This window comes from Rhizobium sp. RHZ01, assembly GCF_014851595.1.
Taxonomy (GTDB): domain Bacteria; phylum Pseudomonadota; class Alphaproteobacteria; order Rhizobiales; family Rhizobiaceae; genus Rhizobium; species Rhizobium altiplani.
Genome location: NZ_JACUZZ010000017.1, coordinates 1 through 56,056 on the forward strand (window position 1 = coordinate 1; position 56,056 = coordinate 56,056).

The following is a 56,056-nucleotide window of genomic DNA, read 5'->3' on the forward strand; positions in this document are numbered from 1 at the left end:
CTTCGGCACCAGACTGTCGAGCGTCACCATCTCAAGAGCCGTCTGGGTGGGGGCAGGTTTCTTCAACATGTCCCAATGAATCACAAACCCCCAGACGGTGCCAGGGGTTTGTCAGCAATCTGAGCCCCGGACCAAAATCCGGGGCTTTTTCTTTGTCCGAACTGGACTGTCGGTCAAATCTTGCCGGCGCGCTGCTGGATCATCATGAACGTGTCGAAGGTGTACTCCGACAGCTGCGCCCAGAGATACGCATCGCGCTTGAACGCGGTCTGATCCTCGTAGACCTTCTTGAAATACGGGTTCGAGGCCGAAATCTCGGCGTAGATCCCGAGGGCAGCCTGGAAGCAGGCTTCCATGATTTCCTGGCTGAAAGGACGAAGCGTGGCGCCCTCCGCCACCAACTGCTTGAGTGCCGTGGGGTTCTTCACATCGTACTTTGCCATCATGTTTGTGTTGGCAAAGGCGCAGGCATCGGTCAGTGCCGCCTGATAGTGCTTAGGCAGGCTGTTCCACTTTTCGAGGTTGAAGAAGGCGTGGACCGTCGGGCCGCCTTCCCACCAGCCGGGGTAATAGTAGTACTTCGCGACCTTGTGCAGGCCGAGCTTCAGGTCGTCATAGGGACCGACGAATTCTGAAGCGTCGATCGTGCCCTTTTCAAGGGCCGGATAAATATCGCCGCCGGCGATCTGCTGCGGAATGACGCCAACCTTGCTGATGACCTGGCCGGCAAGACCGGCAATACGCATCTTGACGCCCTTCAAGTCGTCAAGCGTATTGATCTCCTTCCGGAACCAGCCGCCCATCTGGGCGCCCGTGTTGCCGGCCGGCAGGCCATAGATGCCCTGCGTGGCGTAAAACTCATTCATCAGCGTGTTGCCGTTGCCTTCGTAGAACCAGGCATTGGTCAGGCGTCCGTTCAGACCGAATGGAATGGCAGTGCCGATCGCGTAAGTCGGATCCTTGCCAACAAAGTAATAGGAGCACGTGTGCGCGGCCTCGACCGTGCCGGCGCTGACGGCATCGGCGGCCTGAAGGCCCGGAATGATTTCGCCGGCCGCAAAAGGCTGAATGGTGAAGTTGCCGTCGGTTGCCGCGGCAAGGTGCTTGGCAATGTCATCCGCAGCGCCATAGATCGTATCGAGGCTCTTCGGGAACGACGACGTCATGCGCCACGAAATTTTAGGGTTCTCTTGTGCAATGGCGGGTGCTGCCAGTGCACCCGCAGCAGCAACGGCGCCGGCGCCGGCGGTTCCTGCCTTCTTCATGAATGAACGACGATCCATCAAAAACCTCCCGTATAGATGGCACTGCGAGGCGAACCCTCGTCTCTACCCGCAGCAATGGCGGGAAGCTAAGCACGGTGGCGACCGTGTTTCAAGCACTGTGCCATTAGTCTTTGGCATCACAACGGCAATATGGCGGCGAAGTGCATTTCCATGAGAATCAGCAGGTTAGCGGTAATTTGCCGGAGCCGGCGGCCACGACTGCCGTAATTCCGCCCGCGATTGCGCCGAGACGTTGACTTCCGGGCCGTTCTCGGCTCTCTCAATACACCAATTCCATCTTCCGACCGGGGTTAAAATGACGAAGCCGATCGTCGCTGTTCCTGCCGATATCCGCACCTTCGACGGTGCCACATGGCACGCCGTCCAGCATCAGTATGTGCGCGCGGCACTCAATGCCGCCGGTGTCATGGCCTTCATCATTCCGGCCTTCGAGGAAGGATACGGAACCGACGCGATTCTGGACCGCGTCGATGGCGTTCTCGTCTCCGGTTCGGCCAGCAACGTCCACCCGTCTTACTATGGGGCAACGGCGACCGATGCCGACGCCCCCTTCGATATCGCCCGTGACGCCACCGCTCTGCCGTTGATCCGCCGTGCCATCGACCGCGCCATTCCCTTGCTCGCAATCTGCCGCGGCATTCAGGAACTCAACGTCGCAATGGGCGGCACGCTTGCCAGCGAAATCCAGGACCAGCCAGGCATATGGGATCATCGCACCCCGGCCGAGGTAGACCGTGACGGCAAGTACGCGATCCGCCAAAGCGTCTTCGTCAAGGAAGGCTCCTGCATCGCAGGTATCGTCGGCCCCGGCGAGATCAGGGTGAACTCACTGCATCGCCAGGCGATCGCCAAGACCGCGCCGCGCCTGCAGGTCGAGGCCGTCGCCGAGGACGGCACGATCGAGGCCGTGTCCGTGATCGATGCCCCGGCCTTTGCGGTCGGCGTCCAGTGGCACCCGGAGTACTGGGCCGAGACCGACAAGCCGTCCAACCAGATCTTCTCTGCTTTCGGCGATGCGGTCAGGGATTACGCGGCAGGCAAGCTCGCCAAGGCGGCGGAAAAAACCCCCGCCTGATTGGCCTGCCAGTTGCGCGGCCCTTTATGGCTGCACGGTGAAAACCTACGATGACAGCGGCTTGCCCGCCTGTTCGCGAACCATGTATTCCGCATACCAGGTCGGCCAGTCTTCATCGCGCTTGCCGATGCGCTTCTCATGTTCTCCATGAGCGGCTTCCGCACGGCGCAAGGCCGCGGCGAGATCGCTGGCAGACGAATACATCGTTTCATCAGCATCTATGCGCCCAGGCAGTCGGGTCGTGATCTCCTGAAACAGCCAGCCGTTTCCATCCGGATCGCTGAATGAAGCAAACGAGCCGTAGCTCTTGCGCTGGGGATGCGGACCTCTCACGCGTGCATTTTCGCCGGCATGATGGAAGACGCCACCGGCATCGTGGAAGACATCACTCAGCGCGACGCCGCGTTCGGCGAGCTCGGCACGAGCGGCTTCGACATCGGAAACGATCAGATGGAGGCCCTGCGCCGTGCCGGGCACGGCCGCCGTCACGTTCTTGCCGAAGATGACGGAGCAGGGCGAGCCCGGAGGCGTGAACTGAATGACCCTGAAGTCGTCGCCCGTGACGAAATCGGCATCTGACGATGACCTCGAGCTTCATGGCGGCCGTCCGCATTGCCGGGGTCCTGGCCGCAGTCTCGCTGTGCCAGAGGTATTGCCCATGTTCAGCTCTCTGGTTTGGATACTTCGAGATTGGCAATAAAACTTGGCGAGTGGATCACAGCGACCGCAGGCAGTCGAATCAATTTGTCCCATCCGAGCACGGCGGATAGGAGCTCCTGCGTTTACCTTCGCATCGCCCACCGCAGGCCGACGGCGACCGCCAGGCCCAGCAGCGGCCACATCGCCCAGAACACCCCGTGCCATGTCAGCAAGTTGATGATAACGATACCAATGCCGATAACGGCCAAGCCGGCAAGACGCTGGTCGAAGCGGCTCTGATTCCGGTTCCAGGCCATCGCAGCGACGAAGGCAAGGCCGAGGAGCGGCCAGACGGCCCAGAACTCGCCCTGCCACGTCAAAAGATTGATCACGACCAACGTGATCGCGACAACCGCGAACACCCCGCCAATCTTCCGCACCCTCGGTGCAAGGGGGCGCCCCGGCGCAGGCGCCGCAGCCGCCGGCAACGGGCGAGCGGGTGGTGCGGGCGTCGTGGACACGTCGTCTCCGATCCGCACAGCATAGCTCGGCACGGCCTCGCTAACGTTCTTCACCGTCAGTGGCCCGAGAAAATCGAAGCCGACGGCGACCTTGTTGCGGACCTGGTCGTAGACTGTGTTGGAGATCACGATGCCGCCCGCTGCTGCGGAAGCCTGAAGCCTAGCGGCGATATTGACGCCGTCGCCGTAGAGGTCGTCACCCTCGGCGATGACATCGCCGAGATTGATGCCGATCCGATAGAGCATGCGTCCTTCCGCCGGCCGGGCGGCGTTTATTCCGACGAGTTCGTTCTGGACATCGATGGCAGCGCGCACCGCTTCGACGACGCTCGGAAATTCCGCGATTAGGCCGTCGCCCCAGGTATTGATCACCCGACCGCCATGCGCGCCGATCAGCCGCGACATCGCATCGCGCGACCACTTCAGCATGGCAAGGGTACCCTCCTCGTCGGCGCCCATCAGCCGCGTATAGTCCTGGACATCGGCCGAGAAGATGGTCGTCAGCTTGCGTCGCATTTCATTCATCGGATTGCGATCCACCCTGGGTTTGGCAAGACAGTTTGCAGCAGCAGCCATCTGATAGGGAGATTTCCCCATTCGAAAGTTCTGCAATAGCTGACCACATTTTTCAACGCATACGCGAACAATGCCCTGGGCGCTTCCAGCAGAAAGATGCGCGTTGCGTGCGATCGAGTAAAACAAATCCGAATGCGCACCGCTGTCAGCGAGACCATGGAACCGCCAAGTCGCAGGAACGTTTCTTGCTCACATCGGGCGCTACCAGCATCCCGCTGGCACTCCTGAACAGGAGGTAACCATGAAAACGCTGATCGTCTCTGCCGGCCTGTTGGCTGCAACCGCCTTTGCGGCGTTTGCGGCGGAACCGGCCAAAATGGTCGATACGAAGATGGGCAAGATCCTGGCAAACGCCAAAGGCATGACGCTCTACACGTTCGACAAGGACGCCATGGGCAAATCGAACTGCGACGAGGCTTGCCTGAAGAAGTGGCCAGCCTTCCACGCCGCCGCCAAGGCCAAGGCCGAAGGCGAATGGACACTCGTCAAGGCGGCCGACGGCAAGGAAATGTGGGCATACGAAGGTAAGCCACTTTACACGTTCGCCGGAGACAAGAAGCCCGGCGATATGACAGGCGATGGCGTCGGCGGCGTCTGGCACGTCGCCAAGTAGCCAGGCACAGTAGACTGGGGTGAGGCCGACGGTCTGTCCGCGTGCGCGCCTCATCCCGGCCCGAGATTGAGATAATCAGCCCTTCGCTGGTGTTTCCGGAACTGGCGTCAGCGGCCGGCCCTTCCCGAACCACTCAACGAGATTGTCAACCACCAGATCCGCCATCGCATTGCGCGTCGGCACCGAGCCTGAGGCGAGGTGCGGCAGGAGCACGGCGTTCGGAAGATCGAGCAGCGAAGCCGGCACGTTCGGTTCGTTGTAGAAAACGTCGAGGCCGGCCGCGCCGATCGTTCCCGCCTTCAGTGCCGCTGCAAGCGCTTCTTCGTCAACAGTCCACCCGCGCCCGACATTGATGAACACGCCGTCGGGGCCGAGCGCCGAAAGAATGTCGGCATTGATCGTCTTGTGCGTCTGCTGCGTCTTCGGGACGATGGAGATCAGCGTGTCGACGGCTTCCGCAAGGTCCTTCAGCGACGGGTGGTAGCCATAGGGCGCGGTGGCATGGCGCGTGCGAGTATGATAGCTGATCTTCACCTTGAACGGTTCAAGGCGCTTGGCGATCTCCTGGCCGATGCGGCCAAGGCCATAGATCCCGACATGCCGCCCCTTCAGGGAGAAGCGCGACAGCGGATAGTTCTGCCCGGGCTTCCAGTTGCCGGCCCGCAGCCAGTTCTCGGCACGAGGAAGCTCTCGCACGGCATTGAGGAGCAGTCCGATTGCCGTATCGGCGACCTCGTCGTTCAGCACATCGGGCGTGTTCGTGACGATGATACCCTTGGTTGCCGCATGCTTGGCATCGACGCCGTCATAGCCGACACCGAAGCTGGAGATCAGTTCGACCTTCGGAAGACTGTCGATTGCTGCCGAATCAAATGTGCCGGAAACGGCGACACCGCGAATCTTTCCAGCGGCCTCCGCGTCAAGCGTCGAGGGATTGGCTTCGACAACGTCGAAGCTCTCCTTCAGGCGCGTCAGGACGCGTTCGTGTATCTTCCCGGGAACGAGAACGGCGATGCGGGACATGGCACTTCCTCTTGGCTTGCTACGGGCGCGGTCGGTAGGGGCTGGTCGACTGGCGGATGCGCATCTCGGGCTTGATCAGATGGATGCCGTCGGGCTCGTGGCTGCCCGCCAGGCGATCGAGAAGCGCGCGGGCAGCAAGGCGTCCGACTTCCGCCTGGCCATTCCAGACGGTGGTCAGCGCCGGCATCGATATTGACGCTTCCTCGAGGTCGTCATAGCCGGTGACGGAAATGTCCTTGCCGGGAACGAGACCGGCGCGGGAAATGCCGTTCATCAGGCCGATCGCGACGAGATCGTTCCAGCAGACCGCCGCCGTCGGCTTTTGCGGCAGCGACAGGAAATGCACCGCCGCTTCGAAACCACCCTGCATCGAGCGCGGACCGGGAATGCGTAGACCCGGATCAACGTCGATGCCGGCCTTGCGCAGCGCATTGACGTAGCCCTGATAGCGATCGCGTCCCGTCGACGTCTGGTCGGTACCGCCGATCATGGCGATCGAGCGATGGCCAAGGCCGATCAAATGGTTGGTGGCGAGCGAAATGCCGTAGCTGTCGTCGCCGCGATAGGTCGGAAGGTCCAATCCGTCCAGCGAGCGGGCCACCAGGATCGCCGGCATGCCGTTGTCTTCCGCAAGCTGCATATCCTCCGGCGGCGTACCGATCGCCGGGGACATTATGACACCGTCCCCACCGAGCTGCAGCAGCGTTTCGATGAAGGTGCGCTGCTTTTCGACGGAGTCGTAGTGGTTCGACAGAATGAAGGTGTGCCGACTGCGATCGAGCTCGCTTTCGATCGCCTTCAGGATTTCGCCATAGAACGGGTTCATGATGTCGTGGACGACGACACCGATGATGCCAGAGCGGGACGTACGCAGGCTGGCGGCGCGGCGGTTATAGATATAGCCGAGTGCGCGGGCCTGTTCCTTGATTTTGTCCCGGGTGGCACCAGCCACGAGCGGGCTGTCACGTAAGGCAAGAGATACGGTTGCTGTGGAAATGCCGAGCGTTTCGGCGATCGTCGAAAGCTTTATCTTTTGAGCCACGTGTCCTCCCCAGGCAACGCGCGGTTGTCCTTGCGCCCAACCATTTCAAGAGTCGAGCACTATTAAAATGTTTAATTAAAAGATTAAACGCAACGAAGCAATTCGTAATTTCACAAATCTGTCAGATTTCCTCAGGCTCATCGAGAGGGATGGCGGCGGACTGCAAGTTGCCGTCGATTGCCTTCAACAGACGGACAAGATTGCGAATTTCCTTCTCGGAGAACTCCTGGGTGGCCATGCTGTCGCACGCCGAGGACGCCATTTCGATTGCCTTGACGCTGCCGCGACCGAGTTCAGTCAGATAGACCTTGGTCAGGCGGGCATCGTCGGCATCCGGCTTGCGTTCGAGGAAGCCTTGGGCTTCCATGCGCCCGATCGTGCGCGTCATGGTTGGCGCCTTAACGCCGAGCTTCTGTGCCAACCCGCCTGCCGTCATCCCGTCGGTTTCCGCGAGCAGCAAAATCACGCCGTCCTGGCCGGCATAGAGACCGCTTTCAAGCAGGTTGCGAGACAGCACGGTGCGCATCGAGCGGGCCGCCTGTGTCAAAGCCGGCGAAAGATCTACAACCGTATATTCGGTCTGGTCCTTCTTCTTGGATTTCTGCTTCTTACCGTCCTTGTGCTTCTTCCCCATCGCGATTCCTTTGACTTTGCCGTGTTGCGCATCCCTCGCCTTGCAAGGGAGCCGGAACATTCATAATCATCTCCCCTAAATCGATTTTGGTTTAAGGGCTTATGCGATAAGCATTGAGAACGCTGCGCTATCACATTGCGCATCATCTCGTCATAAACAAGAGGGCTTAGCCGGATGAATGTGCCTTCTCGCGACTTCGAACACAACGATCCGAATCTCTCCCCCTCGGACCGCAGTCGGTGGATCGCAATCCTGCCGCTTGGCGCCCACGAGCAACACGGACCTCACCTGCCCTTCGACACCGACGCATTGATTGCAGCCGGCATCGTTGCCCGGCTCAAGGCTGCAATTCCCGCCGCCTCGCCGGTCACGTTTCTGCCGACAGAAACAGTCGGCTATTCGATCGAGCACATGGACGTGAAGGGTACGCAAACGCTGACATATGGAGAGGCCATCCAACGCTGGCTCGGCATTGCCCGGAGGCTCTCGGACATGGGCATTCGCAAGTTGGTGATGTTGAATGCCCATGGCGGCAACTCACCGCTGATGACGATCGTTGCGACGGAGGCCCGCGTCCGGTTCAACATGCTCGCCGTCGCCACGAGTTGGACGCGCTTCGGCGTTCCCGCCGATGTCATCTCGCCCGAGGCAAAGGCGATCGACATCCACGGCGGCGACATCGAGACGTCGGTGATGCTGGCGCTTCACCCGGATAAGGTCGACATGACCAAGGCTGCAGACTTCCCGTCCCGACAGTCGGATTTCGCTGCCCGCTTCAAGCATCTGCGTGCCTATGGCCCGCACGCCTTCGGATGGAAAATGTCTGACCTTAGCCCATCGGGCGTGGCGGGCAACGCGTCGCTGGCGACGGCGGAGAAGGGCGAGGCGCTGATTGCGCAGTCCGTGAGGGGGCTGGCCGAACTGCTGCAGGACGTCGATGCATTCGACGCGGCGGAGCTCGATTGAAACCATCGCCGGTGCGATGTGATCTTATAACATACAAAACCCTTTGAACTGCCGCCCGCAACTCCTTATATGAGACCGACGAATTTTCAGCCCCGCCCCCGGGCGTGCCATCTCTCGAGGTTCTTATGACCGACGCGATCCCCACCCAGCAGAAGCCTATCCCCGTTACCGTTCTCACCGGCTACCTCGGCGCCGGCAAGACGACCTTGCTCAACCGCATCCTGTCGGAGAACCACGGCAAGAAATATGCGGTCATCGTCAACGAGTTCGGCGAGATCGGCATCGACAATGACCTCATTGTCGAATCCGACGAAGAGATCTACGAGATGAACAATGGCTGCGTCTGTTGCACCGTGCGCGGCGACCTGATCCGCGTTGTCGAAGGCCTGATGCGCCGCCCCGGCCGTTTCGACGGCATCATCGTTGAAACGACGGGCCTTGCAGATCCTGTGCCGGTCGCCCAGACCTTCTTCATGGATGACGACGTGCGCGCCAAGACGGAACTCGACGCCGTTGTCGCTCTCGTCGACGCCAAGCATCTGCCGCTGCGCCTGAAGGACAGCCGCGAGGCCGAAGACCAGATCGCCTTTGCCGACGTCGTCCTGATTAACAAGACCGACCTCGTCACGCCGGAAGAGCTGGCGCAGATCGAGGATATCGTTCACGCCATCAATCCCTCGGCCCGCGTCTACAAGACCAGCCGCTCGGGCGTCGATCTGGCCCGCGTTCTCGATCAGGGGGCTTTCAACCTGGAGCGCGCGCTGGAGAACGATCCGCACTTTCTTGATCATGACCATGACGATCACGTCTGCGGTCCGGATTGCGACCACGACCACCATCATCATCATGCGCATGATCACGACCACGATCATGACCATCACCACCATGATCATGATCATGACCACCATCATCATGGCGCCATGTCGCCGATCCATGACGTGACGGTGCAGTCGGTCTCGCTGCGTGGCGGCGAAATGAACCCGGAACGCTTCTTCCCCTGGATCCAGAAGATCACGCAGACTCAGGGGCCGAATATCCTGCGCCTCAAGGGCATCATCGCCTTTAAGGACGATCCCGAACGCTACGTCGTTCAGGGTGTCCACATGATCATCGAAGGTGACCACCAGCGCCCTTGGAAGGACGGCGAGAAGCATGAGACCCGTCTCGTCTTCATCGGCCGCGAACTTGATCACGAAAAGCTCCAAGCTTCCTTCAAGGCGTGCGAGGCGGCGGCCTGATGCCCACAGTTGCCCCGTTTGATCTCGACGGCCATATCCTGGCCGTCGAATTTTTAGGTGACACCCCCTTCTTCGCCAATGCCGCCGGCACCATCCACCGCCTCGACGGCGGCGAGAAGGTGACCGAGGCCCATCAGGGCATGCTGAGCTGCATCCGCGACCCGTATAGCGAAAGCCTGATTTCCGGCGGTGAGGACGGCAAGGTGCTGCGCATCGGAGCCGATGCCGGGGTGACCGAGCTTGCAAACGCGCCGCGCAAATGGATTTCCCAGCTTGCCGCCGGCCCGCAGGGCGCCGTCGCCTACTCCTACGGCAAGAGCGCTCTCGTGCGCCTCGCCGACGGCACGACCAAGGAATTTACCGAAGAGCGGACCGTCGAAGGCCTCGCCTTCGCGCCCAAGGGCATGCGCATTGCCGCCGCGCGCTACAACGGCGTGTCGCTGCATTGGGTCGGCACCGCTGCCAAGCCGGTCGACCTCGAATGGAAGGGCGCCCATACCGGCGTCACCTTCTCGCCTGACGGCAACTTCCTCGTCACGACGATGCAGGAGAACGCACTGCACGGATGGAAGCTCGACAGCAAGGCCGGCGCTGAAGCCCGGCACATGCGCATGACCGGCTACCCCGCCAAGGTGAAGTCTCTCTCGTGGTCCGCGAAGGGCAAGTGGCTTGCCTCGTCAGGTGCGCCGGCTGCGATCGTCTGGCCATTCCAGGGCAAAGACGGCCCGATGGGCAAAGCGCCGCTCGAGCTCGGCACCCGCGCCAACATCATGGCGACCTCAGTGAAGTTCCACCCTGTCGAAGACATCCTGGCGATCGGCTTCATCGACGGCATGATCCTCGCCGTCCGCATTGCCGACAGCAAGGAAGCGCTGCTGCGCCGACCCGGCAAAGGCGCGATCACGTCGATGAGCTGGAGCAAGAACGGCAAGCTGCTGGCCTTCGCTTCCGAAGCCGGCGATTGCGGTGTCGTCGATATCGCAGCCTAAGCTTTTGCGCGGCTGTGTTATCAGGACAGCCGCGCCGCCTCGATAATCTCCGCAAGAACACCATGCAGCGCATCGCGGTAGCCGGTGCGCGCCGATGGGCCGCTCTCGTCCGATGTCATGACAACAGTCAAGCCGAGCGAGGGGACGATGTAGAGCATCTGGCCGCCATATCCCCAGGCGAAATGGACCTCCTCGCCGCCAATCTGTCGCGAGAACCAGCCGTAGCCATAATCGTCGCCGGAGAAGCGCGAATTGGTGCGGTGCTGCCACGATTGCGCGATCCAGTCCGCAGGCACGACCTGCGTACCATCCGCAGCCTTGCCGCCGTTGCGATAGAGTTCGCCGAAAGCCAGCAGCGAGCGGGCCGTCATCGCCATCTGGTTCCCGCCGAGATAGATGCCCTGCGGATCGCGCTCCCAGGCGCTGATCCTAAAGCCGCTAACGGGTGCCAGCCATTCGCGGGCGAGCGCCAGCGTCGACCTCCCGCTGACCTTCGTCAGGATCGCCGAGAGAAGGTGCGTGGAGGCGGTCGAATAGAGCATTTGACCGCCAGGCGCGTCGTCGAAAGGTTGGGCAAGGGCAAAACGCACCCAGTTGAGCGAGGCAACCCAGCGCCCGTAATTGGGACCAGACAGGCGACCAAGCCCCGCCTGCATCGAAAGTAGGTTGCCGATGGTGATCTCGTTAAGCCGCGGATCGGGATCGGCAGGCAGATCAGCTTTCAGGATCGGAGCGATCCGTTGGTCCGGGCTTTCCAGCAGTTTCTTTTCGATGGCGATGCCGACGAGGCATGAAATGATCGATTTGGAAGCGGACTTGATGTTGACTGACTCAGTCGCGGCGTGGTCGCCGTAGCCCTGTTCCGCCACCGTCCGCCCATCCCTGGCGACGATCACGGTTCTCAGCGGCTTCAACTCCACGCGTGAGGACAAGCTCTCGAGCAAAACTGCCGTCCGGCCGTTCTCCGGCTGTGCAACGGCAGCGAGCGGCGACAGCAGGAAAGCGACGAGCAAAGCGAGGCGCGTGATCATTTCGCTGAGCTAGCGTAGGCAGAACGCAAAATCATCGTCCGCCCGATGCGGCTCACGCGGACGTGAAACTTTATGATCGGCGGGGACGCGTCTGATGAACACGACCACAGGCGTAGGCCGCCATCCCGCAGGCAGCCCAAGGCGCCGCGCGAAGCCATGCTTCGTGACGGTTTTCCCGATGGGAGTGGGCAGGCGATTTGGGGTAGCGGAATGGGATGTCAGGCTGCATCGCCTGCCCGATTGCGGCGAGCTTTCCGGCTTCTCAAATTCGACAGGAGCGTCTCCCGATCCCGATTCCCCGATGGATCTTCAACCCTGACGGTATCCGACCCAGCCTCGGCAACCATCATCGAGCGCCGAAATATGAACGCAAGGCGGACCGGTTCATGAACCCGGCTCCCTGCCAGATGACGAGGAGATTATAGGGCGACCACGCGCCAGCGAGGAAAACCAATGCCCAAACTTTCATCTATATGCTTGAAATAATTGCAAATTCGTGAGAACAAATCAGGAATTTCGCCCACTTTGGGGCGAAACTCAGGTGTTGCTAAAATATCATTAATTTTTGCTCTCACAGTTTTTTGTTCATCTGGCGTTCAGAAAACTCTTTGGAAAGCCACTTTTTGAGCCCACATTGGACTCCTGAGAATAGGAGTGCATGAATGATTCTAAGGGCCACTGCCGCAGCGACTATATTCGCGGTTTATGCTTTCACGATGTTCTTCATCGCCGCTATACCTGAAAATGTCGTTCAGACTGCCGGAACTCAATTGGTCGACACAAGCGTCGTCAAATAATTGAAGCCTGAGGGGGCACGCAGTCATAAAAGTTTAGGCTAAGCGTTCGTCCGGTTTTCCGGCGCCGCCTAAACTTGATTTCCGAAAAACGAGAAAACAAAAGGCCCCTCCCCATCAGGGGAGAGGCCTTGCCGATCACGCCGCCCTGCGGACCGGGGCGCTTGCCAGCATCCGCCCCGAGGGGACGATCATGCCGGCCGCACCGTCAAGCCAGCCCTCGATGAGCTCCAGCGCCAGGAAGCGCGAGCGTTCGAAGGGACCCGGCATGACGAGATGTTGAGCCTTCCCGGAAAAAAAACCGAAACGTTCGTAGTAAGGGGCATCGCCGACGAGCAGGATCGCGCCATGCTCACGGTTCTTCGCTTCCAGCATGGCGGCGCGCATCAGCGCCGAACCGACGCCCTTGCCCTCGAAGCTCGCATCAACCGCAAGCGGCCCGAGCAGCAGCGCGTTGATCGGCGTGCCTTCGGCGTTGACGCCGGCCTCGACGTTCCACAGGCGCACGGTGCCGATGACATGGCCGTCGCGATCGCGTGCAACCAGCGCCAGGCCTTCAGCCGGCACACGGCCGCGGCGGATCTTTTCCGACGACTTCTTGCGGCGGTTCGCGCCCATGGCACGATCCAGCAGGTTTTCGCGAGCCACGACGTCGCCAGCGTTCTCGGCGTCGATGGTAAAGACAGAAGGCGCAAAAAATGCGCGGACAGAATCAAGAACAGCGGCCATCGTGGCCTCCCGTACCCAAAACCGATATGAGCGGCGATTGATATGAATTGTGAGAATGCCGCCCCGGCTGGCTACGGGGCTGGCAATATTAGATGACGTAGGCCTTCAACGGCTCGAAGCCGTTGAACGCGACCGCCGAGTAGGTGGTTGTGTAGGCCCCGGTGCCTTCGATCAGGATCTCGTCGCCAATCGAAAGGGAGATCGGCAGCGGATAAAGATTCTTCTCGTAGAGCACGTCTGCCGAATCGCAGGTCGGGCCGGCAATCACGCAAGGCTCCATCTCGTCGCCGTCGCGCTCGGTCCGGATCGGGTAACGAATGGCTTCGTCCATCGTCTCGGCGAGACCGCCGAACTTGCCGATGTCGAGGAACACCCAGCGGGCTGCGTCGTTGTCCGACTTCTTCGAGATCAGCACGACCTCAGTCTTGATGACACCGGCGTTGCCGACCATGCCACGGCCCGGCTCGATGATCGTCTTCGGCAGGTTGTTGCCGAAGTGGTCACGTAGGCTCTGGTAGATCGCACGACCGTAAGCTTCCGCCGACGGAACATCACGCAGATACTTGGTCGGGAAGCCGCCGCCCATGTTGACCATCTGCAGGTGGATGCCCTGCTTGGCCAGCTGAACGAAGACGCGCTTGGCGTCGGCGAGAGCCGAATCCCAGGCATCGACCTTGGTCATCTGCGAACCGACGTGGAACGACACACCGTAGGACTCGAGGCCGAGCTGATGCGCGTAGACGAGAACGTCCACAGCCATCTGCGGGACGCAGCCGAACTTGCGCGACAGCGGCCATTCAGCACCTTCACCATCCGTCAGGACGCGGCAGAACACGCGGGCGCCGGGAGCGGCACGCGAGATCTTCTCGACTTCCTCGTGGCTGTCGACCGCAAAGAGGCTGACGCCGAGCGCATGCGCGCGGGCAACGTCGCGTTCCTTCTTGATCGTGTTGCCGAAGGAAATACGGGCAGCGGTTGCACCGGCATTGAGCGCCATTTCGATTTCAGCGACTGACGCGCAATCGAAGCTCGAGCCCATGTCGGCGAGCAGCTTCAGGACTTCCGGAGCCGGGTTTGCCTTGACGGCGTAGTAGATCGCGCTGTCCGGCATGGCGTGACGGAAAGCAGAGAAATTATCGCGCACGACGTCGAGGTCGACCACGAGGCAGGGACCGTCGGGACGTCGGGTTGCGAGAAAGTCGCGGATGCGCTGGGTGGTCATATCGATTCCCTCTTCCAATTCCAGAGCTCCGGAAAACCGGAGGACAAAGGGCAATCAATCGCTCGCATAGGAACCAGCCGGTGGAGACCCCGGAACCTTAGCAAGCGCTTGATAGCGCAAATGATGGATCAACGCCGCGAAAGCGACATGGATCCGGCTTTGTCTGCCATGGATTGGAGGGAGTTCCCTACCGCACTTCCGGCAATGAAGGTGTGCCTCTTCAGTAACCCCCGCTGATGGAAAGCAGGGAGAGAACAAAAAGGCCCGCACCGTCGTTGCTTCAGGCGTCCTCGCATTTTCCGGTTGGCCAGAATAGCGACTGGAGGGGTTAATTCCAGGTACCTTACCGATTTCCTCACCAATTCGAGGGTTCGGCGGACACCCATGGGCACGTGCGACTTTGGGCTGACCACGAGATAGGAATATTCGCCGTCATAATCAAGCGGTTTTTTCGCATCTCCCGGCAGAAAATATTTGAACAATACACCGCAATTTGTTCAACGTGGTAAAACGGCCCGCAACCGACTGATTTGAATGGTGGTTCGGCGCTTTTTCAGGAGATCGTCATGGACACCCTCACCCGCATCCGCGCCTTCATCGATGTCGTTGAAGCAGAAGGCTTTTCGGCTGCGGCGAGGCGCACCGGCCGCTCCAAGGCGCTTTTGTCGAAATATGTGCGTGAATTGGAGGACGAGCTCGGCGCCCTGCTGCTGAACCGGACGACCCGCCAATTCTCCATGACCGAGGCCGGTCATACCTACTACCGCACGGCATCCGACATCCTGAAGGAGATCGACAACCTCGCCGATCTCGTGCGCGAGAATAACGCCCAACTGAAGGGCCGACTGAAGGTCTCGGTGCCACGCACCTTCGTCGATGCCGAGGTCGGCCAGTCGCTGATCGACTTCGCCAAGGAAAACCCGGATCTCGCGCTGGAGATCGCCGCGGACGACCGATTCGTCGATCTCATCGAGGAAGGCTTCGATGTCGCCATTCGCGTGACCAAGCTCGAGGACTCCGGCATGATCGCCCGCAAGATCTCGGATTTCCGCGTCCATCTTTGCGCGACACCCGACTTCGTGGAGCGCCATCCGGATCTTGCCCACCCATCGGATCTGTCGAACGTCCCCTTCATCGTCGACACCAACTCGCGCAGCCAGGGCAGCATTCGCTTCTACAATCCGGACAGCACATCTTTTGCCGTTGCGGTGACAGGCCCCATGGAGGTCAACAGCCCACATGCGACGCTGCGCGCCGCACTGTCAGGCATCGGCGTCGCGCTGATTCCCGATTTCATCGCCCGCAAGCCGATCGAGAGCGGCGAGCTGGTGACGCTGTTCAACGATTACATTCCGACCGATCGCGGTATCTATGCCGTCTACCCCCATCGCCGCTACTTGCCGGCCAAGGTCCGCATCTTCGTCGACTACCTTCACAATTGGTTCAAGAAGCATTCCTGACCGCTTCCCGTCTGGGGCCGGTCCCAATTCCGTCCCATTTACTGGCGAGGAATCAGGTGAGTTTGGGATCCCGCAGTAAGAGCACGCATGAAGAAATCGACATTCCTGATGGCGTCGCTCCTGTCGCTTTTGCCAGCCGCAGCCTTTGCACACCCGCATGTGTTTGTCGAAGCGCGGCTGGAGGTCGTCGCCGATGACGACGGCAACGTTGCTGAACTGCGCAACGTCTGGCGCTTCGACGAGGTCTTCTCGTCGTCCGTCGTGATGGATTTCGACAAGAACACCGATCTGAAGCTGGACCCGAACGAGCTGGCCGAGGTCGGCAAGACCGTGCGGGATTCGCTGGTCGACTACGACTACTACATGAACCTTACGTTGAACGGTAAGAATATAAAGGTCGAGAAGCCCGACCTGATCCATGTGGACTACAAGCAGGGTCAGTTGCTGATGTTCTTCGCCGTCAAGCCGGCGGAAAAGATGCCGCTCAAGGGAGGCCTTACCTTCGGTGTCTACGACCCGACGCTCTACACCTCGATCGACTTCCCGACCGACAACGAACTGGTTCTGGTCGGCGACGGGTTCAAAAGTTGCAAGCACCAGGTCGTCCGCCCCGATGCCGACCAGGTGATCGCCGAGAACAAGCAGTCCTTGACCGACGCTTTCTTCAACGACCCGACGGGGACGAACATGTCGAAGCTCTTCGCGACGCGACTGGATCTCACATGCTGAGACACCGGCTTCGGCCGATTGCGCTCGGCGCCGCATTCGTGCTGGTCGCGGGCATGGCCGTTGCGCATGCGCAGTCGCCGCTCGGCATCGGCACATCGGAACCGAGCTTCCAGCCGACGGGCGGCCCGCTTGCTCCCCTCCTCCTCTATGTCAATGCACAGCAGCAGGCCTTCTATCGTGCCCTGACGGGTGCGCTGCGAGCCATGCGTGCGGATTCCTGGCATCTCTGGGCGCTGATCGGCCTCTCCTTCGCCTATGGCGTCTTTCACGCCGCCGGCCCCGGGCACGGTAAGGCTGTTATCTCCTCCTACATGATCGCCAATGAGATCGAGCTGAAACGCGGCGTATCCATCTCCTTCGTCTCCGCCTTCCTCCAGGGATTTGTCGCAATCGCACTTGTCGGCGGCGCATGGCTGGTGCTGCGCGGCACCGGCATAAGCCTGACGGCCGCGACGCAGGCGATGGAGATCGCCAGCTTCATCCTGGTCATCCTCTTCGGTTGCTGGCTGTTGTTCCGCAAGCTGCGGGGGATCATTGCAGGCATGCCACGCCGTGAGGTCATGGCAACGTCGTCTGGCCCCGTCAGCATGATGCTGGACTGGCAGGACAATGCAGCGCAGAAGCAAGGTTCGAGCTACGCCTTCGGTGAAGCGCAGGCGCTCAGAGCCGGGCACAAGTTCATTGCCGGCATGGCCTGCGAGACCTGCGGCCAATCGCACATGCCCGATCCGTCCCTGCTTAAGGCCGAGAAGTTCAATGTCCGCGAAGCCTGGTCGGCCATCATCGCCGTTGGCTTACGCCCCTGCTCGGGCGCGCTGCTGGTCATGACATTCTCGCTGCTGAACGGCCTCTATCTCGGCGGCGTGCTATCGGTGATCGCGATGTCGCTTGGCACCGCGATAACGGTCGCGATGCTGGCAACACTCGCGGTCACTGCCAAAGGCACTGCGATGCGCCTCGCCGGGCGCGGCTCAGCCGCGTCGGTGTGGATCGGGAATACGATCGAAATCCTAGGCGCCCTGCTGGTGATTGCCATGGGCGCACTGCTACTCGGCGCCTCGCTACAGGGCTAGAGCCTACGGCGCTATTTACCGCGCTGGCGCTGATATCTCGCCCTCAGCCAGAAGACGACGAAAAAAGCCAGAACCAGGCACGCGCCGACACCAGCCGCCAGATACGGCGAGTAGCTGCCAAGTGCGAGAATGATGGCCGGCATGAAATAGAGCACGAGGCCGGCGGCCATAAGGATGATGGCCGCCGCAATTGCCTGCGAACGGCCTTCCGATCTCGGATCCGTCACTCTGCCGATTCCTTGGTCAGCTCGGCGCGGATTTCCTCCAGCCGCCGCTTCTGCTTGCCGTCTGCATCAAAATTGCTGGGAGACAGCCAGGCCTCGAACGCTGCGTTCAGGACAGGCCATTCGGAATCGAGCATCGAAAACCAGGCCGTATCGCGATTGCGGCCCTTGGAAATCATGTGCTGGCGGAACACGCCTTCGTAGGTGAAACCGTAGCGGGCCGCCGTCGTCTTGCTCGCCTCGTTCAGATTGTCGCATTTCCACTCGTAGCGCCGGTAACCGAGATCCTCGAAGACATGCTTGGCCATCAGATAGTGAACTTCGGTGGAGAGCGGCGAGCGCTTCATGTCGGCACCGTGCGCGACGCCGCCGACCTCGACCACGCCATTGGCCGGATCGGCCCGCATGTAGTTCGCCATGCCGACGATCTTGCCGGAGCTGTTGTCGCGGAAGACATGCGTCAGCCAACCCGATTTGGCGACAGACTGAAGCCAGGCGGCGAAGTCCTCGGTACCTGTAAAATCGGGCTGCGAGAAGTAGCGCAGCAAGGGATTGATGGCCATGCCGCCAAGTCCGTCCCACAACGCCTGCAGATGCTGCTCGCGGACATAAGGTTCGACGGTGACAAAACGCCCCCTGAGGGTCACCGGCTGGGGTGCCGGACAGCCCTTGAAATTCGATAGATCGCGCATACGCTCCTCCGGGTAAGGAGACATGGCTTAGGCCAGCCGCCTGGGAAAGGCAACTGGCCGAATGATGCTTTTAGAGGCTGACCTTGGCGGAGGACACCGTCGCCTCGATGTGGTCGACCAAAGCATCGGGAAGGCCAAGGCGACCAGCCAGCAGGTCGAGATAGCCGCGCTCGGCGCGCGAATCCGGCTCAATGGTCAGGCGTGACGCGGTGTAGAGCTCCACCCGCTGCTCCTCAGTCTCGGCGGCGGCAACCAGTGCGTCGAGATCCGTCGGCAGCGACAACTCCCGTTCGATGAAGAAGGCGGCTTCGGCGGCGACATCCGCGGCCCTGATCTTCTCGAGGATGAGGGCGCGTTCGTCATCGTTGACATGGCCATCGGCCTTGGCCGCGGCGATCATGGCGCGGATGAGAACGAGGACGAATTCGTTGCTTTGGGCGGGGGAACCGGTGCTGAAGCCGGAGTCAGCGGGGGGCGGCAGCACGGCCGTCCTTGGTGGGGGCGCATCGGACGGAGTAGCCGGCGCCTGCCCTGCCTGATAATTCTTATAGGCCTGATAGCCGAGACCGGCGATCGCAGCGAGACCGCCGATAGTAAGCGCATTGCCGGAAATGCTGCGTCCAGCCTTGGTCCCGAGCAGAACGGTTGCCAGCGCACCGGCTTTCCACGGATTGTCCTTGGCCATCTGGATCGCGTCGCCCGCCCGGTCCTTGACGGTACCGCCGACACCCGGCACCTGCGAACCCAGAAACTGCTCAAGAAGCTTCTTCGCGTCGATCATTCCTCATCATCTCCCTGTCTAGAGGCCAAATGGGAGATAGGTGCTGACGCCCAAAATACAAATGCAGGCGGAAATTCCGCCTGCATCAAATGCCGTTTATCCTGGAATCAAGCCTTCAGTGCAGCGGCTTCCGACGCGAGCTTGGTGATGCCGGCCCAATCGCCCGCAGCAACCAATTCCTTCGGAGCCACCCAGGAGCCGCCGACGCAGATAACGTTCGGCAGCGACAGGTAATCCATCGCATTCTTCAGCGAGATGCCGCCGGTCGGGCAGAAGACTGTACCTGCGAGCGGCGAAGACAGCGCCTTGAGATAGGCAGCGCCGCCAGCCTGTTCTGCCGGGAAGAACTTCAGCACCTTGTAGCCTTCCTCGCGCAGCGCCATGACCTCGCTTGCGGTCGCAGCACCCGGCAGCAGCGGAACGGAGGAATTGCGGGCCGCATCCAGCAGCTCCTGCGTCGCGCCCGGGCTAACGACGAATTTCGAGCCGGCAGCGACCGCGGCATCCCAATGGGCGGCGTTGAGAATGGTGCCGGCACCCACCTCAGCGCCTTCGACCTCGTCGGCAACGGCGCGAACGGCATCGAGGGCGGCTGGCGTGCGCATGGTGATTTCGATCGCCTTCAGGCCGCCTGCGACAAGAGCACGCGCCAGCGAAACCGCGGACTTGACGTCATCGACGATCAGAACCGGTACAACAGGCTGAAGTTTCAGGATGGAAAGGAGCTTTTCTGTCTTTTCGCCCATGGCCGCGTGATCCTTTTGAAACGATTGAATTCGGGTCTCGAAATACCTCCAAGGGTGCGCTTTGTCGAGACAAAACCTATCCTCGTAACAGAATGGGTACCCATAGCGGGAAAATTAGGCTAGCGTAATAAAATCGTCACAAAAGGTCATCGGAAATGGCGAAAGAAATCGAGCGGAAGTTTCTAGTACGCAGCGATGCATGGCGTTCCGAAGCCGAGACGAAATCGAAGCTACGGCAGGGCTACATTGCCTCCATGGACGACCGATCGGTCCGCATTCGTGTGCTGGATGACAAGAAAGCACGGCTGACGGTCAAGATAGGCCGCAGCACGATGACGCGCGACGAATTCGAGTACGATATCCCTGTTGGCGACGCTGAAGAGCTCTTGAAGGAGGCAGTCGGCATTGTCATCGAGAAGACGCGCCACCGCGTCCCCCATGATGGTTTTGTCTGGGAGGTCGATGTCTTCGCCGGCGAGCACCACGGACTGGTAATCGCAGAAGTCGAAATGGATTCGGAAGACGACAATCCAACGCTGCCCGCCTGGATCGGCCGTGAAGTTACAGGTGATTTCCGCTACTCAAATCAGGCCCTTGCCACCGAATTCGAGCACGATAGGCATGCCTTTTCGCATACGGCCTGACCACCATCTCACAGACGAATTTCGTAGAGCGGCCGCTGGCCACCTGCGAGAGGCGATAGACATTATTGAAGAGAGGCCGAATGGCACGCACGAGGCCATCCATGACTTCCGCAAGAACCTGAAACGCGTTCGCTCGCTCTATCGCCTCGTCGCCAGGGACATCCCGGCCTTTCGCGAGCGGGAGAACGCCAGGCTCCGCGACGTCGCCAAATCCGTCTCCACAATCCGTGATGCCGCGGCGCTGATCGACACTGCCGTCTACCTGAAGGAGAACGCGCGCGATGCCGAGGAGGGTGAGACACTCGGCCGCATCGTCTCTGCACTCGAGATGCGCCGCGATCGTATGCTTGGGGCCGCCGAGAGCGGCCTGGAGCAGCGGCTATCGGAAATACCCGGCATGCTTGGGGAGGCCATCGCCGCGCTCGACACAATCGAGTTCAACGGCCGTCAGAGCAGGAATGCGCGACTGATCGCCAAAGGCTGGCGAAAAACCGTCCGCGGAGCGCAGAAAGCAATTGCCTCCTGTCACGACGAAGCCTCGGCGGAAACCTTCCATACATTGCGCAAACGGACGCAGGACTACCGCGCCTATCACACTCTTCTCCGCCCCCTGTGGCCGACGGCAATGAAGGCGAAGTACGAAGCGGCCAGCCAACTCGTTGATCTGCTCGGTCACGTCCACGATCTCGATGTGCTCTGCGAACTCGTCGAGGCAGAGCCGCACCTTTTTCCGGGTGCCGACGATCTCGCCCGTCTGCTCGACGCCATCATCTTCCGCCAGCAGGAAGATCGGAATGCAGCGCTGGACCGTGCCGAGGATGTGTTCCCGAAAGATTATGACAAGGAAGCGGACCGGATCGCGCTGCTCTGGAGGGCCGTTGCTAACCGCGACGATCCCGCCGATTGCGTTCGCGGGCCGAAACCTGTATTTCCAGCCGTATGACAGACACGCTGACCCAACCGACGGCAGCGGCGAGCCCTTTTCTCGTCGCGGCGCTTTACCATTTTGTTTCCGTGCCGCGCTTCGAAAGCCTGCGCGAGCCGCTGCAGGCACTTTGCGAAGACAATGGCGTGAAGGGTACGCTGCTTCTGGCGCACGAGGGGATCAACGGCACGATCGCCGGACCGGACGCGGGCATCAAGACAGTGCTCGCCTACCTGTGCGCGCAGCCGGAATTTGCCGCGCTCGAGCACAAGGAAAGCCACGCATCGAAGATGCCATTCCTGCGCATGAAGGTGAAGCTCAAGAAAGAGATCGTCACCATGGGCGTCGAGAACATCGATCCGAACAAGGTGGTCGGCACCTATGTCGCGCCGCAGGACTGGAATGCGCTGATCTCCGATCCCGACACGATCGTCATCGACACGCGCAACGACTATGAGACGGCAATCGGCATCTTCCGCGGTGCTGTTGACCCGAATACGAAGACCTTCCGCGAGTTTCCGGACTGGGTGCGCAACAATACCGGCCTGCACAACAAGCCGAAGATCGCCATGTATTGCACCGGCGGCATCCGCTGCGAGAAGGCAACCGCCTTCATGAAGGAGCAGGGCTTCGAGGAGGTCTATCACCTCAAGGGCGGCATCCTGAAGTATCTCGAGGAAGTCCCGCAGGAAGAAAGCCTCTGGGATGGCGCCTGCTTCGTCTTCGACGAGCGCGTCTCGGTCGAGCATGGCCTAAAGGAAGGCGAACACAAGCTTTGCCACGCCTGCCGCAATCCGATAACAGCTGAGGAGATCACCTCACCTCACTACGAGGAAGGCGTTTCCTGCAGCAACTGCTACAGCACGCGCAGCGAAGACGACCGCCTGCGCTACCGCCAGCGGCAGCATCAGATCGCGCTCGCCAAGAAGCGTGGCCAAAAGCACATCGGAACCTGATTAGGCGGCGTTGGTGCGGCGGGTGGTGACCTTTGCCGCGCGCGACCGCATCAGCCGTTCGGTGATCTGATCGGCCGGCATCGGCCGGCCAAAGAAGTAGCCCTGTAACGTATCACAGCCGAAGAGCCGCACCGCTATGCCCTGCTCTTCGGTCTCGATACCCTCGGCCGTGACCGGAATGTCGAGCGAGCGGGCAAGTGCCACCGTCGCCTGCAGCATTTCGCGTTGGCTGTCGCTTTCCAGGATGTCCATGACCAGCGAGCGGTCGATCTTGATGCGGTCGAAGCCGAACTGGCGCAGGTAGCCGATGGAAGAAAAGCCCGAGCCGAAGTCGTCGAGCGCAACCTTGACGCCGAGTGTCTTCAGTCGCTCGATCGCCTGCCGGGTACGCTGAGGGTTCTGGATCATGTAACCTTCGGTGACTTCAAGGGTCACCCGCTTGGCCTCGATCTCCGTCTGCTTCAGCACGTATCGGACATAGTCGACAAAGGCCGGGTTACGGAACTGCCCCGGAGAAACATTGACCGAGATGCGCAGTTCCGGCCATTGCTTGGCTGTCTCGCAAGCCTTGCGCAAAACAAAGAGCCCCAGCGCTTCGATAAGCCCGCTAGTTTCCGCAATGGGGATAAACACTTCAGGCGAGACCGGCCCGTGACCCGGGCGGTTCCATCGCACCAACGCCTCGACGCCCGTCATTTCATGGGTCGCAGCATCGATCAGCGGCTGATAGGCAATCTGCAAATCACCGCCTTCGATCGCCATGCGCAAATCGAGTTCCAGCGCATTGCGCTCGGCCCGGTCGGCGTCCATGGCTGGATCGTAAAGCGTCATGCGTGCACGGCCGGCTTCCTTGGCCTTGTACATGGCAAGGTCAGCCCGGCGCACCAGTTCCTCGCGGTCGATCGCACCACCCTCCGACATGGCGATGCCGATGCTTGCACCGATGACGACGACGCGCCGGCCGATCTCCAGCGGTTCTGCGAGGAAGTCCAGGATCTGCTCGGAAAGCTGCAGGGCAACGGCGTGCTCACTTTCGGAGACAAAAGCGATGGCGAACTCGTCGCCGCCGATGCGGGCGAGCACGGCGCCCACAGGAATGAGCACGTTGAGGCCAGCTGCGACCGCGCGGATCAGCTGATCGCCGGTGCCATGACCATAAGCGTCGTTGACTTCCTTGAAGCCGTCGAGATCGAGATAGAGGATGAGCACATTGCGATGCGTTTGCGCTGCCTCGGCAACGAAGGCGTCGATCGCGGTTCCAAGCCCATCTCGGTTCAACAGGCCGCTCAACCGGTCACGATTGGCTTCCTCTCGGGCAATGATTTCCTCGGCCTTGAGGCGGCGTAGCGCCAGCCAACCGATGATGAGCAGAACAATGAAGAACAAGCCGACAAGTCCGAGTGCCTTGACGACCATCGGACGAACTTCGCCATAGCCGATATCGCCGGGCCCCCGCGACAGCCAGATGAGCTTGCCGAGCATGGCCGCTTTGGCGTCGGCGATCGCCACCGAATACGGGGCTTCGAAATCAGGGGCGACCAGCTTCAAACCGTCGACCACATAGGTCGCGCCAAGTTCGGCCACCCTCTCGGAACCTAGGTGGCGGGCAAAGATGAGATAGCGATGTTTTCCCGCCGGCATATCGAGCGCGCCGGATTTCTCGCGCACCAGCGCGACGCCGACCGCCGCAATACCGGATTTGGTATCGACGAAACCTGTCGCCTCCGGTTTGTCCTGCAGGCCCGCCGCTTTCACCTTGTCGAAGAGTGACCAGAGCGCGGGCGAGAAGAAATCGTCCAGCGCGCCTTCCATCGGCTTGCCTTCCTGATAGGCCATGATCGACTTCTTCTCGTCATCGATCACGATTGCCATATCGAAGAGGGAGCTGTTGACCGACATTTCGCCGTAGTTGCTGATCGTCCAGGCCATGCCATCGGCGGCATAGACGTTCACCGCGGCATCGTCCCAGGCTGCATAATCGTTGAGCGTCGCGCCCAACTGCATCTCGAAGGTCTTCAGGGCGCCGGAGACAGTTTCACGGGAGCGCTCGTCATCCAGCACGTTGGATCGATCCGCAACGCGCTCGAGCGCGCTCAACACGAGCGTCGTGACAATTGCGACAACAATGGCAAAGGAGAAAAGCACGCCGGCGACCGTCGCATGACGACCGATGCCCGATACTTTCTTGTTGCCCCCGAAAATTGCCCGCATTCATTGCTCCCCGATCACGGAAGTCTGCCAGCCAGGGCTCAAAAAACGGTTAAGGGATCGATGTAACGATTAATCATCGGCGATTTTTTCGCCGTAACCGCTAGCCCCCAAAACGTCAGGAAAATACATTGATTACGCAATTTTTTCCGCAACTTGACGGAATGAGTCAGACGCCAACGCGATTGATTGCAGCGCAGAATTTTACAAGCACAGATACGAGAAGCCCGCTTTTCACGGCTTCGGCAAGGACGTCAGATTGTCCGCCATCCGTCTTGCCAAGCAACGAGATCTTTAGAAAAGCCTCGTCGACAAGCCGCAGCGACATCGTCTTCAGTACTTCGGTCAACTGCTCGAGGGCGAAATCGCCGCGATGCGAGGCATGCGCAATCATTGCGGGCTTGAACGGCACTTCGTCGCGGGAAACGAGCCAATCAAGCGCGTTCTTCAATCCCCCGGGCAGGCCATGGGCATATTCCGGACATGCGACGATAATGCCGTTGGCCGCACGGATCTTGGCTGCAAACTCTTCGACGATCGCTGGCGTGTTCTCGCCCTCGCGGTCCGGGTTGAAGATCGGCAGCTCGCCGATCAGCTCGCAGATCTCGACTACGACGCCTGCGGGCGCATTATCCCGCAGGGCTTCGAGCAACCGGCGATTGGTCGAAGCCTTTCGCTGGCTGCCGCAGAGCGCATAGAGGAAGAGCGGCTTTCCCATGCGCACGGTTTAAGCCACGGCGCCGATTCGCGCCATGCGCTCGTCAGCTGCTCTTGTGGTTGCCCTTCGGGAACTGTGCCGCAAGTTCGCTGTACCACTTGCCGCTCTTCTTTACCGTGCGGACCTGGGTCTCGTAATCAACATGCACGAGGCCGAACCGCATCCGGTAGCCCTCGGCCCATTCGAAATTGTCCATCAGGCTCCAGGCGAAGTAGCCGCGCATCGGATACCCGTCCTTGATCAGGTCGGCGACGGTATCGAGGTGCTCGCTGTAATAGTCGAGGCGCGGCTGGTCGTCGACCTCGCCGTTGACGACGTCCATGTTGTAGCAGGCGCCGTTCTCGGTGATGTAGCACTCCGGCAGCTCGTAGCGGCGATAGAGATCCTCGACGACGTTCTTCAGGCCAGGCGCATACACTTCCCAGCCGATATCGGTCTTCACGTCGCTGACGCGTGGCGCCTCGACAGTCCAGGGGAAGTCGCCGTTCTTTGCCGGATCATCAGCAACTCGCAACGGCGTGTAATAGTTGAGGCCCCACCAGTCGAGCTTCTGATTGATGATCTTGAGATCACCCTCTTCCACAACGGGCATGCGCTCGCCGAGTGCTTCCAGGAACTCCTTCGGGTACTCGCCCTTGAAGACCGGATCGAAGAAGGCGCCGTTGTGGAACTGGTGCGCGCGTTCGCCAGCCGCAATGTCGGCAGCGCTGTCGGAGCCCGGCATGACGGACATGGCGTTGAGCACGAGGCCTACAGGCACGTTGGGCGCTTCCGCGCGGATCGCTTCGACGCCGAGGCCATGCGCGAGATTCATGTGGTGCATGGCGTGAAGCGCTGCCTGCATATTGCGTTCGCCCGGCGCATGAATGCCATAGAGATGGCTGAGCCAGACGATGCACCATGGCTCGTTGAAGGTCGCGACGCTATCGAGGCGGTCGCCGAGGCGGGCCATCACTGTCTTGGCGTAGCGCTGGAATGCATAGGTCGTCGAGCGCGCCGTCCAGCCGCCGTCGCCGGCGAGAAGCAGCGGCAGATCCCAATGGTAAAGCGTTGCGAAGGTCTTGATGCCACGCGCCTTGCAGCCATCGACGAGACGATCGTAGAAATCGAGGCCCGCCTCGTTTACCGGGCCGGTACCATCAGGAATGATGCGCGGCCAGGCGATCGAGAAGCGGTAGGCGTCGACGCCCATGGACTTGATGAGATCGAGGTCCTGATCGAGCCTGTTATAGTGATCGCAGGCGACATCGCCATTGTCGCGGTTGAATACGCGACCCGGCATGTTGCAGAAGGCATCCCAGATGGAGGGCTTGCGGCCGTCTGCCTTGGAAGCGCCTTCAATCTGAAACGCCGCCGTCGCAACGCCGAACGTGAAATCGCCCGGGAAGCGGGCAGCAAGGGTCTTCGGATCGATCATGAAAATCCCGTTCTTCATGGTTTCAAGAGGCGGTTTAGCCAAGCGGACCGATGTTGTACAGCGTGGAAATGACAATGCTGTAACGTTTCAGGTTAGCCGTTCCGGGGGCGCCTTGCGCATCAGGCGCTCCCGCCTTGCATTGCGCGCCCTTTCGCGAAACAACCCTCCCATGAGCATTCCCACCACACACCCCTTCGCCTTTAACCCCACCTACGGCATGACCCTTGCCGACCTCCGAGCGATCGTTCCGCCCGAAGCGCCGCCGGGGTTCGATGCGTTCTGGCAGGCCCGATACGAAAGAGCGATCGCCACGGACCCGCAGCCGGTGCTTCGAAAGAGCACCCTGACGCATCCCGACTGGCAGGTCCTCGACATCACCTACACCTCGACCGGTGGATTCGAGATCGGCGGCTGGCTGCTCCTGCCACGGCGGCTGCCGGTGGGCCGCGGATTGGTGGTGGGCCACGGCTATGGCGGCCGCGATGCGCCCGATTTCGACCTGCCTGTCGAGGAAGCTGCCATTTTCTTCCCCTGCGCCCGTGGCCTGTCGCTCAGCGCCCGCCCGCCCATTCCGGCCGATGCGTCGGGGCATGTCCTGCAGGGTATCGACAACCCGAACACCTACATCATCGGCGGCTGCGTCGATGATCTCTGGCTTGCCGTCTCGTCGCTTCTCACACTTTATCCATGGCTCTCAGGCCACATCGGCTACAGCGGCGTCAGCTTCGGCGGCGGCATCGGCGCGCTGGCGATCCCGTTCGATCCGCGCATCGATCGCGGCCACCTCGTCGTCCCGACCTTCGGCGACCGGGAGCTATGGCTGACGCTACCGACCGTCGGCAGCGCAGATTCCGTGCAGACATACCAGACGACACATGGAAGCGTTCTCGAGACCCTGCGGATGTTCGACGCAGCCAGTGCCGCAAGCCGGATCGAGGTGCCGATGCTCGCAGCCGTCGCCCTCTTCGACCCCGCCGTCGCGCCGCCCTGCCAGTTCGCGGTGGCCAACGCCCTTCCGACATCAAAATATAATGAAACCTTCATATTGGATGCGGGGCACTTCGATTATCCCGGCAGCACTGAGCAGAACGCGGTACTGCGCGAGAAAGTCCGAGATTTCTTCAAGGTGTTATGAACCGGGAATATCTGCGCTGGCATAGTCCACGCCTGCATCGCGAGATGGAACTGCTGGTGTTCGGCCATGCCGGCGCCAAGGTCCTGATGTTTCCGACCCGCGAGGGACGTTTCTGGGAATACGAAAGGCTCGGCGTGGTCGAAAGCCTTTCCGACAAGCTGCAAGCCGGCCAGCTGCAGCTCTATTGCATCGAGGAGCTGGCCACAGAGACCTTCTACGGCTTCGACCGGCATCCGGCTGACCGAATCCGCCGCCACACGGCCTTCGAAGACTATATCCTGAACGAAGCCCTGCCGCTGATGGCATCGAATAACGGACATGAGTGCACCATCGTGCATGGCTGCAGCCTCGGCGCCTTCCAGGCCGCCAGCCTGGTCTTCCGGCATCCGCATCTGTTCCGCAAGCTGGTTGCCTTCTCCGGCCGCTACGACCTGACGATCAGGGTCGACTCCTTCGGCGATCTGTTCGACGGCTATTACGACGACACGGTCTATTTCCACACGCCGACGCACTTCCTGCCGGGGCTAAACGGCGGCTGGCAGCTGGATAAGCTGCGCGAGGTCGAGATCGTCCTGACCATCGGTGACGCCGACCCCTTCCTCGACAACAACTATCACCTCAGCCGGCTGCTGGCGGAGAAGCAGGTCGGCCACCAGCTGCATGTCTGGGAAGGCCGCGCTCACCGGGCAGGCGCCTGGCGCAAGATGGCCGGCCTTTACATCTGACCCCGCACCCGGCCCGCCTAGAGAAGAAGCTCTTCGCCAAGCGGAAGCTGAAGCAGACGCAATATGCCGATATTCTCCAGAAACACCTCGTCGTGGCTGACGACAAGCAGCGCTCCGTCATAGGCCTGCAGCCCCGCTTCTACGGCTGCAATGGAATCGATATCCAGATGGTTGGTCGGTTCGTCGAGGATGAGCAGCGGCGGCGGCTTTGCGCCACCGAGAACACAGGCAAGACCGGCGCGCAGCAACTGCCCGCCCGAGAGCGTCGACACCTGCTGCAGGGCGGCATCCGCCCGGAACATGAAACGCGCCAGAGCCGCACGGCAGGCATTCTCATTGGCCTGGGGATTGAGATTGCTAAAATTCTCGCGGATCGACAACGATCGATCGAGCAGACTGACACTCTGATCGAACAGTGAAAAGCCGGTCATGACGGAAACGGTCCCGGACCACGGCTGCAGCACGCCTGTGATCAGCGCCAGCACTGTCGTCTTGCCGGAGCCGTTCGGCCCGGCGATCGCGACGCGATCGGGGCCGGTCATGGCAAAAGAGAGGTTTCGGATGATCGGCGCCTCGGGCCGATAGCCCGCGGTGACGCGCTCCAACCGCAAGACATGCCTGCCGGGCGGCAACCCGGTTGACGCGAGTTGCGCTGAAAAGGGCTGCAGGATCTCGATCCGCTGCCGCCCCGCGGCCGCCTCCTCCATCGCCTCCTCGCGGCGTTTTTCGCCAAGGCGAACCTTGTTGCCGCTGGTGTTTTCCGCCGCCCGCTTGAGGCCACCGGCGACGATACGCGGCATATCGCTTCTTGCCGCCTTCTTGCGGCCGTTGCGATCGCTGCGGGCCTGTCGTTCCGCCGCGACCTGGGCGCTGCGGACCACATCGGCAACACGCCGCTCCGCGTCCGCGAGGTCGTGCTCGGCGGCGGCGAGCTCAAGCGCCTTGCGCACCTGAAAGGCGCTCCAGTTTCCACCATATCGCCGGGCACCGAGGCTGGTGATCTCGACGATCGCATCCATGGTATCGAGCAACTCCCGATCATGGCTGACGACGATGGCGCCGGCGCGCCAGCCGGAAAGCAACGTGATGATAGCCTCCCGCCCATCCCGGTCGAGATTGTTGGTCGGCTCGTCGAGGATCAGGAAATCGGGATCGGAGAAGACGAGGGCCGCAAGACCCACACGCGTCCGCTGGCCGCCGGAAAGCGAGATAAGCAACGTCTCCGGTTCTGCGTCCAGCCCGACGCGTTCGATCGCCGCGGCGATACGCGCCTCGATCGTCCAATCAGCAATGGCGAGTTCGTCGGCAGTGGCGTCGCCAGCTTCGGCGCGGCGAAGGATTGCGAGGCATCACTGGCATCGAAGAGATCGGCGACCGTTGCCCCCTCCTCCACCTGGACCGACTGGCGCAGGATGCCGAGCCGTCCGCCAAAGGCAATGCTGCCGGATTGCGGTTGCAGTTCGCCAGAGACGAGCTTGAGCAGCGTCGTCTTGCCGACACCATTGCGGCCGACAAGACCGGTTCGCTCGGCGCCGAAGCTCAGATCGAGATGGGAAAGAAGGGGTCGCCCGTCAGGCGTGGACCACAAAAGATTGGATAGGGTAATGGATGCAGGCATGGATAAAGGACTCCCGAATGGCAAGGCGAGCTGGCGTTGCGATCGGCGTGGAATCCATTGCTGCACACATCCTGTTGGTATTGGCGATGGCCGCAATCTAGGCGGGCAGAGGGCTGAAATCAAGGCGATATCGGGTGCAACCGCAAACCGGCGAGGGTCCGTGCCTGACCTGGCCACCGTTTGCCGGATAAATCGAAGCGGGCTTGCACTTCGGCGTCTCAATGACGCCGTGTTGGTTAGGGCCCCTTCGCTGCGTCCTTGACCTTCACGGCCATTGTCACTGCGGCATTCACGAGGATTTCGTTGCGCCCACCGCGATTGAGATCCACGCTGCTGGTGAGGTTGGTGATCTGGCAGCTTTCGGCCAGTGCCTGCAGGATGAGATCACATTGCTCGCTAGCCATCGTGTAGAGCCCTTTCTGGGCTGCCTTGATCTGTTCACCGATTTCCTGCCCGACCTCAACAGGCACCGAGAGGGACATCGTCGTCTGCACCTTGACCGTGCCGAGAGCACGCTCGCCGGCATAGAAGTTCGGTGCGCGGTTGGGGACTTCCTGCGACAATGCCGGAAACGCAGCGAGCGCAAACGCGCATGTCAGAACTTTGGCAGAAACTTTCATCGACCATCTCTCCATGTGGTTGCGCGCATTTTCTGCCATAGCATTGTTAAACGACAATGAGCGCGCATCCTAATATTCTAGGAAACGCGCTCATTAGTTGTATCCGTCAGAGTAGTCGAGTGAGGATCAGACCTTGACCCAGGCACCGTTCTTCTTCGAAGAAGCCACACAGGCTTCGACGAAGGCAACGCCCTTCACGCCGTCATCAACGGTCGGGTAAACGACGGCCTTGTCGACCGCCTTGCCCTTCTTGTGCGCGTTGATGGCGTGCGCAGCTTCCGTGTAGATCGTCGCGAAGGCTTCGAGATAGCCCTCCGGGTGACCGGACGGGATGCGCGAAACGCGGGCCGCCGCCGGGCCGGAACCGGCGCCGTTGCGGGTGATCAGGCGCTTCGGCTCGCCGAACGGCGTAAACCACAGATAGTTCGGATCGGCCTGAACCCATTCGAGACCGCCCTTGGTGCCATAGACGCGGACCTTCAGACCGTTCTCATGGCCGGGGGCCACCTGGCTGCACCAGAGCATGCCCTTGGCCGCCTTCTCCGACCCCTTCGCCTTGAAGCGAAGCATAACGTGAGCGTTGTCGTCCAGCCGCCGGCCGGGCACAAAGCTGTCGAGATCAGCAGCCAGGCTGTCGAGTTCGAGGCCTGATACGAAGGACGCGAGGTTATAGGCATGCGTGCCGATATCGCCGGTCGAGCCGCCCGCACCCGACTGCGCCGGGTCGGTGCGCCACACGGCCTGCTTGGCGCCTGTCTGCTCGACGGCCTCGGTCAGCCAATCCTGCGGATATTCGGCCTGGACGATCCGGATGTCGCCGAGTTCGCCATTGGCGATCATCTCGCGTGCCTGGCGAACCATCGGATAGCCGGTGTAGTTGTGCGTGAGGATGAAGAGAGCGCCGCTCTCGTCGGCGACCTTCTTCAGCTTCTTGGCGTCGGCAAGGTTCGAGGTCAGCGGCTTGTCGCAGATGACGTGAATGCCGCGACGCAGGAATTCCTTCGCGGCGTCATAGTGCACATGGTTCGGCGTGACGATCGAAACCGCCTCGATGCCGTTCTTCAGCTTGGCTTCGCGGATCGCCATCTCGCGATAGCTGGAATAGGTGCGCGACGGATCGAGGCCGAGGTCGCGGCCCGATGCAATCGCCTTTTCCGGCGTTGACGACAGCGCGCCTGATATCAGATCGTACTGGTCGTCGATGCGGGCCGCGATGCGGTGAACGGCGCCGATGAACGCGCCGGCACCGCCGCCGACCATGCCGAGACGGATGCGCGGTTCGCGCGCCTGTTCTGTAGATGCTTCAATTGCCATTGGTTCCTCCTGAATTTGCGTAGGGCAGAAACAGCCCTTCCCTCGGTCGGCTGGGGAAGGGAGAGCCCTTCCCGCTGCGTTCCAATCAGCCCTCCTGTCGAGAGGGCCGCGGCCTCAGAGACCGAGCATGCGGCGGTTGGCCGCCTGGTCCGTACCGCCCGCTGCGAAGTCGTCAAACGCCTTCTCGGTGACGCGAATGATGTGCGCCTTGACGAACTCGGCACCTTCGCGGGCGCCATCCTCCGGATGCTTCAGCGCGCATTCCCATTCGACCACGGCCCAGCCGTCGAAGTTGTTGGCCGTCATCTTCGAGAAGACCGCGCCGAAATCGACCTGGCCGTCGCCGAGCGAACGGAAGCGGCCGGCACGCTCGACCCAGCCCTGGTAACCGCCATAGACGCCCTGGCGACCGGTCGGGTTGAACTCGGCATCCTTGACGTGGAACATCTTGATCCGGTCCTTGTAGATGTCGATGTTGTCGAGGTAATCCAGGCACTGCAGCACATAGTGCGACGGATCATAGAGCATGTTGGCGCGCGGATGGTTCTTCACGCGCTCGAGGAACATCTCGAACGTGATACCGTCGTGCAGGTCTTCGCCCGGATGGATTTCGTAGCAGACGTCGACGCCGTTTTCGTCGGCATGGTCGAGGATCGGCGTCCAGCGCTTGGCAAGCTCGTCGAAGGCGGTTTCGACAAGACCGGCCGGGCGCTGCGGCCACGGATAGATGAAGGGCCAGGCGAGCGCGCCGGAGAAGGTCGCATGTGCCTTGATGCCGAGGTGCTTGGACGCCGTCAGCGCCATCTTGACCTGTTCGACAGCCCATTCCTGACGCGCCTTCGGATTGCCGCGCACCTCAGGTGCTGCAAAGCCGTCGAAGGCTTCGTCATAGGCCGGATGCACGGCGACGAGCTGGCCCTGAAGATGGGTGGAAAGCTCGGTGACTTCGACGCCGTTCTTGCGTGCGACGCCGGCGAATTCGTCACAATAATCCTTCGAGGACGCTGCTTTCTTGAGATCGATCAGCTGGCCCGCCCAGGTCGGAACCTGCACGCCCTTGTAGCCGATGTCGGCTGCCCATTTGGTGATCGAATCCCACGAATTGAAAGGCGCGGCATCGCCCGCGAACTGGCCAAGGAACAGGCCTGGACCCTTGATCGTTTTCATGTCAATTCCTCCCTAAAAGATGACCGTAAACGTTTCTGATAGTGTTCTAGCACGCGATTTGAAGTCTGCAAGCCGATTTCGGCGAAACTACAAATCTTCCCCACCGGGCGGAGATCGAAGGCGGCCGACTTAACCACGGTCGGTCTCGGGCTGCAAGATGTACGTACCGCATTTCTCGTCGCCACACCGTCACGATGGGGACGCCGGCCGGCGAACCCATCGCTTCTTACTGCGGTGGACATCGCGCAGTGCCGTGTTACTGTCTTGAAACCAGGAGGGTGGCGCATGACGCGGCGTCTGGCAGCAATCTTGGATGCTGATGTGGTCGGCTTTTCCCGGCTGATGGGCCTTGACGAAAGCGGCACTTTCGCAATGCTGAAAGCGCACAACAGCGAAGTCATTGTCCCCAGCATCGGCAGACATCATGGGCGCGTGGTCAAATTCGTCGGCGACGGCACGTTGGCTGAATTTGCGAGCGTCGTCGATGCCGTCGGCTGTGCCATGGACATCCAGAGAGCATTGCTTGCGCTGAATGAGGCCGTCGAGCCGGATCGGCGCATGTTGTGGCGCATCGGCATCCACGTTGATGATGTGCTGGTCGAAGACGAGGACATCTTCGGCGACGGCGTGAATGTCGCCGCAAGCCTGCAGGCGCTGGCGCCTCCAGGCGGCATCTGCGTCTCCCAGCAGGTCAATGACCAGATCCGGTCGAAGCTTGACTTCAGGGCGATTGATTTCGGCAACCGCAAGCTCAAGAACATCGAGCGACCGATCCGTGTCTGGCGGTGGACGGCGGAAAGCGAACCGCCTCCCTCGCCTGCCGCGCCGAAGGATCCGGTCACAGGCCCCGTCCGCAATCGGCCCTCCATCGCGGTGCTGCCCTTCAGCAACATGTCGAGCATCGAGGGCCAGGAACATTTCTCGGATGGCTTCACGGACGAGCTGATCGCCACGTTGGCGCGCTGTCGCTGGCTGCTGGTCGCAGCCCGTAACTCGTCGTTCAGCTACAAGGGCCGGCAGGCCAATGCGCAACAGGTAGCGGAGGACCTTGGCGTCAAGTACGTGCTGGAAGGCAGCGTGCGCCGCGCGGCAGATCGCGTTCGCGTCACCGCGCAATTGCTGAACGGCACGGATGGCACGCTGCTCTGGGCGGAACGCTACGACCGGACGCTGGCCGACATCTTCGAGGTTCAGGACCAGCTTGCCTCGGAAATCACCGGCACGATCGAGCCGGAACTGGGCTCCATCGAATTCGCCGCCCTTCGTGGCCGCACGGTGTTCGACATGGATGCCTGGGAAATCTACCTGAAGGGCCTCTGGCATCTCTATCGGTTCACGCTTGATGAATTGAAGACCGCCAAGGCGCTCTTCGAGCAGGCAATCAGTATTGACCCGACGTTCGCGCAGGCGCAGGCGCGACTGGCTTATGTTCACATTCAGCTCGGCTGGTATGGCCCCCTCAATGAACGCGCGGAGCGGATCTGCGATGCGATCGAGCTTGCTGAACGCGCGATCATATCCGACCAGAGAGAACCCGCGGCGCACCTCGCCCTGGGAAGGGCGCTGGCGCTTGATGGCGCGACGGAGGCCGGGCTTGTGCATCTGCGCAATGCCTTGCAGCTGGACCAGAGCTTTGCGCAGGCTCACTTCGCGCTCGGTCAGGTCCTCTGCTACGTCGAACGCCCCGCGGAAGGCATAGAGGAGATCAAGGAAGCGTTTCGGCTCAGTCCTCGCGACCCGCATCTGTGGACCTTCCATAACGTTCTCGCCATCGCAAACTATCAATTGGGCAACATGGCGGAAGCGGCCAAGGCAGCGCGCGCATCGCTCCGCTCGCCGAACGCCACCTTCTGGCCAGCGATCTTTCTGGCTGCCGCCCTCGGAAGGGTGGGTGGCGAAACCGACGAGGCGCGAGAAGCAGTTGCGAGGCTTCATCGCTTCCGGCCGGGGATGACCTGCACTGACGCCCGCCGAGAGTTCTATTTCGGCGATAATCCCGTCATGACCGAAGCCTTCATCGACCGCTGCATCACGGACCTCGCCAAGGCCGGCCTGCCGGACTAGCAAGCGACACTGTCAAAGAAAGGCGCCCGTACTGTCGAACGGGCGCCGCATTAGATTCTTCGGATCAGAACGGAGAATCCGGGAAGTAGAAGTCCTTCGCATTGTCCTTCGTGACAAGCGTCGCGTCGAGGACGAAGGTGCCGCGAACCGGAACCTGGCCGTAGAGACCAGCAGCCGTCAGCTCCATGGCCGTGCCAACCATTGCCGGCGGATAAAGAACGTCGACCGGGATCAGCTTGTCGCCGTCCATGACCTTCTTGACCATGTCCTTGGAGCCGGCGCCGGCGACAACATACTTGATGTCGGTACGCTTGGCCTGCTCGATCGCCTGCAGCACGCCGACAGCCATGTCGTCGTCCTGGCACCACACCACGTCGATCTTCGGGTACTTCGTCAGATAGTCCTGCATGACCTTGAAGGCATCGTCGCGGTTCCAGTTACCGTACTGGCGGTCGAGAACCTTGACCTTGGAGCCGGCAATGCCCTTGTCGAAGCCGTCCTGGCGCTGCTGATCGATCGGGATCGGCAGGCCGCGAATGACGACGACTTCGGCGTCCGGCGTCTGCGCAGCGATGTACTTGCCAGCAACTTCACCGAGCGCCGGGTTGTTGCCAGCGACATAAAGGTCACGGACGGTGTCATCGTTGGTCGAGGGCGCACGGTCGACGAGCGCGACGTACTTGCCCTTACCTTTGACTTCCTTGATGGCGTTGACGAGCGGATCCGGATCCGACGGCAGGATGACAAGGGCGTCGATGCCCTGTGTATCAAGGTCCTGCACAGCGTTCGCCTGGCTGGCGGCATCCGGCGAAGTCTTGACGATGACGTTCAGGCCCGGATGCTGTTCCATCAGTTTCTTGGCGATGCGTTCGGCGTGGAACACGACGCCCGAGGTCCAACCATGGTCGGCTGCCGGAATCGAGACGCCGATGGTGAACTTCTTGTCCTGTGCGTATGCGGTACCCGCCAGCGTGACGGCCGCAACCGCAAGACCCAACATGAGTTTGCGCATTCTATTTCCTCCCAATAAACGTCAGGGACTTTTCCTACCCGTCAACCGGACGCCCTGTGATCCCGGCCAATTCCTGGAACCAGTCCGCTTACGATTTGCGGACCAGCGAGCGCTGCACCAGCATGGCGATGATGATGATCGCACCCTGGATCGCACCGATGAGATATTCGCTGATGAAGTTCGACAGCAGCATGATGTTACCGACGAGTTCGAGAATGAAGGCACCGCAGATGGTCCCCCAGACGCGGCCAGCGCCGCCCTTGAGCGCCGTGCCGCCGACGACTACGGCGGTGATCGCCTGCAGTTCCCAGAGAATGCCGGTTGTTGCCGAGGTCGAGCCGAGGCGCGGCACATAAAGCAGCACCGCGATGGCAACGCAGAGCCCCTGGATGACAAAGGCGATCGTGCGCACGCGATTGACCGCAATGCCGGAGTAGCGCGCGACATCACTATTGGAACCGACAGCAACGACATGGCGACCATAGCGCGTGCGGTAGAGAATGAAGGCCGCAACGGCGGTAACTGCCAGGATCACGACGATCGGAACCGGCACGCCGAAAATGTTGCCGAAATAAGCCGGACGGTAAAGCGTCTGGATGTCGGCCGAGCGCAGCGTGATCGCGCCGCCTTGGCTAAGCCATGTCGTCAGGCCGCGATAGATGCCCATGGTGCCGAGCGTGGCGATGAACGGCTCGATCCTGCCGACCGTGGTGATCAGACCATTGGCCAGTCCGCAGAGCGCACCGGCGACGAGCGTAAACACGACCGCGGCCGCCAGCATCAGTGTCGGGTCGGCAATCACGCCGGAATTCATCAAAAGGATCATCAGGCTGGCGACAAAGGCCACCATCGAGCCGACGGACAGATCAAGATCGCCTGCGGAAATCACGAATGTGGCGCCGACAGCGATAATGGCGATAAAGGCGCAGCGCGTCGCGACGTTGGCGAGGTTGGTGATGCCGATAAAGTTCGGATTGACCAGCGCGCCGACGATCAAGAGCAGTATCAGGGCTGCAAAGGGCGCGACCGCCCTGAGATCGATATCCCGCCAGGGGCGACGGCTGATTTCCCTGGTCTCCTCGTTCACACTCATCTCCAAACCAACCTCCCGCCCTCAATTCGATGGGCATCATACCTTTACGGCGCGCCGAGCGCAGCGCCTCCCCGCCACCGTCAGGCGGCTTTCTTCTTCAATCCGGCGGCGTAGCGCATGATCTCCTGCTCGGAAATCTCGTCGCCCTCGAGCACGCCGACGATCCGTCCCTCGCGCATCACCGCGACGCGCGTGCAAAGGCCGATCACCTCCGGCATCTCCGAGGAGACGACAATGATGGATCGACCGTCGCGCGCCAGCGCGGAGATGAAATGATAGATCTGCTGCTTGGTGCCGACGTCGATGCCCCGCGTCGGCTCGTCGATGATGATGATCTCGGGCTCGGTCTCCATGACCTTAGCAAGCAGCAGCTTCTGCTGGTTGCCGCCCGACATACGCCCGGCAACGATGTTGGTGTCGCGAACCCGGATATCAAAGCGCCGCCTTGCCTTGGCGAGCGCCTGCGCCTCGCTGCTCGGGCTGAGATAGCCGTGTCGCGAATGCTGGCCGAGCGATTGCAGCGTCAGATTGGTCATCATACCGGAGCGCAGAAGCAGGCCCTTCGACTTCCGATCCTTCGTCATGTAGGCAAGGCCGGCGCGATTGGCGGCATGTACATCGCCTGACGGAATCGATTCACCGCCAATGTGGACCTCGCCCGCGGCACGGTTCCGAAGCCCGGCGACCGCCTCCATCAGCTCCGTGCGACCGGAGCCAATCATGCCTGAGAAGCCGATGATCTCACCCTTGCGGACCTCGAAGCTGGCATCCTGAACATAACCCGTCGAGACACCTTCGACCCGAAGGACGATTTCTTCGTCGACATTGGGCTCGACCTTGGTCGGATAGAGACTTGAAAGCTCGCGCCCGACCATCAGCTGCGCGATGGATTCGCCGTCGAGCATCGCCGTCGGCGCAGTCTTGACCCACTGGCCATCGCGCAGCACGGTCACCCGGTCGGTGATTTCCATCACCTCGTCGAGCTTATGCGATACGAAGATAAAGCTTGTACCCTTGTCACGCAGCTTGCGCACCTGCCGGAACAGGAAGTTCGTCTCTTCGCGCGAAAGCACGGCTGTCGGTTCATCCATGATGACGACGCGGGCATCGCGACTGATTGCCTTGGCGATTTCCACCATCTGCTTGTCGGCGATCGACAATGTGCCGATGATGGCATTCTCGTCGACATGCGAACCGAGCAGATCGAGTGCCTTGCGGGTCTCGGCGCGCATGTGTTTGCGGTCAAGCACGCCGAACCGCGTGACTTCGCGGCCAAGGAAAAGGCTCTCGGTCACCGTCAGATGTTCGGCAAGATTGAATTCCTGGTGGATGAGAACGATGCCGAGCGCTTCGGCCGCGCCGTTGGCCGGCAAGACGACCGGCTGGCCGTCGAGCAGGATCTCGCCCGAACTCGGCTGCTCGAAACCGGACATGACCTTGACCAAGGTCGATTTGCCCGCGCCGTTTTCACCCATGAGAGCATGGATCTCACCGGCACGCAGATCGAAATTGACACTGAAGAGGACTTGCACGCCGCTGAACGACTTGCAGATGCGCCGCGCGGACAACACCACGGGCGCGGTGTCGGCAGAATCCACACTCATTGACTGATTTCCTCCCTGCGGCTCCCATCCGCTTGAAGCCATATGTAAACCTTTACACGACGTATGTAAAGGTTTACATCATTGTTACACACAGATCTGCAGGTCGGCGCGTTTGACCTCCCGGCAAGTCTGTGTAGTGTCGCGGCGAAGGCATCCCAAGGCAGGACGCAGTGTCGAATTCCACGCCCGCAACCATAGAAGACGTCGCTCGGATCGCCGAGGTTTCGATCGCGACGGTATCGCGGGCGATCCACACGCCGGAGAAGGTCGCCAACTCCACGCGCCTGAAGGTCAACCAGGCAATCGCCATCACCGGTTACACGACCAATGCCATGGCGCGCAGCCTGCGGCTCGGTCGGTCGAATATGATTCTCGTGGTTGCTCCTGACATCGGCGACCCAAACTTCTCCAACATTCTGGTCGGCCTCGAGAACGAGGCGCGCGCCCACGGCTACGGCATCCTGATCGGTCACACGCAGAACGATGCGCAGCGCGGCCTCGAATATCTGAAGTTCCTGAATTCCAACCAGGCCGCCGGGCTGATCCTCTTCACCGGCATCCTGCCCTTCGGCCACCAGACGATGACCGCCCGCCTGCCGCCCAGCGTCGGGGTCTTCGAGCCGGTTTTCAACGGCGGCATTCCTTATGTCGGCGTGGATGATGTGGAAGGCGCCAGAAAGGCCGTCGATCTGCTGCTGGCAGAGGGCCATCGCAAGATCGCCTTCATCGGCGATTCGCGCACACGCCTTGCCTATAGCCGCCGGCGTCAGGGCTACGACGCGGGGCTCGATGCGGCGGGCGTTGCGCCAGATATGCGCATCGTGCTCGAAGGCGATGGAACGCTAGAGAGCGGCCGCCATGCCGTCGAGCAGCTCTTCATGCGCGACACGCTGCCGACCGCCTTCATGTGCGTCAACGACCAGACGGCGATCGGCGTGATGATCGGACTGAATGCCCGCGGTTACGACATTCCGAAGGACTTCTCCGTGACCGGCTTCGATGACGTGCCGCAGGCCGTGTTCATGTCGCCGCCGCTGACCACCATCCGCCAGCCGCGAACCTTGATCGGAAAGCAGGCCATGGCGCTTCTTCTGGAATTCCTGTCCGACGGCCAACCGGCGGAAACCGAAATCCTGCTGCGCCCGGACCTAGTGGTACGCAACTCCGTTGGCGCACCATCGCGTCGCTGGACGAAACGCTAAAGCGAACGGCGTAGCGTCCGCACCGTCGATACAATCAAACATTGATTATCGACTGCCCTTGAATGCCTCCCATCGCGCGTCCCGTTCGCGCTGATAGGCCGGATTGAGCTCAGTACTCAAATCTTCCCGTCTTATCGGCTGGCCGCACGATTCGCATGTCGGCCCAAGCCCCGCCGGCTTGCCGCAGCAAAGGTGCGTGTATTGCACGGCGCGGCCTTCGTCACCCGACTTCAGCCAGGTCTCGCCCCAGGCGCGCAGCGCCAGTATCACCGGGTAGAATGCTTCGCCCTTTTCCGTCAGGTGATACTCGTAGCGCGGCGGCCGCTCGCTGTAGCGACGGCGCTCCACAATGCCTTCGGCTTCCAATGACTTCAGGCGCGTTGCGATCATCTGCGGGGTCCCGCCAGTTTGCGCCTGAATTTCTTCGAACCGGTGACTGCGCATGAACAGCTCGCGCAGAACAAGCACGGTCCAACGATCCCCGACAACCGCCTCCGAGCGAGCAACCGGGCACAGCGTGTCTGGCGCAGAATCTTTCTCCATAGTGTAACTTTCTTTTTCATAGTTACTTGTAGATATGATTTTCATAGTTAATATAAGGCGTCATTGAAGCAAGCGCAACCGGCCATCTGGCCCGCGCTGAAAGGAGCGACATGGCCCAAAAAGGAGCATCGGCAATGCAGGCGCATGGCACTGCCCGCCTCAAAGGAGTTGCGTGGCGACGTCGCGCCGAAATCAAGCTCATCCAGCAGCGAAAGGAACCCGTCGTGAGTGATCATGAAATCGTCGATTCAAGCTTTACCGCCGTCATCAACGCACCGATCGAGAAGGTCGACATTCCGAAATGGTGCTTCACGCTCCCCGAAGACGAGTACCAACGCTGCTCTCCGGCACACATCGCCGCCGGCTTTACGACGGCCCCCGACGGTAGGCGCATGTCGATCAATGTCGAGACGATCGGCGGCAGCCTGATGGTTCAGCACTATGTCGAGACCCTGGGTGAAAAGGATCACCTGATCCTGGAATCCGTTTCGGATATAGTCACGCCGACAGGCCGCACGACGATCCATGTGCTTTGGGAACTCAGCGTCAAACGAATCGACGATCAGACCTGCGAATTCACGAACCACGTTCGGTCCAGAGCAACGGAAGAATTCAAGGCCTTTCTCGATAGGCAGGGCATTCCTTTCGACGTCTTTCGCGCACAGCGTCAGCCGATGTCGATTGCGCACAACAAGGGCGAAACGCCGCTCTTTGCGGCCAGCATCGAGCGTGCCGCACTTCGCAACTAAGTCCCGAAACACCTCAGCTTATTGGAGACAGTCATGTCAAAGCCGAATTACAGCAAGCAAACGACCGCCTTGCTCCTCGTCGATCCCTTCAACGACTTCCTGTCCGAGGGCGGGAAGGTTTATCCGCGCCTCAAGCCGATCGCCGATGAGGTCGCGCTTCTCGATAACCTCCGCCGGCTGGATGGCGCCATACGCGCGGCGGGCATTCAGGTGGCCATCGCCCCGCACCGGCGGTGGGAGCCGGGTGATTATGAGGATTGGGATCATCCCAACCCCACCCAACAACGGATCATGCACCAACACCAGTTCGCGCGCGGCGAATGGGGTGGCGAATGGCACCCGGATTTTGCGCCGAAACCTGGCGACATCGTCGCCAAGGAACATTGGGGGCAAAGCGGCTTCGCCAACACCGACCTGGATTTCCGACTGAAGCAGAAGGGCATCACCCACGTGATCGTGGTCGGACTGCTGGCCAATACCTGCATCGATACGACCGCCCGCTACGCCATGGAGCTTGGCTATCACGTGACTCTCGTGCGCGATGCGACGGCCGCCTTCTCGCATGAATTGATGCACGCCGCACACGAGCTCAGCGCGCCGACCTTCGCACATGCGATCCTGACGACCGACGAAGTGATTGCGGCCTTGCCCACGGCGTAACGACTGCATTGGAAGGCGCGCCGGTTCTCCCACCGTCCGCGCCAAGAGGCAACGTGACGCCGCCATCCGACACCGGCCGGGACGTCCCGCCGCGCTTGGCGGCGGGAGCAATTGGCATTCACCCGGCAACTGGCTATTGCGACTTCTGGGGATCATCCGCCGGGTTGACGTACTTGATGCCCCAAGGGCCGTTCGTGTTGATTTGGAGTACGGTCTCATCGTCGAAGTAGACGAAATGCGCCGTGCCCGGCGGCAGGGCAAAGAAACTACCCGCAGCCAGTGCCTTCGTGGCACTCCGATCAGCGGTTTTGCCCATGCCAAATTTGGCAGTCCCGGATAGGATCGTCACAACTTCATAGCCAGGATGTGTATGCGGCGGGATCGCATATCCCGACGGCACCTTTAGCCGAAGCGCAAACAAGCCTTTCTTGGTGGGATTGCCGAACAAGACCGCCGCTTGTGCTCCGGCCGGAAGCACCTTGGGGGCCTCGACCCACTTGATATCACCGGGAGCGAATATAGTGTGCGCATCCTCCGCCAGAGCGAGCGATGCAGCCCCGCAGAATCCAATCAAGCCGACTGCGAATATCGATGCGATCTTCATGATATCCTCCCTCTCGGGGGCCTTCAACCTCGGCTGAGCGCTGGGGCAGGCTCGCGAAAGCCAAGAATACGTCCGCAGACCATCTCTAGGCAAGCGTTCTTCGGTCGTCCGACCGACCGCCGGCAGGTCATTTCACCCGCTTGAACACCCATTTCACGACGTATTCGCCGCTTCGCTTCATCTTGGTTTTCGTCTTGACCTGCACCGGCCCGCCCAGAGCAGCCTCGGCGGCTTCAAACGCCTGGCGTGCCTCGGCCATGGCCGCGTGATAGGCGCTGTTGTCGCGCTTGGGACTATCGGCGACGGCCTGCACGAGGGCGGCGCTCCAATCACGTTCACTGTCGCTCATTTATCAACCCCCGTTCGCAGCAAGGCGGTCTACGCTCTCGAGCCTTGGCTGCGCAAGCGCGAATGATTGAAGCGGCGGCGTCATTGCTGCAGCTGTGATGCGATTGCCGCCTTGTCGATGACAGACCAGACCTCCTCGATCCGCCCGTCCCGGAACTCATAGAACACGTTTTCAGTGAACGAGACCCTCTTGCCGTTCACCGGCATGCCAAACAGGAGCCCTTTCGGCGTGCAATCAAACCGCAGGCGGCTTCCCACGCGGGGCGGCTCGGAAATCAGGAAATCGATGTCGAAATGTAGGTCCGGAATCGCAAGAAAGTCGCCCTCCAGCATCTGGCGATAGCCGGACAGCCCGATTCGCGCTCCATTGTAGTGAACATCGGGATGAACGAACTGGTCGAGCGCCGTCCAATTCTGGCGGTTCAGACAGGCGATGTAGTCTCGATAGACGGCAGCAAGGTCGGCTTTGGACACGGCATCGCCTCCGGGTGTTATGGTCCCGAGGCCAAGTAGGATGACGCCGAGATTTGGCAACCGCATATCGGGATGATCCGACCGCTTCGAACGCGACGCAGCCCCTGCGTCACTCCACCAGCCCGAACATAGGGCCGAACCCGCCATGCCAGGATTTGTCGTTGCGCCCAAGGGCCGGACTGTAGAGCCCGACACCGCGGCCACCGTCGAGAAACAGCGCATTCGGGCAGGACAAATGATCGCGGAACAAGCGCGCGAAGTCGTGGAAATTCACCCTGTCTTCACTGACTGCGAAGCGCACCGCGCCATCGGCGCAGATGCCGACCCCGCCACGACGGGTGCGGTCCGTCGATCCGACGATAAAGATCGGGTTCAGCTTGTTGCCGATGACCAGCATCGGACCGGACTGGGTGGCGAACCGGACCTCCGACCGGCGTTTCAAAAATTCTTGCGTCGGAAGTATTCCGGTGGCGGCGCCATCGATGAAGAACACGCCATTCGGCTTTTTATAGAAGTTCGGCACGGGACCCGAGGCGGCGCCGTCTCTCTCGGTGCGGTTGACGGGCCGCAATTCCTGGCCGTCTTCCACATAGAGGCCGATCGGCGAAAAATCAGGCAGATACATGCCGGCATTGACCGCGAACGCCAAGGTCTGTCCCTTGTTGCGAACGGCCTCGGCGACGCTGGAGAAATCCCGATAAGGCTCTCCATCCGCGTTCTTCCAGAACAAGCGCAGATCGCCTTCTTCTTTCTCGACGGTGCAGACGATATAGGCCTCCCCTCCGAAGGTATCCTGCACGCAGGGTTGGGGGGAAGCTGCCCCTGCAGATATCGCCGCTGCCAACATCGCTGCTATGGCAAGCATGCCCTGTCTGAGATAGGCCATCGTAGCCATGCCCTTCTTTTCAGATCGCCATCCGGCCGCCCGCAGTGTACCCTTGGCATCCTATCTCGCCTGAATCGTCAAGGCGACGACCGCGCGCCGTCCCCATCAACGAAAAAGGGCCGGCAAGCTCTCGCTCCCGGCCCTCTCCTCCACAATCAACCGCCGATTAAACGTAACGGTTGACGATGTTTTCGAGCAGTTCCTGCTTGCCGGACTTCGGCTGCGGGTTGATGTCCTTGGCTTCGACCCACTCGGCGATCTGCTCGAGCGAGTATTCGCCGCGGGCGAGCTTCTGGCCTTCGGCCGAATCCCAGCCGGCGTAGCGGGCATCGAGCGGGCCGGACAGAGCCTTGTCGTCGATCATCTTGGCAGCAGCCTTGAGACCGCGGGCGCAGGCATCCATGCCGCCGATATGGCCGATCAGCAGATCTTCCGGATCGAGCGACTGGCGGCGAAGCTTGGCGTCGAAGTTGGTGCCGCCGGTGGTGAAGCCGCCGCCCTGCAGGACGTAGTAGTAGGCGAGCGCCATTTCCGGAACGTTGTTCGGGAACTGGTCGGTATCCCAGCCCGACTGGTAGTCGTTGCGGTTCATGTCGATCGAGCCGAAGATGCCGAGCGCGTTCGCGAGTGCCAGTTCGTGCTCGAAGGAGTGGCCGGCGAGGATCGCGTGGCCCTGTTCGATGTTGACCTTCACTTCGTTTTCGAGGCCGTGCTTCTTGAGGAAGCCGTAGACCGTCGCGACGTCGTAGTCGTACTGGTGCTTGGTCGGCTCCTGCGGCTTCGGCTCGATGAGGATCGTGCCCTTGTAGCCGATCTTGTGCTTGTACTCGACGACGAGGTTGAGGAAGCGGCCGAGATGGTCGAGTTCCTTTTTGAGGTCGGTGTTGAGCAGGGTCTCATAGCCTTCGCGGCCGCCCCAGAGAACGTAGTTCTCGCCACCGAGCTTGGCCGTGGCGTCCATGCAGGTCTTAACCGTCGCGGCGGAGTAGGCGAAGACTTCCGGATCCGGGTTGGTGGCCGCACCCGACATGAAGCGGCGGTTCGAGAAGAGGTTCGCGGTACCCCAGAGCAGCTTGACGCCTGATGCGGCCTGCTTTTCGGCGAAGTAGTCGACGATCTCGTTCAGGTTCTTGGTGTTTTCGGCGAAGTTCTTGCCTTCCGGGCGCACGTCGGCGTCATGGAAGCAGTAGTAGGGCGCGTCGAGCAACTGGAAAAGTTCGAACGCAACGTCGGCCTTCAGCTTGGCGGCCTTCATCGTATCTTCGAACCAGGGGCGCAGGAAAGTCTGGCCGCCGAAGGGATCGCCGCCCTGCCAGGCGAAGGTGTGCCAGTAGGCGACCGCGAAGCGCAGATGATCTTCCAGGCGCTTGCCGAGAACGACTTCGTCCTTGTTGTAGTGGCGGAAGGCCAGCGGGTTCTTGCTGTCCGGGCCTTCATATTTGATCTTCTGGATGTCGCCGAAAAATCCGGTGCTCATGTCCATGTCTCCTTGGGTTTCGGGATTGTTGTTCTGGGTTCAGTGCTGCAGCGATTTGATCGCCGGATAGAGAGCGCGATAGCGCTTGTAGGAATCTTCGTAAGCGCCGGAGAGCGCCGCGACGGGCTCGATCGTGCCCGCCGTCTTCGGTGGTGTGCAGACCGCAACCGGATCTGCGCCAGTCGCGGCGATCAGGCCGAGGCGGGCCGCGCCAAACGCTGCGCCGAAGTCACCGTCAGCCGGCAGGTCGACCGGCACACCGAGCGCCGTAGCAATCGAGGCCAGCCAATAGCGCGAGCGCGAGCCGCCGCCGATCGCGGTGACACGGGAAATATCCGTGCCCGCAGAACGCAGCGCTTCGAGATTGTCGCGGATCGCGAAGGACACGCCTTCGAGAACAGCCTGGGTCAGCACCACGCGGCTGCTCTCATGCTCGAGGCCGATGAACGCACCGCGGATGACGGCATCGTTGTGCGGCGTGCGCTCGCCCGAGAGATAGGGAAGGAAGGTGACGCCCGACGGCGCTTTCAGCGTTTCACCGAGTTCAGTGGTCAGGTCAGCCGCCGACTTTCCCGTGACGCTGGAGTGCCAGTTCAGCGCGTCCGTCGCCGAGAGGATGACGCCCATCTGATGCCAGGTATTCGGCAGAGCATGGCAGAACGCATGCACGGCGCTTTCCGGCTTCGGCAAATAGGCCGCATTGGCCGCGAAGAGAACGCCCGAGGTGCCAAGCGACACGAAGGCCGCGCCATCGCTGACCGTGCCCATGCCGCAGGCGGAAGCGGCATTATCGCCGGCGCCGCCGGCAACGACGACACTTCCGGAGATTCCCCACTTGCTGGCCAGCTCGCCGCGCAGCTTGCCGCCCTGCTCAGTGCCTTCGATCAGATGAGGCATCTGCTTTTCATCGAGGCCGGTGACCGCAAGAAGCTCTGATGACCACTTGCGCTTGCCGGTGTCGAGCCACGAGGTGCCGGCAGAGTCCGACATTTCCGAAATGTGCTCGCCGGTCAGCCAGAGGCGCAGATAGTCCTTCGGCAGCAGCACCTTGGCGACCTTGGCGAAGATTTCCGGCTCATGCTTGGCGACCCAGGCAAGCTTTGGCGCGGTAAAGCCGGGGAAAACGATGTTGCCGGTCAGCCTGCGGAAACGCGGATCGGAATCCAGCGCGGCTGCCTCGACATAAGAGCGCGTATCGTTCCACAGAATGCAGGGGCGGAGCACCTTATCCTCGGCATCGAGCAGGGTTGCGCCGTGCATCTGGCCGGAAAGGCCAATGCCCTTCACGGCGGCGAGTTCCTTCGGATGCTTTGCCTTTAACCCGGCTACAGCCTCTTCCGTCGCGCGGATCCAGTGCGAGGGCTCCTGCTCCGACCATCCGGAATGCGGGCGCGAGACGTCGAGCGAACCATTGGCCGAGCCTATGATCTTCTGATCGCCATCGATCAGCATGGCTTTGACGCCGGAGGTTCCGAGATCGAGACCCAGATACATGTGTTTCTCCCTTTGCCGTTACGGCAGATTATCTTTCAGAAATATGTCGAGGCGGATGCGCTCCTGCGCCTCGATGACGGAAAGTCCGTCCGCCTTCGCCTTGAGGACGCGGATAGCGCTGCGCACCTCATGGCCTGCATTCTGGTTCAGAATTGCATCAATCGTTCCATCAAGGAGCGCGGCGCGAGTATGGGCCGTCAATTCGTGCGCGACGACCGTCAGCGACCGGTCGACCGCCTTTTCCTTCAGTGCCTTGATCAGGCCGCGATTACCGGCGCCGAGGCTGTAGACGCCGATGATGCCGCTTTTCTTCGACAACGCATCCGCCACCAGCATATGCGCCATGTCAGGATCGTCGCGCCCCTCAATGACGGGAAGGATGGAGAGCGATGGAAACTCCGCGGCCATGACGGCAGCAAAACCCTCGAGGCGTTCGCGATGGTCGCGGACCAGCATCGAGCCGGCGAGCACCGCGACCTCCCCCTTGCTGCCGCCCAAGAAACGCCCCAGCAGCCGTGCGGCTGTGCGTCCGGCGGCAATATTGTCGACACCGGCATAGTGATGCCGCTGCGAACCGGTGAGATCCGAAACCAGCGTCACGACGGGAATACCGTCCTTCACCAGCCGATCGACAGCGTCGCGCACCTCAGGCGCATCGGTGGCGACAAGCGCGACCCCCGAAGGCCGCTCTTCTCCAAGTTCGTCCAGAACCCCGACGAGCGCGCCCGGATCGAACGCCGGCACCTCGACGGTGCGGATTTGCGTTCGCTCCACGGACGACCGCGCAATCGCGGCTTGCACCTCGTCATTCAGCCCATGCATGAAAGAATTGTCGCTGGTCGGAAGGATGAACACGAGCGGATAGGTCCGGCCCTTGGCGAGATTGGCAGCGGCAACGTCCCTGACATAGCCGATCTCGCGAATGGCGTTCTCGACCTTCTCGCGCGTCACGTGACGCACGCCCGGCCGCTGGTTCAAAACCCGGTCAACGGTTGCCAGGCTGACGCCTGCCGCAGCAGCGATATCGTGGACTGTTGGCCTCATCTCTCCTCCTGACGAGACCTTTAGCTCCAAATTTGATGTACGTAAATCAAAAACTGCAAACGTTTCCGTTCACGTCAAATCTTTATGCAAAAAATGAGGGCCGGCGTGGTGTCCCAGGCCGGCCCTAAACCCTGATTTCAAGAGTGGTCAGTGGCCTCCGCCGCCGCCACCTCCGCCTTGGGGTGCAGGCTTGTCCAGCATCGCAACGCCCAGGATCATCGCCAGGAACAGCACGGTCAGCATCAGGAAAACATCACTGAAGGACAGGACGATTGCCTGCTTCGTCACGAGCCCGACCATCTGCTTGATGGCAACAACCGCGCCATCCATGCCGTAGGCGTCGAAGTTCGCCGCCATGTTGTTCATCTGGTCGATCGCGGCGGGATTTCCCCAATCGATATTCTCGCGCAGCCGCTCGTAATGAACATCCTGCCGGTTCGTCAGCACGGTGTTGATGATCGCCAGCCCCACGGCGCCGCCGAGGTTACGAGTCAGGTTGAAGAGGCCCGACGCGCCGCGCATACGGGCCGGCGGCATCGTGCCGAGTGCGATATTGTTGATCGGCACCATGCACATCATCAGCCCGAAGCCGCGGAAGATCTGCGGAATGAGGAGCTCGTAGAAGTCCCAGTCCTGGGTCAGATGCGTCATGATGTAGGTACCGGCCGCGAAGCTGGCGAAACCGATCACCATCATCAGCCGCAGATCCATCTTCGTCGATAGCTTTCCGGCGATTGGCGCGGTGAAGAACATCGCGAGGCCCGATACGAACATCGTTTCGCCGATCATCAGCGAGTCATAGCCGCGAATGCGCCCGAGGTAGACGGGGTAGATATAGGTCAAGCCATAGAGGCCGATACCCATGACGAAGGAAAACACGGAGCCGAAGGCAAAGTTTCGGTTCGTGAAGGCCCTCAGGTCGACGACCGGGAAATCAACGGTGAAGGCCCGATAGAAGAAGACAACGGCAGCGATTGCAGAGGCGATCGCGCCCATGAAGATATAGCTGTCGTTGAACCAGTCGTTGGAATTGCCTTCCTCCAGCACATACTCAAGCGCGCCGAGGAAGACGCCCATCGACAACAGGCCCCACCAATCGAACTTCTTGATCAGCGCGAATTCCGGCTTATCGAAATCGATGAAATTCCAAGTGACGATCGTCACAATGATGCCCGGGACAATGTTGACCAGGAACAGCCAGTGCCACGAGAAGGCGTGGCTGAGATAGCCGCCGACCGTCGGGCCGATGGTCGGAGCAAGCGTGGCGATCAGGCCGATGATCGGCGAGACGATGCTGCGCTTGGAGGGCGGGAAGATCGTGAAGGCTGCCGCAAAGACCGACGGAATCATGCCGCCGCCGATGAAGCCCTGGATGGCGCGGTAGACGATCATCTGGTCGATGTTCGTCGCCGTAGCACAGAGCGCGCTCGCCATGGTGAAGCCAGCAGCGGAAGCCGCAAACAGGTATCGTGTCGAGACGATGCGCGCGAGCGTGCCCGACAGCGGAATCATGATGACTTCGGCGATCAGATAGGAGGTCTGCACCCAGCCGATCTCGTCCGAACCAGCGCTGAGGCCAGCCTGGATTTCGGCAAGCGATGCCGACACGATCTGGATATCGAGGATCGACATGAACATGCCGAGCACCATCGCGAAGAACGCGATGAGCTTGCGTGGATCCATATGATCCGTGGCCGCCGGAGTGGCCGGAACGGTTCCAACTGTTGCGCTCGCGGCCATCGGCCTACCTCGTCAGGATTTACTTGGTCGCATCCGGCGCCGTGCGCGTGTCGACATCAACAACCACGCTCAGGCCTGCGCGCAGGCGACCGCTGTCGAGAGCATCCTGCGGCAGCGAGATACGAACCGGCACGCGCTGAATGATCTTCGTGAAGTTGCCCGTGGCGTTTTCCGGGGGCAGCAGCGAGAAGACGGAGCCGGAAGCCGGCGAAATCGATTCAACCGTGCCGACGATCGGATGGTCGCCATAAGCATCGACATGCACGTTGACCTTGGAGCCCGGCACCAGATGTTGGATCTGCGTTTCCTTGAAGTTCGCGTCGATAAAGAGCTGACGAACCGGGACGAGCGCCATCAGACGCTGGCCGGGCGACACCAGATCGCCCTCCTGCACCGAGCGATTGCCGACGACGCCATCATAGGGCGCTTTCAGGACCGTGAAGGAGAGGTCGCGGGCAGCCTTGTCGCGCGCAAGCTCGAGCTGGCGGATCGTGCCTTCGGCCTCGCGGCGCTGCGCCTGCAGCAGCGTTACATTTGCTTCCGCGGATGCGATCGCCGCATCACCGCCAATCAGGTTTGCCTTTGCCTGGTCGAGAGCAATGTTCGCGGCGTCGAGGTTAGCGGTCGTACCGACAGACTTGGATTGCAGTTCCGCGGCGCGGGTCTGTGTGATCTGCGCACCGCGAACGGTGGCTTCCAAAGCCGTCTTCTGGGCCTTGGCCTGGTCGAGGCTTGCCTGACCACCGGCAATCTGCGCGTCAATACGCTGCAGCGAGAGCGTTTCGGTATCGAGAGAAGCCACCGCCTGATCGAGGGCGAGCTTGTAGTCGCCGTCGTCCAGCGAGGCCAGAACGTCGCCGGCCTTGACATTCTGGTTGGCAACGACGTTCACCTTGGCGACATAGCCGGTAACCTTCGGCGAGATCGTCGCGATATCGCCTTCGATGTAAGCGTCGTCGGTCGAGACCAGGAAACGGCCCGTCGTCCACCAATCGTAGCCGTACCATGCGGCGCCTGCGAGCAGCGCAAGGCCGATGATTGGCAGGGCAAGACTGCGCTTTTTCTTCTTCTCAGCGGGAACGGCCTGCGTGTCGGCAGGAGCCTGCGGCGCGCGCGGTGCTTCCGCGGTGGGGACTGCTGCTTCCTGAGCCTTGCCCTCGGTTTCAGCAGGTTCGCTGACGATGCGGGCAACATTGGCTTTTGGACTGGACGACATGGGCGACTACCGGCAAATTGAGTGAATTTAATCGAACTGAACGGTTCGGTTCAGTTGACATAGAACCTTTTTCCATTCATATCAAGCTGTATCGAACCACCCGGTTCGATTTTATTAACGAAAAGTTCGCTGATGCGGATATGGTTAAGGAGCTATGACAGAGCTTTCCGATACGCGCGTGGATGAGTCTCCCTCGACAGGCGGCAGATGGGCCGCGGGCGAAGACCCTGCCAAGCGCAAACAAATTCTCGACGGCGCCCGCCGCGTTTTCATGAAACTTGGCTTCGATGCCGCGAGCATGAACGATGTAACGCGCGAGGCGGGAGTTTCAAAAGGAACGCTCTACGTCTACTTCGCCAACAAGGAAGAGCTCTTCACCGCGATGATGGAGAGCGAGCGCGCGGCGTTCGTCGCCAGCGTGCGCAATACTCTCAAGGAATCCAATGATCCCGACGTTGCGCTGCACGACTTCGGGATGACCTTTGTCAGCCATCTGACCGAGGATAAGGTCATCAATGCGATGCGTACGGTCATCGGCGTCCGCGACCGCATGCCGCATCTCTGTCAGCGCTTTTTCACCGGCCCCGAGAACATCCGGACGGTGCTGAAGGACTTCCTGACGAGCCAGGTCGAGGCCGGCCGTTTCGAGATCGACGACATAGAGCTTGCCGCCCGCCAGTTCCTGGAGCTCTGCGGCGGAAGCTTCTTCAAGCTGCGGCTGTTCGGCGACATGGACGCCCCTCCTCCGCGCGAGGAGATGGATCGCGTGGTCAACGGCGCCATCCGCGTCTTCACCGCCGCGTACGGCACCAAGAAGCGATCCTGAACCCACACCTTTGATTTCTTTCTCCGTCCGCGCCAGAATCCCGCAACAGGGATCAAACGCGGCCTGCTGCCCTTCGCTATGAAGGGAATGCAGCCAGGGAGAAGAAATGAGCGCCGTCGGACGTGCGATCTGGTTCATCGAAAGTCATTTCGGCAACGACATTACTCTGGAAGAGATTTCGGACGTTGCCGGCCTTTCGCGCTACCACCTCTCGCGCGTCTTCGGACTCGTCACCGGGCATTCGATCAGCGGCTATATCCGCGCCCGCCGTCTGAGCGGCGCGGCACGGACGCTCGTCGATCAGCCGGAGAGCATTCTCGAGGTTGCCCTCGACGCGGGTTATGGCTCGCACGAGGCATTCACTCGCGCCTTTCGCGACCAGTTCGGCCTGACACCTGAGGCCGTCCGCAAGCAGGGGCACACGCGCAACCTCGCACTACTGGAGCCGATCAGAATGGATCCCGCCCGCCTTCCCGAACTCGAGCCGCCACGATTTGAAACCTTGCCGCCGATGCTATTTGCCGGCTTGCAGGAGACATATCCCTATGGCGGCAATGCCGCGATTCCCTCGCTCTGGCAAAAATTCAATGTTCATTTCGGCAGCATTCCCGGCCAGGTCGGCAATGTCGCCTATGGCGTCTGCACGCACATCGAGGGAGAGACAGAGAAATTCCGCTACATGGCGGCCGTGGCTGTCGACGACAGCAGCGACCTGCCGGACGGCTTTGCCACGTTGAAGATACCCGATCAGCGGTATGCGGTCTTTGCTCATCGCGGCCACGTCTCCGGCATTCCCGCTACGATGCACCAGATTTTCGGGAGCTGGATGCCGAACGCAGGCATGGAGTTCGGCAACATGCCCGACATGTTCGAGCGTTACGACGACCGCTTCGACCCCTATACCGGCATGGGCCTGACGGAAATCTGGATTCCCATAAAGGAATAAAACGCGCCTTGCTTTCGTATATCCCCTTGCGCGCTTGCCAAGGCAGGCCGCGTCCGTACATTGCGAGCGTCAATTTGTGTGGCGCAAGGGGATAAACGCCGATGCAAGACATTATGATGCTCGTTCAGGACCCGGCCGCCTGGGTGGCCCTCATCACTCTGGTGGTGATGGAAGTGGTCCTCGGGATCGACAACCTCATCTTCATCTCGATTCTCACCAACAAGCTGCCACCTGAGCATCGCGAGAGAGCACGCAAGGTCGGCATCGGCCTTGCCCTCGTGCTGCGACTTGCCCTCCTCGGCATGGTTGCCTGGATCGTTACGCTGACGACGCCGGTCTTCGAACTGTTCGGTCACGGCTTCTCCTGGAAGGACATCATTCTGCTTGTCGGCGGTCTGTTCCTGTTGTGGAAGGCGACGAAGGAAATCCATCACAACGTCGATCCGGCCGATCACAACGAGGATTTCATTGTTTCATCAGCAACAAGAGGCGTTACCGCAGCGATCGGCCAGATCCTGCTGCTGGATATCGTCTTCTCGGTCGACAGTATCATCACCGCCGTCGGCATGACCCCACACGTCCCCATCATGGTCGTCGCCGTCGTTGTGGCCGTAACCGTCATGCTGGTCGCGGCAAAGCCGCTCGCGAACTTCATCGAGAGGAACCCGAGCATCGTCATGCTGGCGCTGGCCTTCCTGATGATGATCGGCATGACGCTGTTCGCAGAGGGCATGGGCTACCATGTGCCGAAGGGCTACATCTACGCCGCGATGGCCTTCTCGGCGCTGGTGGAGGTGCTCAACATGTTCGCCCGCAATGCCCGTCAGCGGAAAAAGCAGGGCGGCCACTGAGTCGCCATGGGCACGGCAATGAGGCCGTGCCCTAGAGCATGTCCCCCAGGGTCCAGTGGTTGCCCCATCGGGCATCGATCTCGTCATCGACGTTTTGATAGCGGATATCCGTCGACAGTCTGATCCTGTTCGAGGCGCTTTGGTTCGTGGTCGAGGCGTGGATCATGTAAGGGCTGTGCAACACGACATCGCCGGCCTCGTAGTCGGCGACCAGCCAGCGCGTATCGAAGCGCTCTGCCATGTCGGGCAGGTCCTTCGATACCCAGCCGCCCTCGGTCATGTTGCGGTTGAAGGCACTGATCTTTTCTTCCGCAGACAGGTCGAGGCTCTTTCTGGAAAACTCCTCCTCCATGCGCACACCGATGGCATGCGAGCCCTCGAGGTACACGAGACCACCCATGTCGACTGGGGTGTCGCCGATCGGAATCCAGGCCGTCACCAGCCGGTTGGTGCCGCCACGTAGATAGACCAGATCGTAATGCGCCGGCGTCGCTGTCGTCGTACCGGGTTGGGTAAAGCGCATGATCTTGCGTTTGTGCAGGTAGGAGATGCCGGAAAGAAACTCATCCATGAACTGCGCAAGCCGCGGCTGCGCGCAAAAACCCTCGAAGGCGACCGAGCGGACGAGCGACATCAAAATGCGATCCACCTGGCCTTTGTCCAAACCCGTGCCGGCGGATAGCCCGAGCATCGGATCGGTGCCTGGCGCGACGAGCCCGCCGCGCGCCAGATGCGAAAAAACCCAGCCGCGAAACGCATTGACCACTTGGGGATCGAGAAAGCGCTTCAACCAGACATAGCCGTTTTCGTGATAAAGCCTGCGGATCGCCTCCACGCCGATCGACGGATCCGTCGGCTTGAGTTCGCCCAACCGGTTCGCTGCGGTCGAAAGGACTTTCCCGTTGGCGACCAAGTCGATCGCCGGTGGTTGAGCTGGCTGCTGATCCAGGGCAAGACTTGACATTTCGATCACTCCAAAAGCGAAATGGACGATGCATATGTGAGACACTGGAGATAAACTTGCCATGGACGGAAAGAGCGACTGGACTTTTCGCTCATGACTGAAGCGCCGATCGCTCTCTATCGTTCGCCCTCTTCCGAAGGCATGGCGCTCGCCGTCACGGGGTTTGGCCGGCAGCGCATCGGAACGCGTATCACCAACCGCCGCCTGCCAATGCACGCGGTCGTCCTTGTCGAGGCCGGGGATGGCACGCTGCAGACAGCGAAGGCGGGCCTTCAAGAGATCAACGGGCCGTCGCTCTTCTGGTTGCCGGCCGGCACATTACATTCCTATGGCCCGACGAACGGAACGAGCTGGGAGGAGAGATGGGCTCTCTTTGAGGGGACGCTGATCGCAGACCTGATCCGCCAGCGCCTGATCTCGCCGACAGAACCGGTGGTGCGTCTACAGAACCTGCGTGAGATGCAGCACCTCTTCGGCGCGCTTCATTCCGACTTTGCCGCAGGCGATCCGCTCAGCCTCGCTTCGGCGGCAGCGACGCTTCACCGCATCGCCGTCCAATCCGCGCGCCATGCGAACGCCGGCGGCGACAACGGGGCGAACGTCGAGATCGAGTTGATCATCGAGACCTTGCAGCGCCGGGCGTTCGAGCCGGTGGACATGCATTCGCTGGCACAAGAATTCGGCATGTCGCCGGCAACGCTGCGGCGGCATTTCCAGGCTGCCCTCGGC

53 protein-coding genes and 2 pseudogenes (1 of these 55 cut by a window edge) are annotated in these 56,056 nt (G+C 61.0%); 21 read left to right on the forward strand and 34 right to left on the reverse strand.

The window, feature by feature from the left end; all coding sequences use genetic code 11:
- Nucleotides 1–173: 173 nt before the first annotated feature.
- Nucleotides 174–1,283 carry a TRAP transporter substrate-binding protein gene (locus IB248_RS17980; protein ID WP_113162346.1) on the reverse strand — a complete coding sequence of 370 codons (1,110 nt, stop codon included), beginning with the start codon at nt 1,281–1,283 and terminating at the stop codon, nt 174–176.
- Between the two features lie 298 nt (nt 1,284–1,581).
- On the opposite strand from IB248_RS17980, the gene IB248_RS17985 reads away from it, so the two are divergent.
- Nucleotides 1,582–2,361 (forward strand): gamma-glutamyl-gamma-aminobutyrate hydrolase family protein, encoded by a 780-nt coding sequence (locus IB248_RS17985; RefSeq protein ID WP_192241456.1) that lies wholly within the window; start codon nt 1,582–1,584, stop codon nt 2,359–2,361.
- 45 nt (nt 2,362–2,406) lie between these two features.
- Here the strand turns inward: IB248_RS17985 and IB248_RS17990 are convergent.
- Together IB248_RS17990 and IB248_RS17995 are read right to left on the reverse strand one after the other, a co-directional pair.
- Nucleotides 2,407–2,974 (reverse strand): annotated as a pseudogene (locus tag IB248_RS17990) (glyoxalase).
- Between the two features lie 169 nt (nt 2,975–3,143).
- Nucleotides 3,144–4,046, reverse strand: coding sequence for an adenylate/guanylate cyclase domain-containing protein (locus IB248_RS17995; protein ID WP_192241457.1), 903 nt, complete (start codon nt 4,044–4,046; stop codon nt 3,144–3,146).
- A 292-nt stretch (nt 4,047–4,338) separates the two neighbouring features.
- Here IB248_RS17995 and IB248_RS18000 point away from each other — a divergent pair, with 292 nt between their 5' ends.
- On the forward strand, nt 4,339–4,710 hold the full coding sequence (locus IB248_RS18000; RefSeq protein ID WP_018856569.1) for a hypothetical protein: 372 nt from the start codon (nt 4,339–4,341) through the stop codon (nt 4,708–4,710).
- A gap of 75 nt (nt 4,711–4,785) precedes the next feature.
- Here IB248_RS18000 and IB248_RS18005 read toward each other — a convergent pair whose 3' ends face one another.
- The 3 genes from IB248_RS18005 to IB248_RS18015 form a co-directional block, all read right to left on the reverse strand.
- The gene (locus IB248_RS18005) at nt 4,786–5,733 is read right to left on the reverse strand and encodes a 2-hydroxyacid dehydrogenase (RefSeq protein WP_192241458.1); all 948 of its coding nucleotides are present in this window, start codon (nt 5,731–5,733) and stop codon (nt 4,786–4,788) included.
- A gap of 19 nt (nt 5,734–5,752) precedes the next feature.
- On the reverse strand, nt 5,753–6,775 hold the full coding sequence (locus IB248_RS18010) for a LacI family DNA-binding transcriptional regulator (RefSeq protein WP_018856567.1): 1,023 nt from the start codon (nt 6,773–6,775) through the stop codon (nt 5,753–5,755).
- A 121-nt stretch (nt 6,776–6,896) separates the two neighbouring features.
- Entirely contained in the window at nt 6,897–7,409 is a 513-nt protein-coding gene (locus tag IB248_RS18015) for a MarR family winged helix-turn-helix transcriptional regulator (protein WP_026371716.1), read from the reverse strand.
- 174 nt (nt 7,410–7,583) lie between these two features.
- On the opposite strand from IB248_RS18015, the gene IB248_RS18020 reads away from it, so the two are divergent.
- From IB248_RS18020 to IB248_RS18030, 3 genes are all read left to right on the forward strand, one after another.
- Nucleotides 7,584–8,375 carry a creatininase family protein gene (locus IB248_RS18020; RefSeq protein WP_025658912.1) on the forward strand — a complete coding sequence of 264 codons (792 nt, stop codon included), beginning with the start codon at nt 7,584–7,586 and terminating at the stop codon, nt 8,373–8,375.
- A gap of 125 nt (nt 8,376–8,500) precedes the next feature.
- Nucleotides 8,501–9,613 carry a GTP-binding protein gene (locus tag IB248_RS18025; RefSeq protein WP_192241459.1) on the forward strand — a complete coding sequence of 371 codons (1,113 nt, stop codon included), beginning with the start codon at nt 8,501–8,503 and terminating at the stop codon, nt 9,611–9,613.
- Nucleotides 9,613–10,602, forward strand: coding sequence for a WD40 repeat domain-containing protein (locus tag IB248_RS18030; protein WP_026371715.1), 990 nt, complete (start codon nt 9,613–9,615; stop codon nt 10,600–10,602). The genes IB248_RS18025 and IB248_RS18030 overlap by 1 nt, the downstream gene beginning before the upstream one ends.
- Nucleotides 10,603–10,622: 20 nt before the next feature.
- Here IB248_RS18030 and IB248_RS18035 read toward each other — a convergent pair whose 3' ends face one another.
- The 3 genes from IB248_RS18035 to odc2 all read right to left on the reverse strand — a co-directional run bounded on the left by IB248_RS18035 (nt 10,623) and on the right by odc2 (nt 14,378).
- On the reverse strand, nt 10,623–11,633 hold the full coding sequence (locus IB248_RS18035) for a serine hydrolase (RefSeq protein WP_192241460.1): 1,011 nt from the start codon (nt 11,631–11,633) through the stop codon (nt 10,623–10,625).
- Nucleotides 11,634–12,565: 932 nt separating this feature from the next.
- Nucleotides 12,566–13,156 carry an N-acetyltransferase gene (locus IB248_RS18040; RefSeq protein ID WP_192241461.1) on the reverse strand — a complete coding sequence of 197 codons (591 nt, stop codon included), beginning with the start codon at nt 13,154–13,156 and terminating at the stop codon, nt 12,566–12,568.
- Between the two features lie 88 nt (nt 13,157–13,244).
- Nucleotides 13,245–14,378, reverse strand: a complete 1,134-nt coding sequence (gene odc2, locus IB248_RS18045) for an ornithine/lysine decarboxylase (RefSeq protein WP_025658907.1) — start codon at nt 14,376–14,378, stop codon at nt 13,245–13,247.
- A gap of 566 nt (nt 14,379–14,944) precedes the next feature.
- Here odc2 and IB248_RS18050 point away from each other — a divergent pair.
- From IB248_RS18050 to IB248_RS18060, 3 genes are all read left to right on the forward strand, one after another.
- On the forward strand, nt 14,945–15,838 hold the full coding sequence (locus IB248_RS18050) for a LysR family transcriptional regulator (protein ID WP_018856557.1): 894 nt from the start codon (nt 14,945–14,947) through the stop codon (nt 15,836–15,838).
- 87 nt (nt 15,839–15,925) lie between these two features.
- A complete protein-coding gene (locus tag IB248_RS18055; RefSeq protein WP_192241462.1) occupies nt 15,926–16,567 on the forward strand; it encodes a DUF1007 family protein in 642 nt (213 codons plus the stop codon).
- A 53-nt stretch (nt 16,568–16,620) separates the two neighbouring features.
- A complete protein-coding gene (locus tag IB248_RS18060; protein WP_245267940.1) occupies nt 16,621–17,640 on the forward strand; it encodes a nickel/cobalt transporter in 1,020 nt (339 codons plus the stop codon).
- A gap of 11 nt (nt 17,641–17,651) precedes the next feature.
- Here IB248_RS18060 and IB248_RS18065 read toward each other — a convergent pair whose 3' ends face one another.
- The 4 genes from IB248_RS18065 to IB248_RS18080 form a co-directional block, all read right to left on the reverse strand.
- The gene (locus IB248_RS18065; RefSeq protein ID WP_018856554.1) at nt 17,652–17,867 is read right to left on the reverse strand and encodes a hypothetical protein; all 216 of its coding nucleotides are present in this window, start codon (nt 17,865–17,867) and stop codon (nt 17,652–17,654) included.
- On the reverse strand, nt 17,864–18,556 hold the full coding sequence (locus IB248_RS18070) for a GNAT family protein (RefSeq protein ID WP_025658903.1): 693 nt from the start codon (nt 18,554–18,556) through the stop codon (nt 17,864–17,866). The genes IB248_RS18065 and IB248_RS18070 overlap by 4 nt, the downstream gene beginning before the upstream one ends.
- Nucleotides 18,557–18,626: 70 nt before the next feature.
- A complete protein-coding gene (locus tag IB248_RS18075) occupies nt 18,627–19,337 on the reverse strand; it encodes a tellurite resistance TerB family protein (protein ID WP_192241463.1) in 711 nt (236 codons plus the stop codon).
- Nucleotides 19,338–19,444: 107 nt separating this feature from the next.
- On the reverse strand, nt 19,445–20,083 hold the full coding sequence (locus IB248_RS18080; RefSeq protein WP_018856551.1) for a 2-dehydro-3-deoxy-phosphogluconate aldolase: 639 nt from the start codon (nt 20,081–20,083) through the stop codon (nt 19,445–19,447).
- Between the two features lie 155 nt (nt 20,084–20,238).
- Between IB248_RS18080 and IB248_RS18085 the strand changes: the two genes are divergently transcribed.
- From IB248_RS18085 to IB248_RS18095, 3 genes are read left to right on the forward strand one after another with little or no spacing between them, the layout of a single operon-like run.
- Nucleotides 20,239–20,727 (forward strand): CYTH domain-containing protein, encoded by a 489-nt coding sequence (locus IB248_RS18085; protein WP_018856550.1) that lies wholly within the window; start codon nt 20,239–20,241, stop codon nt 20,725–20,727.
- Nucleotides 20,705–21,670, forward strand: coding sequence for a CHAD domain-containing protein (locus tag IB248_RS18090; RefSeq protein WP_192241464.1), 966 nt, complete (start codon nt 20,705–20,707; stop codon nt 21,668–21,670). The genes IB248_RS18085 and IB248_RS18090 overlap by 23 nt, the downstream gene beginning before the upstream one ends.
- The gene (locus IB248_RS18095; RefSeq protein WP_018856547.1) at nt 21,667–22,608 is read left to right on the forward strand and encodes a rhodanese-related sulfurtransferase; all 942 of its coding nucleotides are present in this window, start codon (nt 21,667–21,669) and stop codon (nt 22,606–22,608) included. Before IB248_RS18090 ends, IB248_RS18095 begins: the two co-directional genes overlap by 4 nt.
- Here IB248_RS18095 and IB248_RS18100 read toward each other — a convergent pair whose 3' ends face one another.
- From IB248_RS18100 to IB248_RS18110, 3 genes are all read right to left on the reverse strand, one after another.
- A complete protein-coding gene (locus IB248_RS18100; protein WP_192241465.1) occupies nt 22,609–24,819 on the reverse strand; it encodes an EAL domain-containing protein in 2,211 nt (736 codons plus the stop codon). It abuts the gene before it with no gap.
- 166 nt (nt 24,820–24,985) lie between these two features.
- Nucleotides 24,986–25,534 carry an NADPH-dependent FMN reductase gene (locus IB248_RS18105; protein ID WP_192241497.1) on the reverse strand — a complete coding sequence of 183 codons (549 nt, stop codon included), beginning with the start codon at nt 25,532–25,534 and terminating at the stop codon, nt 24,986–24,988.
- Nucleotides 25,535–25,577: 43 nt separating this feature from the next.
- Nucleotides 25,578–26,951: a GH1 family beta-glucosidase gene (locus IB248_RS18110; RefSeq protein WP_192241466.1), complete on the reverse strand. Its 1,374-nt coding sequence runs from the start codon at nt 26,949–26,951 to the stop codon at nt 25,578–25,580.
- A 169-nt stretch (nt 26,952–27,120) separates the two neighbouring features.
- Here IB248_RS18110 and IB248_RS18115 point away from each other — a divergent pair, with 169 nt between their 5' ends.
- On the forward strand, nt 27,121–28,086 hold the full coding sequence (locus IB248_RS18115) for an acetylxylan esterase (protein WP_192241467.1): 966 nt from the start codon (nt 27,121–27,123) through the stop codon (nt 28,084–28,086).
- Nucleotides 28,083–28,811 (forward strand): alpha/beta hydrolase-fold protein, encoded by a 729-nt coding sequence (locus IB248_RS18120; RefSeq protein ID WP_192241468.1) that lies wholly within the window; start codon nt 28,083–28,085, stop codon nt 28,809–28,811. Before IB248_RS18115 ends, IB248_RS18120 begins: the two co-directional genes overlap by 4 nt.
- Before the next feature lie 17 nt (nt 28,812–28,828).
- On the opposite strand, the pseudogene IB248_RS18125 reads toward IB248_RS18120, so the two are convergent.
- From IB248_RS18125 to IB248_RS18140, 4 genes and pseudogenes are all read right to left on the reverse strand, one after another.
- Nucleotides 28,829–30,429: pseudogene (locus tag IB248_RS18125) on the reverse strand (ABC-F family ATP-binding cassette domain-containing protein).
- A gap of 236 nt (nt 30,430–30,665) precedes the next feature.
- On the reverse strand, nt 30,666–31,049 hold the full coding sequence (locus IB248_RS18130) for a hypothetical protein (protein ID WP_018856540.1): 384 nt from the start codon (nt 31,047–31,049) through the stop codon (nt 30,666–30,668).
- A gap of 126 nt (nt 31,050–31,175) precedes the next feature.
- A complete protein-coding gene (locus IB248_RS18135; protein WP_018856539.1) occupies nt 31,176–32,363 on the reverse strand; it encodes a Gfo/Idh/MocA family oxidoreductase in 1,188 nt (395 codons plus the stop codon).
- Between the two features lie 114 nt (nt 32,364–32,477).
- On the reverse strand, nt 32,478–33,530 hold the full coding sequence (locus IB248_RS18140; protein ID WP_018856538.1) for a sugar phosphate isomerase/epimerase: 1,053 nt from the start codon (nt 33,528–33,530) through the stop codon (nt 32,478–32,480).
- A gap of 285 nt (nt 33,531–33,815) precedes the next feature.
- Between IB248_RS18140 and IB248_RS18145 the strand changes: the two genes are divergently transcribed.
- Entirely contained in the window at nt 33,816–35,594 is a 1,779-nt protein-coding gene (locus IB248_RS18145; protein WP_169682962.1) for a tetratricopeptide repeat protein, read from the forward strand.
- Between the two features lie 64 nt (nt 35,595–35,658).
- Here IB248_RS18145 and IB248_RS18150 read toward each other — a convergent pair whose 3' ends face one another.
- From IB248_RS18150 to IB248_RS18160, 3 genes are all read right to left on the reverse strand, one after another.
- Nucleotides 35,659–36,606, reverse strand: a complete 948-nt coding sequence (locus tag IB248_RS18150) for a substrate-binding domain-containing protein (protein ID WP_016556996.1) — start codon at nt 36,604–36,606, stop codon at nt 35,659–35,661.
- Between the two features lie 88 nt (nt 36,607–36,694).
- Nucleotides 36,695–37,699 carry an ABC transporter permease gene (locus IB248_RS18155; RefSeq protein ID WP_025658889.1) on the reverse strand — a complete coding sequence of 335 codons (1,005 nt, stop codon included), beginning with the start codon at nt 37,697–37,699 and terminating at the stop codon, nt 36,695–36,697.
- Nucleotides 37,700–37,779: 80 nt separating this feature from the next.
- The gene (locus IB248_RS18160) at nt 37,780–39,303 is read right to left on the reverse strand and encodes a sugar ABC transporter ATP-binding protein (protein ID WP_192241469.1); all 1,524 of its coding nucleotides are present in this window, start codon (nt 39,301–39,303) and stop codon (nt 37,780–37,782) included.
- A 170-nt stretch (nt 39,304–39,473) separates the two neighbouring features.
- Here IB248_RS18160 and IB248_RS18165 point away from each other — a divergent pair, with 170 nt between their 5' ends.
- A complete protein-coding gene (locus IB248_RS18165; RefSeq protein ID WP_018856534.1) occupies nt 39,474–40,505 on the forward strand; it encodes a LacI family DNA-binding transcriptional regulator in 1,032 nt (343 codons plus the stop codon).
- A gap of 45 nt (nt 40,506–40,550) precedes the next feature.
- Here IB248_RS18165 and IB248_RS18170 read toward each other — a convergent pair whose 3' ends face one another.
- Nucleotides 40,551–41,048, reverse strand: coding sequence for a helix-turn-helix domain-containing protein (locus IB248_RS18170; protein ID WP_018856533.1), 498 nt, complete (start codon nt 41,046–41,048; stop codon nt 40,551–40,553).
- A 224-nt stretch (nt 41,049–41,272) separates the two neighbouring features.
- On the opposite strand from IB248_RS18170, the gene IB248_RS18175 reads away from it, so the two are divergent.
- Together IB248_RS18175 and IB248_RS18180 are read left to right on the forward strand one after the other, a co-directional pair.
- A complete protein-coding gene (locus tag IB248_RS18175; protein WP_018856532.1) occupies nt 41,273–41,797 on the forward strand; it encodes a hypothetical protein in 525 nt (174 codons plus the stop codon).
- 33 nt (nt 41,798–41,830) lie between these two features.
- On the forward strand, nt 41,831–42,457 hold the full coding sequence (locus IB248_RS18180; protein WP_113471954.1) for an isochorismatase family cysteine hydrolase: 627 nt from the start codon (nt 41,831–41,833) through the stop codon (nt 42,455–42,457).
- Between the two features lie 133 nt (nt 42,458–42,590).
- On the opposite strand, the gene IB248_RS18185 is transcribed toward IB248_RS18180, so the two are convergent.
- The 9 genes from IB248_RS18185 to IB248_RS18225 all read right to left on the reverse strand — a co-directional run bounded on the left by IB248_RS18185 (nt 42,591) and on the right by IB248_RS18225 (nt 51,740).
- Nucleotides 42,591–43,061 (reverse strand): cupin domain-containing protein, encoded by a 471-nt coding sequence (locus IB248_RS18185; RefSeq protein ID WP_018856530.1) that lies wholly within the window; start codon nt 43,059–43,061, stop codon nt 42,591–42,593.
- Nucleotides 43,062–43,188: 127 nt separating this feature from the next.
- On the reverse strand, nt 43,189–43,410 hold the full coding sequence (locus tag IB248_RS18190; protein ID WP_018856529.1) for a hypothetical protein: 222 nt from the start codon (nt 43,408–43,410) through the stop codon (nt 43,189–43,191).
- A gap of 80 nt (nt 43,411–43,490) precedes the next feature.
- Entirely contained in the window at nt 43,491–43,883 is a 393-nt protein-coding gene (locus IB248_RS18195) for an ester cyclase (protein ID WP_026371712.1), read from the reverse strand.
- A 109-nt stretch (nt 43,884–43,992) separates the two neighbouring features.
- Nucleotides 43,993–44,769, reverse strand: a complete 777-nt coding sequence (locus IB248_RS18200) for a phosphodiester glycosidase family protein (RefSeq protein WP_026371711.1) — start codon at nt 44,767–44,769, stop codon at nt 43,993–43,995.
- A 166-nt stretch (nt 44,770–44,935) separates the two neighbouring features.
- The gene (xylA, locus tag IB248_RS18205; RefSeq protein ID WP_192241470.1) at nt 44,936–46,246 is read right to left on the reverse strand and encodes a xylose isomerase; all 1,311 of its coding nucleotides are present in this window, start codon (nt 46,244–46,246) and stop codon (nt 44,936–44,938) included.
- Between the two features lie 39 nt (nt 46,247–46,285).
- Complete coding sequence (gene xylB / locus IB248_RS18210; RefSeq protein ID WP_192241471.1) at nt 46,286–47,740, reverse strand: xylulokinase; 1,455 nt, start codon at nt 47,738–47,740, stop codon at nt 46,286–46,288.
- 18 nt (nt 47,741–47,758) lie between these two features.
- On the reverse strand, nt 47,759–48,784 hold the full coding sequence (locus IB248_RS18215) for a LacI family DNA-binding transcriptional regulator (RefSeq protein ID WP_018856524.1): 1,026 nt from the start codon (nt 48,782–48,784) through the stop codon (nt 47,759–47,761).
- 147 nt (nt 48,785–48,931) lie between these two features.
- Nucleotides 48,932–50,524, reverse strand: a complete 1,593-nt coding sequence (locus IB248_RS18220; protein WP_018856523.1) for a DHA2 family efflux MFS transporter permease subunit — start codon at nt 50,522–50,524, stop codon at nt 48,932–48,934.
- A 19-nt stretch (nt 50,525–50,543) separates the two neighbouring features.
- Nucleotides 50,544–51,740, reverse strand: coding sequence for an HlyD family secretion protein (locus tag IB248_RS18225; protein WP_113471957.1), 1,197 nt, complete (start codon nt 51,738–51,740; stop codon nt 50,544–50,546).
- Between the two features lie 154 nt (nt 51,741–51,894).
- Between IB248_RS18225 and IB248_RS18230 the strand changes: the two genes are divergently transcribed.
- The 3 genes from IB248_RS18230 (at nt 51,895) to IB248_RS18240 (ending at nt 54,363) form a co-directional block, all read left to right on the forward strand.
- Nucleotides 51,895–52,566, forward strand: a complete 672-nt coding sequence (locus IB248_RS18230; protein ID WP_025658877.1) for a TetR/AcrR family transcriptional regulator — start codon at nt 51,895–51,897, stop codon at nt 52,564–52,566.
- Between the two features lie 106 nt (nt 52,567–52,672).
- Nucleotides 52,673–53,512, forward strand: a complete 840-nt coding sequence (locus IB248_RS18235; RefSeq protein ID WP_192241472.1) for an AraC family transcriptional regulator — start codon at nt 52,673–52,675, stop codon at nt 53,510–53,512.
- Between the two features lie 101 nt (nt 53,513–53,613).
- A complete protein-coding gene (locus tag IB248_RS18240) occupies nt 53,614–54,363 on the forward strand; it encodes a TerC family protein (RefSeq protein ID WP_113471958.1) in 750 nt (249 codons plus the stop codon).
- A 31-nt stretch (nt 54,364–54,394) separates the two neighbouring features.
- Here IB248_RS18240 and IB248_RS18245 read toward each other — a convergent pair whose 3' ends face one another.
- The gene (locus tag IB248_RS18245) at nt 54,395–55,327 is read right to left on the reverse strand and encodes a phytanoyl-CoA dioxygenase family protein (protein WP_113471959.1); all 933 of its coding nucleotides are present in this window, start codon (nt 55,325–55,327) and stop codon (nt 54,395–54,397) included.
- 93 nt (nt 55,328–55,420) lie between these two features.
- Between IB248_RS18245 and IB248_RS18250 the strand changes: the two genes are divergently transcribed.
- Nucleotides 55,421–56,056 carry the 5' portion of an AraC family transcriptional regulator gene (locus tag IB248_RS18250; RefSeq protein ID WP_192241473.1) on the forward strand. Its footprint extends 192 nt past the window's final position, so 636 of the gene's 828 nt are visible here — the first part of the coding sequence; it begins with the start codon at nt 55,421–55,423; its stop codon lies beyond the right edge, outside the window.

What these genes read in the sequence shown, in the direction of transcription:
- IB248_RS18170 (WP_018856533.1), bottom strand. Translation starts at nt 41,048, where the DNA reads ATGGAGAAAGATTCTGCGCCAGACACGCTGTGCCCGGTTGCTCGCTCG.
- IB248_RS18015 (WP_026371716.1), bottom strand. Translation starts at nt 7,409, where the DNA reads ATGGGGAAGAAGCACAAGGACGGTAAGAAGCAGAAATCCAAGAAGAAG.
- IB248_RS18100 (WP_192241465.1), bottom strand. Translation starts at nt 24,819, where the DNA reads ATGCGGGCAATTTTCGGGGGCAACAAGAAAGTATCGGGCATCGGTCGT.
- IB248_RS18150 (WP_016556996.1), bottom strand. Translation starts at nt 36,606, where the DNA reads ATGCGCAAACTCATGTTGGGTCTTGCGGTTGCGGCCGTCACGCTGGCG.
- IB248_RS18130 (WP_018856540.1), bottom strand. Translation starts at nt 31,049, where the DNA reads ATGAAAGTTTCTGCCAAAGTTCTGACATGCGCGTTTGCGCTCGCTGCG.
- IB248_RS17980 (WP_113162346.1), bottom strand. Translation starts at nt 1,283, where the DNA reads ATGGATCGTCGTTCATTCATGAAGAAGGCAGGAACCGCCGGCGCCGGC.
- IB248_RS18080 (WP_018856551.1), bottom strand. Translation starts at nt 20,083, where the DNA reads ATGGGCGAAAAGACAGAAAAGCTCCTTTCCATCCTGAAACTTCAGCCT.
- IB248_RS18190 (WP_018856529.1), bottom strand. Translation starts at nt 43,410, where the DNA reads ATGAGCGACAGTGAACGTGATTGGAGCGCCGCCCTCGTGCAGGCCGTC.
- IB248_RS18225 (WP_113471957.1), bottom strand. Translation starts at nt 51,740, where the DNA reads ATGTCGTCCAGTCCAAAAGCCAATGTTGCCCGCATCGTCAGCGAACCT.
- IB248_RS18020 (WP_025658912.1), top strand. Translation starts at nt 7,584, where the DNA reads ATGAATGTGCCTTCTCGCGACTTCGAACACAACGATCCGAATCTCTCC.
- IB248_RS18140 (WP_018856538.1), bottom strand. Translation starts at nt 33,530, where the DNA reads ATGAAAACGATCAAGGGTCCAGGCCTGTTCCTTGGCCAGTTCGCGGGC.
- IB248_RS18090 (WP_192241464.1), top strand. Translation starts at nt 20,705, where the DNA reads ATGCCTTTTCGCATACGGCCTGACCACCATCTCACAGACGAATTTCGT.
- IB248_RS18200 (WP_026371711.1), bottom strand. Translation starts at nt 44,769, where the DNA reads ATGGCCTATCTCAGACAGGGCATGCTTGCCATAGCAGCGATGTTGGCA.
- IB248_RS18155 (WP_025658889.1), bottom strand. Translation starts at nt 37,699, where the DNA reads ATGAGTGTGAACGAGGAGACCAGGGAAATCAGCCGTCGCCCCTGGCGG.
- IB248_RS18110 (WP_192241466.1), bottom strand. Translation starts at nt 26,951, where the DNA reads ATGATCGATCCGAAGACCCTTGCTGCCCGCTTCCCGGGCGATTTCACG.
- IB248_RS18035 (WP_192241460.1), bottom strand. Translation starts at nt 11,633, where the DNA reads ATGATCACGCGCCTCGCTTTGCTCGTCGCTTTCCTGCTGTCGCCGCTC.
- IB248_RS18115 (WP_192241467.1), top strand. Translation starts at nt 27,121, where the DNA reads ATGAGCATTCCCACCACACACCCCTTCGCCTTTAACCCCACCTACGGC.
- IB248_RS18030 (WP_026371715.1), top strand. Translation starts at nt 9,613, where the DNA reads ATGCCCACAGTTGCCCCGTTTGATCTCGACGGCCATATCCTGGCCGTC.
- IB248_RS18160 (WP_192241469.1), bottom strand. Translation starts at nt 39,303, where the DNA reads ATGAGTGTGGATTCTGCCGACACCGCGCCCGTGGTGTTGTCCGCGCGG.
- IB248_RS18240 (WP_113471958.1), top strand. Translation starts at nt 53,614, where the DNA reads ATGCAAGACATTATGATGCTCGTTCAGGACCCGGCCGCCTGGGTGGCC.
- IB248_RS18245 (WP_113471959.1), bottom strand. Translation starts at nt 55,327, where the DNA reads ATGTCAAGTCTTGCCCTGGATCAGCAGCCAGCTCAACCACCGGCGATC.
- IB248_RS18025 (WP_192241459.1), top strand. Translation starts at nt 8,501, where the DNA reads ATGACCGACGCGATCCCCACCCAGCAGAAGCCTATCCCCGTTACCGTT.
- IB248_RS18180 (WP_113471954.1), top strand. Translation starts at nt 41,831, where the DNA reads ATGTCAAAGCCGAATTACAGCAAGCAAACGACCGCCTTGCTCCTCGTC.
- IB248_RS18230 (WP_025658877.1), top strand. Translation starts at nt 51,895, where the DNA reads ATGACAGAGCTTTCCGATACGCGCGTGGATGAGTCTCCCTCGACAGGC.
- IB248_RS18075 (WP_192241463.1), bottom strand. Translation starts at nt 19,337, where the DNA reads ATGATCGACGCGAAGAAGCTTCTTGAGCAGTTTCTGGGTTCGCAGGTG.
- IB248_RS18215 (WP_018856524.1), bottom strand. Translation starts at nt 48,784, where the DNA reads ATGAGGCCAACAGTCCACGATATCGCTGCTGCGGCAGGCGTCAGCCTG.
- IB248_RS18235 (WP_192241472.1), top strand. Translation starts at nt 52,673, where the DNA reads ATGAGCGCCGTCGGACGTGCGATCTGGTTCATCGAAAGTCATTTCGGC.
- IB248_RS18145 (WP_169682962.1), top strand. Translation starts at nt 33,816, where the DNA reads ATGACGCGGCGTCTGGCAGCAATCTTGGATGCTGATGTGGTCGGCTTT.
- IB248_RS18085 (WP_018856550.1), top strand. Translation starts at nt 20,239, where the DNA reads ATGGCGAAAGAAATCGAGCGGAAGTTTCTAGTACGCAGCGATGCATGG.
- IB248_RS18220 (WP_018856523.1), bottom strand. Translation starts at nt 50,524, where the DNA reads ATGGCCGCGAGCGCAACAGTTGGAACCGTTCCGGCCACTCCGGCGGCC.
- IB248_RS18185 (WP_018856530.1), bottom strand. Translation starts at nt 43,061, where the DNA reads ATGAAGATCGCATCGATATTCGCAGTCGGCTTGATTGGATTCTGCGGG.
- odc2 (WP_025658907.1), bottom strand. Translation starts at nt 14,378, where the DNA reads ATGACCACCCAGCGCATCCGCGACTTTCTCGCAACCCGACGTCCCGAC.
- IB248_RS18095 (WP_018856547.1), top strand. Translation starts at nt 21,667, where the DNA reads ATGACAGACACGCTGACCCAACCGACGGCAGCGGCGAGCCCTTTTCTC.
- xylB (WP_192241471.1), bottom strand. Translation starts at nt 47,740, where the DNA reads ATGTATCTGGGTCTCGATCTCGGAACCTCCGGCGTCAAAGCCATGCTG.
- xylA (WP_192241470.1), bottom strand. Translation starts at nt 46,246, where the DNA reads ATGAGCACCGGATTTTTCGGCGACATCCAGAAGATCAAATATGAAGGC.
- IB248_RS18060 (WP_245267940.1), top strand. Translation starts at nt 16,621, where the DNA reads ATGGCCGTTGCGCATGCGCAGTCGCCGCTCGGCATCGGCACATCGGAA.
- IB248_RS18105 (WP_192241497.1), bottom strand. Translation starts at nt 25,534, where the DNA reads ATGGGAAAGCCGCTCTTCCTCTATGCGCTCTGCGGCAGCCAGCGAAAG.
- IB248_RS18005 (WP_192241458.1), bottom strand. Translation starts at nt 5,733, where the DNA reads ATGTCCCGCATCGCCGTTCTCGTTCCCGGGAAGATACACGAACGCGTC.
- IB248_RS17985 (WP_192241456.1), top strand. Translation starts at nt 1,582, where the DNA reads ATGACGAAGCCGATCGTCGCTGTTCCTGCCGATATCCGCACCTTCGAC.
- IB248_RS18055 (WP_192241462.1), top strand. Translation starts at nt 15,926, where the DNA reads ATGAAGAAATCGACATTCCTGATGGCGTCGCTCCTGTCGCTTTTGCCA.
- IB248_RS17995 (WP_192241457.1), bottom strand. Translation starts at nt 4,046, where the DNA reads ATGAATGAAATGCGACGCAAGCTGACGACCATCTTCTCGGCCGATGTC.
- IB248_RS18050 (WP_018856557.1), top strand. Translation starts at nt 14,945, where the DNA reads ATGGACACCCTCACCCGCATCCGCGCCTTCATCGATGTCGTTGAAGCA.
- IB248_RS18040 (WP_192241461.1), bottom strand. Translation starts at nt 13,156, where the DNA reads ATGGCCGCTGTTCTTGATTCTGTCCGCGCATTTTTTGCGCCTTCTGTC.
- IB248_RS18000 (WP_018856569.1), top strand. Translation starts at nt 4,339, where the DNA reads ATGAAAACGCTGATCGTCTCTGCCGGCCTGTTGGCTGCAACCGCCTTT.
- IB248_RS18120 (WP_192241468.1), top strand. Translation starts at nt 28,083, where the DNA reads ATGAACCGGGAATATCTGCGCTGGCATAGTCCACGCCTGCATCGCGAG.
- IB248_RS18070 (WP_025658903.1), bottom strand. Translation starts at nt 18,556, where the DNA reads ATGCGCGATCTATCGAATTTCAAGGGCTGTCCGGCACCCCAGCCGGTG.
- IB248_RS18135 (WP_018856539.1), bottom strand. Translation starts at nt 32,363, where the DNA reads ATGGCAATTGAAGCATCTACAGAACAGGCGCGCGAACCGCGCATCCGT.